Below are 56,516 nucleotides of genomic sequence, written 5' to 3'. Positions count from 1 at the left end.
ACGGTGAAGAGATGACGAGCATCGGTGGTGCGGAGATGGTCGACTGGAATCTCGCGGTTGCGACCGCGACCCGGCTCGTACGGCCGGGCCCCGAGGTGAGCCGGGACGAGGCGCGCGCCATCGTCGGCGAGCTGCGGGCGCACGCCCGGTCGGCCGAGGAGCACGTACGCGAGTTCTCCCGGATGTATCCCGAGGGCGCCGACCCGCGGCACGACACCCCGATCCTCGTGGTCGACCGCCCCGGCTGGATCAAGGCGAACGTCGCGGGCTTCCGCGCCGTCCTCGCGCCGCTGCTGGAGAAGATGGACAAGCGCCGCTCCGGCCTGCCCGGCGGGGCCGTCCTGGGCGCGGTGGGCGGCAAGATCACCGGCGTCGAGCTGGGGATGCTGCTGTCGTTCCTGTCCTCCCGCGTCCTCGGCCAGTACGAGACCTTCGCCCCCGCCACCCGCGACCTGCCCGGCGGCCCCGCCGCCCACGCCGGCTCCGGCAGCGGCGGCGCGGGACAGGGCAGGCTGCTGCTCATCGCGCCGAACATCGTCCACGTCGAGCGTGAGCTGGAGGTCGCCCCGCACGACTTCCGGCTGTGGGTCTGCATCCACGAGGAGACCCACCGCACGCAGTTCACCGCCGTGCCGTGGCTGCGCGACCACCTCCAGGGCGAGATCCAGTCCTTCCTGGGCGAGACGGAGATCGACCCGGCCACCCTCCTGGACCGCGTACGGGAGGCGCTGCAGAGCCTCAGCGGCAGCCGGGAGGAGGGCGGCGAGGAGCGCAGCATCGTCGAGGTCGTCCAGACCCCGGCGCAGCGGGAGATCCTGGGCCGGCTCACCGCGGTGATGTCCCTGCTGGAGGGGCACGCGGACTACGTGATGGACGGCGTCGGACCGCAGGTCGTGCCGTCGGTCTCGGAGATCCGGGAGAAGTTCACCAAGCGCCGCCAGGCCGGCGCGGGCCGGCTGGACCAGGCGCTGCGCAAGCTGCTGGGCCTGGACGCCAAGCTCCGCCAGTACCGCGACGGCGAGCGCTTCGTGCGGCACGTCGTCGACCAGGTCGGCATGGACGGCTTCAACCGGGTGTGGACCTCGCCGAACACGCTGCCCACCAAGGCGGAGATCGCCAAACCGGCGGACTGGATCGCGCGGGTGCACAGCCGCGCCGAGAGCTGACGACTGCTCCCGGCGGTTCCCATGGCGGCGATATTCGCGCGACTTTCACCCGTCCGAGGGAGCGAACCCGGCGTTGCCCGCGTGCAATGCTCAGTTGGCCGCTCTCCTCTGTCACCATCGACACACTTACAGTGACGGTCGCGGAGGTGAGCCCGAGCGAGCTCTTCCGCCGCCAGCGAAAGTGAAGTGAAAGCCATGGGTCCCCATCCAGCGGTCGCCGCGATACGTCTGGCCGTACGCCACGTTCTGCACGACGTGCTTACCGAGCACGCGACGGCGCACGTACCCCCCACCCCCGCGGCCTTCCCGGCCGCTCCCCAGGCATCCCCCGCCGCCTCCACGGTCTCCACGGCCGCGGGCCCCCCACCGGCCGCGCGCGCCCGCTTCGCGGGCACCTCCCGCCCGGCGGCCCCCACTGCCCCCGCAGCCGCCCCGCTGATCCTCGTCGCCTGCTCGGGCGGCGCCGACTCCATGGCGCTGGCCTCCGCGCTCTCCTTCGAAGCCCCCCGCCAGGGCGCCCGCGCCGGCGGCATCACCATCGACCACGGCCTCCAGGCCGGCTCCGACCTGCGCGCGCAGGAGGTCGTCGGCCGCATGCGCGCTCTCGGCCTGGACCCCGTCGAATCCGTGCGCGTCGACGTCGGCCGCGGCGGCGGCCCCGAGGCCGCCGCCCGCGAGGCCCGCTACGCGGCGCTGGACGAGGCCGCGCAGCGCCTCGGCGCCGCCGCCGTACTCCTCGGCCACACCCGCGACGACCAGGCCGAGACCGTGCTGCTGGCGCTCGCCCGCGGCTCCGGCGTGCGCTCCCTGTCCGGCATGGCCGCGACCTCGGGGCCCGGCGGCCGCTACCGCCGCCCGTTCCTGCAGATCGACCGCCAGGTCGCCCGCAAGGCGTGCATGGTCCAGTCGCTGCCCGTCTGGGACGACCCGCACAACGTCGATCCCGCCTACACCCGCTCCCGCGTCCGCCACGAGGCGCTGCCCGTGCTGGAGAAGGCGCTGGGCCGCGGCGTCGTCGCCTCCTTGGCCCGTACCGCCCGGCTCTCCCGGGACGACGCCGACGCCCTCGACGCCTGGGCCGCCGACGCCGAGCGCGGCGTACGGGACGCGGACGGCGGCCTCGACGTCCCCGGGCTGTACGCGCTGCCGCCCGCCGTGCGGCGCCGCGTCCTGCGCCGCGCGGCCCTGGCGGCCGGCTCCCCGGCCGGGTCCCTCTTCAGCCGGCACATCGAGGAGATGGACAAGCTCATCACCGGCTGGCGCGGGCAGAGCGCCCTCAACCTCCCCGGGCGGGTGTCCGCCCGCCGCGAACAGGGCCGGCTCGTCGTCCGGCGGGAGTACCGCCGGGAGGACGACGGGGAGGACTGAGGGCCCGTACGCCGCGGATCCCGCCGGAGCGCAGGCCGGCCGGCGGGACCGTACAGGCCATGGCCTGGGGTCGGGACGTGCGGAAAACGTGTCCTACGCGCTCCTGACCGCCCGGAGAACGGATGGCAGACTGTTCGTTCGGCAGTGGTCGTCGAACGAACGAGAGTGACCCCGGGTGGATGTGAAGGACATGGGCGCGGACCTTGAGAAAGTGCTCATCACCAAGGAAGAGATCGACGCCAAGCTCGCCGAGATGGCCGCGAAGATCGACGCGGAGTACGCCGGCAAGGATCTCCTGATCGTCGGGGTGCTCAAGGGCGCCGTGATGGTCATGGCGGACCTCGCCCGCACGCTCTCCACGCCGGTCACGATGGACTGGATGGCCGTGTCCTCGTACGGTGCGGGCACCCAGTCCTCCGGTGTCGTGCGGATCCTCAAGGATCTGGACACCGATATCCAGGACCGGCACGTGATGATCGTCGAGGACATCATCGACTCCGGCCTCACGCTCTCCTGGCTGCTCTCCAACCTCGGTTCCCGGCAGCCGGCCTCGCTGCGGGTCTTCACCCTGCTGCGCAAGCCGGAGGCGGCGAAAGTGCCCATCGACGTGGACTGGGTCGGCTTCGACATTCCCAACGAGTTCGTCGTCGGCTACGGCCTCGACTACGCGGAGAAGTACCGGAACCTGCCCTTCGTCGGCACCCTCGCACCGCACGTGTACGGTGGCTGACGCAGTCCGCGGCTCCGCGTGCGCGGGCTGAAGGGGACTGGGGGGACATCGCGCCGCCGCCCCCCGGGTGGCCGGACGCGGGCCGGCGGGTCCCTGCCCGGGGAACACCGGGGGGTTTCCCGCCGTTGGAGCATGGGAAAGCCGGTTTGTTAGCCGTCCCCGGCGGGGACGGGTGACAATTCTGGGGTACCGTCCGAACGACAGTCGTTTCAGTTTGGACCCATAACAGGCATACGCACGGCCACGGGCTCGGTCAGGAGCCAGCCGTGCCTCACTGGGCAGGAGGGACGGGGCGTACGCCGCCCCGTGTGGATGGACGTGAAGCGCTACTTCCGTGGGCCGGTCATGTGGATCGTGCTGGCCGTCCTCGCCGTGGTCCTGTTGATGCAACTGGTCGGCTCCTCCGAGGGCTACAAGTCCGTTGACACCGCCAAGGTCGTCGCCGCGATCAACGACAAGAAGGTCAGCTCCGCGGAGCTGACCACCGGTAACAGCGAGACCATCAAGGTCAAGCTCAAGGGCGACAACAAGATCGACGGCAGCGACAAGGTCCAGGCGAACTACATCGACAACCAGGGCGCCGACCTTGCCGACAAGCTGCAGAACAGGTTCGACAAGGGCGAGATCCCCGACGGCTACTCGGTCAAGCCGACGAAGGACAACCCGTTCGTCAGCATCCTGCTCTCGCTGCTGCCGTTCGTCCTGATCGTGCTCGTCTTCCTCTTCCTGATGAACCAGATGCAGGGCGGCGGCTCCCGGGTCATGAACTTCGGGAAGTCCAAGGCCAAGCTCATCACGAAGGACACCCCGAAGACGACCTTCTCCGACGTGGCCGGGGCCGACGAGGCCGTTGAGGAGCTCCACGAGATCAAGGAGTTCCTCCAGGAGCCCGCGAAGTTCCAGGCCGTCGGCGCCAAGATCCCCAAGGGCGTGCTGCTCTACGGCCCGCCCGGCACCGGCAAGACCCTGCTGGCCCGCGCCGTCGCCGGCGAGGCGGGCGTGCCGTTCTACTCCATCTCCGGCTCCGACTTCGTCGAGATGTTCGTCGGCGTCGGCGCCTCCCGCGTCCGCGACCTCTTCGAGCAGGCCAAGGCGAACGCACCCGCGATCGTCTTCGTCGACGAGATCGACGCGGTCGGCCGCCACCGCGGCGCCGGCATGGGCGGCGGCCACGACGAGCGCGAGCAGACGCTGAACCAGCTCCTGGTCGAGATGGACGGCTTCGACGTCAAGGGCGGCGTCATCCTCATCGCGGCCACCAACCGGCCCGACATCCTCGACCCCGCCCTGCTGCGCCCCGGCCGGTTCGACCGGCAGATCGGCGTGGAGAGCCCCGACATGCAGGGCCGGCTGGAGATCCTCAGGGTCCACCAGAAGGGCAAGCCCGTCGCCCCGGACGTGGACCTGTCCGCCGTCGCCCGGCGCACCCCCGGCTTCACCGGCGCCGACCTCAGCAACGTGCTGAACGAGGCCGCGCTGCTCACCGCGCGCAGCAACCGGAAGCTGATCGACAACGAGATGCTGGACGAGGCCATCGACCGCGTGGTCGCCGGCCCGCAGAAGCGCTCCCGCATCATGTCGGAGAAGGAGAAGAAGATCACCGCGTACCACGAGGGCGGGCACGCCCTGGTCGCGGCGGCCTCTCCCAGCGGCGACCCGGTGCACAAGGTGACGATCCTCTCCCGCGGCCGCGCCCTCGGCTACACGATGGTGCTGCCCGACGAGGACAAGTACTCCACCACGCGCAACGAGATGCTGGACCAGCTCGCGTACATGATGGGCGGCCGCGCGGCCGAGGAGCTGGTCTTCCACGACCCGACGACCGGCGCCGCCAACGACATCGAGAAGGCCACCGGGCTCGCCCGCAAGATGGTCACGCAGTACGGCATGACCGAGCGGCTGGGCGCGATCAAGTTCGGCTCCGACCAGTCCGAGCCCTTCCTGGGCCGGGAGCTCTCGCACCAGCGCGACTACTCCGAGGAGGTCGCCGCGCTGGTCGACGAGGAGGTCAAGAAGCTGATCGAGACCGCGCACAACGAGGCGTGGGAGATGCTCGTCGAGAACCGCGACGTGCTCGACAACCTGGTGCTGGAGCTGCTGGAGAAGGAGACCCTGGGCAAGGAGGAGATCGCCGAGATCTTCCGCCCCCTGGTCAAGCGCCCGCTGCGGCCGGCGTGGACCGGCTCCTCGCGGCGTACGCCCTCCACCCGGCCGCCGGTGACCTCCCCGCGGGAGACCAACGGCTCGGGCCCGCGGATGCTCGACAAGGCCGAGACGCCGCCCGCCGGCGGCGGCCTGCCGGGCGGCCTCCAGGGGGGCACGCTGCCGGGCGAGGGCCCGCAGCACCAGCCGTCGCCGAGCGAAGGCGGTCAGCCCTAGCGGATACCGCTGGAATGTGTGCAGCGCCCCCGAGGTTCTAGCCTTGGGGGCGCGGCCATTGGCGCAGGTACGAGAGGCACCACGATGACGGATGCGGCTGTCAGGACGGGACACGGCCCGGAGCACGACGACGGGGCGTACGGCGACTTCGACGAGAAGCGCGCCGAGGACGCCGTGCGTGAACTGCTCATCGCCGTCGGCGAGGACCCCGACCGCGAAGGTCTGCTGGACACACCGGCGCGGGTGGCGCGCGCGTACAAGGAGATCTTCGCCGGCCTGCGGCAGCGCCCGGAGGACGTGCTGACGACGACGTTCGACCTGGGCCACGACGAGATGGTGCTGGTCAAGGACATCGAGGTGCTGAGCACGTGCGAGCACCACCTGGTGCCGTTCGTGGGCTCCGCGCACGTGGGGTACATCCCGTCGCACGACGGGAAGATCACGGGGCTGTCGAAGCTGGCGCGGCTGGTGGACGTGTATGCGCGCAGGCCGCAGGTGCAGGAACGGTTGACCACGCAGATCGCGGACTCGCTGATGGAGATACTCGAGCCGCGGGGCGTGATCGTCGTCATCGAGTGCGAGCACTTGTGCATGACGATGCGGGGTGTGCGGAAGCCGGGGGCGAAGACGCTGACGTCGGCGGTGCGCGGACAGCTCCGGCACCCGGCGACGCGGGCCGAGGCGATGAGCTTGATCAGGTCGCGCTGATGGGGGGCGGGGGTGTGGAACCGGGAGCGTGCTGCGCGCCGGGACGCGGTGCGGAGGGCGCGGCGGTACCGGAGGGCGGCGGGGTAGTCGCCGGGCCCGGGAAGGCCGTGGCCGCCTCGGGACCGGCCGCGTACGAACCGCGCGGAGGGTGGCGGAAGCTGCCCGGCGGGGCATTCCTGATGGGCTACGACGACGGCCCGTACCCGGCCGACGGGGAGGGCCCGGCGCGCGAGGTGACGGTCGACGGCTTCGCGGTCGCGGCGACGGCGGTGACGAACGAGGGGTTCGCGGCCTTCACCGACGCGACGTCGTACGTCACGGACGCCGAGCGCTTCGGCTGGTCCTTCGTCTTCGCGGGCTTTTTGCCCAAGAACTTCCCGCCCACCGCCTCGCCGCCGCAGACGCCGTGGTGGCGGCAGGTCCACCAGGCGGACTGGCGGCACCCTGAGGGCCCCGGCTCGGGCCTGCGCGGCCGCTGGGACCACCCGGTGGTGCACGTGTCGCACACGGACGCCCTGGCCTTTTGCGACTGGGCGGGCGCACGGCTGCCGACGGAGGCGGAGTGGGAGTACGCGGCACGCGGCGGGCTGGAGGGGGAGCCGTACCCGTGGGGGGCGGAGCGGGATCCGGAGGGCGCGTACCGGATGAACATCTGGCGTGGCAGCTTCCCCGACCGCAACACGGCGGCGGACGGCTACCGGGGGACGTGCCCGGTGGACGCCTTCGAGCCGAACGACTACGGGCTGTACAACGCGACGGGGAACGTGTGGGAGTGGTGCGCGGACTGGTTCCACGCCCGGCACCACCGGAAGGCCCCGCGCGACAACCCGCGGGGGCCGCGGCTGGGGCAGTCGCGGGTGCTGAAGGGGGGGTCGCATCTGTGCCATGAGTCGTACTGCTTGCGGTACCGGACGTCGGCGAGGATGGGGAACACCCCGGACAGCTCGAGCGGCAACACGGGCTTCAGGGCGATCCGGAGCCTGTGAGGCGCCCCGGGACCGGCGGCCCGCGGAAGGCGGGGGGGCCACCAGCCCGGGCACCTCGAACCCGGGGACGCGCCAACCCGGGTATCCGTCAGCCTGGGCACCCGCCGACCCGTGGACCCGCCGGTCCGGGAACCCGCCGATCTCTGGACCCGCCGGTCCGGGAACCCGCCGATCCGGGCCCTCTACCCGTCGACCTGGGGATCCGCCGACCCGGGATCCTCGGACCCCGTGCCCCCGGGCCGGCGCCTCCGTGCCCCGGACACCGACCCCCCGCACCACACGTCCCACGTCCCCCGCACTCCCGCCCAAGGGTAGGCGCGCTCTCTGACATCGCCCCGTCGCTCGCGCCGCCGCAGTCCGCTCTACGCGCCCCATCCCCGCCGCTCGGGCGGCGCCCCGTCCTCCTCGCCGCAAGCTCTCCGGCGCCCTGCCGGGACCGGGCGGGCCGATGGCGCATACGCTGGAGCTATGACGGATGCGCGCAGGGGGCAGGTGGCGGGGCTGCCGGACTTCGGCCGCTGCGCCGTGATGGGCGTCGTCAACGTCACCCCCGACTCCTTCTCCGACGGCGGCCTCTGGTTCGACTCCGCGGCCGCGATCAAGCACGGCATCGATCTCGTCGCCACCGGCGCGGACATCGTCGACGTCGGCGGCGAGTCCACCCGGCCCGGCGCGCCCCGCGTGGACGAGGCCGAGGAGCTGCGTCGCGTCCTCCCCGTCGTACGGGGCCTCGCGGCCGAAGGCGTCCTCGTCTCCGTCGACACCATGCGCGCCACCGTCGCCGAACAGGCGGTCGCCGCCGGCGCCCGCCTCGTCAACGACGTCAGCGGCGGCCAGGCCGACCCCGCGATGGTCCCGGCGGTCGCCGCGACCGGGGTGCCGTTCGTCGTCATGCACTGGCGCGGGCAGTCCATCGACATGAACAACCGCGCGGTCTACGAGGACACCGTCACCGAGGTCGTCGACGAACTCCGCCGCAGCCTGGACCGGGCCGTTGCGGGCGGTATCGACGTCGAGCGGATCATCGCCGACCCGGGCCTCGGCTTCGCGAAGGCGGCGCCGCACGACCTGGTGCTGCTGAACAGCCTCGCCCGGCTCCGCGCGGAGTTGGGCCGTCCGCTGCTGGTCGCGGCGTCGCGGAAGCGGTTCCTGGGACGCATCCTGGCCGGCCCCGACGGTTCGCCGCCGCCGGCCCGCGAGCGGGACGCCGCGACGGCGGCGGTGTCGGCGATAGTGGCGCGCGAGGGCGCGTGGGCCGTACGGGTCCACGAGGTCCGGCCGACGGCGGACGCGGTGCGGGTCGCGTCGGCGCTGGAAGGGGCGTAGCGGGGCTTACGGGCCGCGTACCCGAATCCGTATGGTGAGAGCCCAACCGTGCGGCCGGCGATCTTTGTCAGAGCAGCGGCCTACCCTAGGGCGGGAGTGCGGGGGACGGGCGACGTCTCACAAGACCTGTGTCGCGTTCATAGCCCGTTCGAGTCGCCGTCACTCCCCATACCGCTGTCCCGTCGACCCTCCCCGTAGACGCGGCCACACCCCACGGCACGGCCGTGAGCAGCCCCGGTCGTCCGGCGTGTCAGCAGGCGCAGGTACATTCGATCGAGGGTCCAGGGGCAGGGCCGAGCAGCAGACCACCACCGCTTCGACCTCAGCGAGCCCACCGGCACCGCGCATCGACCGAAACGAGCAGCCGACGACACAAGCCCACAAGCAGCCGACGCAAGGCGCGGGAACAAGGCACAAGCCACAGGAACGAGGAACAAGGTTCAAGGGCATCAGCACAGAACGGCGCCAAGACGCAGAAGGCGAGGCGAGCGAGCCATGACCCAGGCCGACCGAGTCGCGCTGCGCGGCCTCAGGGCCCGCGGCCACCACGGCGTCTTCGCGCACGAGCGCGCCGAGGGCCAACCGTTCGTCGTCGACCTCGTCCTCCACCTCGACACCCGCCCCGCCGCTGCCACCGACGACCTGGCGCGGACCGTGCACTACGGCGTCGTGGCGGAGGAGACCGTGGCCATCGTCGAGGGCGAGCCGGTGGACCTGATCGAGACGCTCGCCGAGCGGATCGCCGCGCAGTGCCTGACCCACGCGCCCGTGCAGCAGGTGGAGGTGACGGTGCACAAGCCGGACGCGCCGATCACCGTTCCGTTCGACGACGTGACCATCACCATCACCCGAAGCAGAGGTTGACCATTGAATCGCAGCGACCCGACCGTGCAGCCAGTGCCGCATTCCGTGGTCGAGCAGGTCGACGCGGCCGACTCGACCCTGCAGAACCCCAAGCTCGCCGTGCTCTCCATCGGCAGCAACCTCGGCAACCGCCTGGAGACCCTCCAAGGCTCCGTCGACGCCCTGGAGGACACCCCCGGTCTCCGCGTCAAAGCCGTCTCGCCGGTCTACGAGACCGACCCCTGGGGCGTCGAGCCGGGCAGCCAGCCGACGTTCTTCAACGCCGTCCTGATCGTACGGACCTCCCTCCCGCCCGCGTCGCTGATGGAGCGGGCGCACGCCGTGGAGGAGGCGTTCGCGCGCGTACGGGACGAGCAGTGGGGTCCGCGCACGCTGGACGTCGACATCGTGGCGTACCAGGGCGTCGTCTCCGACGACCCCGCCCTCACCCTCCCGCACCCCCGCGCGCACGAGCGCGCCTTCGTCCTCGTCCCGTGGCACGACGTGGACCCCGCGGCCGAGCTGCCGGGGCGCGGGCCGGTGGCCGAGCTGCTGGCGCAGATCGGCCCGCAGGGCGTGCGTCCGCGTACGGACCTCGAACTGCGGCTCCCGGACTGAGCGCATCGTGCCGGCCCTGCGGGGCTACGATTTCCGGGGGTTTTGGGAGGAGCGCGTTCGGTGAGGCAACTGCACGTCGGGATGTTGGCCGGCATCTTCGTGGTGGCGGGGGTGCTGTCCTGGGCGGGGTCCCGGCTGTGGAACTCGGTGGGGACGCTGCCGAGCGTCCCGGTCGCCGCCCCGGTCGTCCTCGCCCTCATCGCCACCATCCTGACGGCGACCGCGCTGTCCATCCGCTCCCGCCTCGCCGCCCAGCGCGGGCGCGTACCGCACGCGAAGGGCGTCGACCCGCTGATGGCCGCGCGCGCGGTGGTGCTGGGCCAGGCGAGCGCGCTGGTCTCGGCGCTGGTGGCGGGGGCGTACGGAGGGCTGGGGCTGTTCCTGATCCTGGACGGGCTGGACTACGGTACGCGCCGCTCCCAGGTGGTGTACGCGGCACTGTCGGTGGTCACGGCGGCGCTCGTGGTCGGGGCGGCGTTCTTCCTGGAGCGGGTCCTGAAGCTGCCGGACGACGAGGACGAGGACGACCGCACCCCACCGCGCCGCTAGCGCCCGTTCCGTACGACCACGCGTCCACGACCACGCCCACGACCGCCCTGCCGCGGCCCTAGGGGCCGCTCCGTACGGCCGCTAGGCTCGGTGGCATGACTGCCGCGCCCACCGGAGACGCCGCGCCCGCCGCACGCACCGCCCCGCTGACGGTCGGCGTCGGGGGCGCGGCCGAGCAGACCGACATGGTGCTCAACATCGGCCCGCAGCACCCCTCGACGCACGGCGTGCTGCGGCTGCGCATGGTCCTGGACGGCGAGCGCATCGTCTCGGCGGAGCCGGTCATCGGCTACATGCACCGCGGCGCGGAGAAACTCTTCGAAGCCCGCGACTACCGCCAGATCATCGTGCTCGCCAACCGCCACGACTGGCTGTCGGCCTTCTCCAACGAACTGGGCGTCGTCCTGGCCGTCGAGCGCATGCTCGGCATGGAGGTGCCGGAGCGGGCGGTGTGGCTGCGTACTCTCCTCGCCGAGATGAACCGCGTGCTCAACCATCTGATGTTCCTCGGCTCGTACCCCCTCGAACTCGGCGGCATCACCCCGATCTTCTACGCGTTCCGCGAACGCGAGGATCTGCAGGCCGTCATGGAGGAGGTCTCCGGCGGGCGCATGCACTACATGTTCAACCGCGTCGGCGGCCTCAAGGAGGAACTACCCGCCGGCTGGACGGACCGGGCGCGCGCGGCCCTGCGCGCGACGCGCGCGCGGATGGACGTCTTCGACGGCCTCGTCCTCGGCAACGAGATCTTCCGCGGCCGCACGCGCGGCGTCGGCGTGCTGCCGCAGGGGATGGTGCACGCGTACGGCGTGAGCGGTCCCATAGGGCGCGGCTCGGGGGTTGACTTCGACCTGCGGCGCGACGAGCCGTATCTGGCGTACGGGGAGCTGGGCGGCACGCTGCGCGTCGTGACCCGTGAGGAGGGCGACTGCCTGGCCCGCTTCGAGGTGCTGCTGGCGCAGACGCACAACTCCCTCGACCTGGCCGACGCCTGCCTGGACCGGCTGGCGGAACTGCCGCCCGGGCCGGTGAACCAGCGGCTGCCGAAGGTGCTGAAGGCGCCGGAGGGGGAGACGTACGCCTGGACGGAGAACCCGCTGGGGCTCAACGGCTACTACCTGGTGTCGAAGGGCGAGAAAACGCCGTACCGGCTGAAGCTGCGCTCCGCGTCGTACAACAACATCCAGGTGCTCACCGAGCTGCTGCCGGGGACGCTGGTGGCGGACATGGTGGCGATCCTGGGGTCGATGTTCTTCGTGGTCGGGGACATCGACAAGTGAGGAGGAACGGGGGCGAATCCCCGTTCAGCTCGCCTGCTCCAGGTCGATGACGCGCCCGACGGGCCCGTGGGGGTCGTCGTCGGGGTCGTCGGCCTCGGAGGGCGCCGGAACGGCGTCGGAGCCGGCTTCCGCCCCCTTGTCGGCCTCGGCCTCCGCCTCGGCTTGGGCTTCGGCGAGGACTTCAGGACCGACGACATCGGCGAGGTCGGTGCCGGCGTCCCCGGGCTCGTCGGGCCCGGAGCGGTGGCCGCCGCCGGCCCGGCGGCCGGACGCCGGGGGAGGGGTCTCCCGGGACTGCGCCCGCTGCGGCCGGGAGAAGTAGCTGAAGCCCGCGGCGTCGCCGGAGGGCGCCTGCTCGTGGGTCTGCCCGTGGCCCTGCCGGGCGGCGTTGCCGGCGAGGTTGTCGAGGGCGTGGGAGGCGCGCAGGTACTGGCTGAGGGAGGGCGGCCCGATCTGCGGCCGCGACCCGGCAGGCGGCAACTGCTTGACGGGCGTCGCCGCCTCGATGGCCAACTGCCGCCGCCCTTCGAGCGCGGCGGCGCGCTCGGACTCGGCGTTGGCGTACCGCGCGAGCAGCGCGGCGTGGTCCGTACGCAACCGGGCGAGGTCGCCGTGCCGCGACCCGAGCCGCTTCTCCAACTCCCCGCGTACGCGCCGCGCCTCCTCAAGGTCGCGCTTCAACTCGGCGAGCTTCTCCTCATGCTCCCGCTCGGCCCGCGCCCGCGCCCCGGTGGCCTCGGTCACCTGGAGGGCGGCCATCCGGTCCCGCAACCGCATGAGCGCCGAGGCCCCCACCGCGGCCCCGGCCGCCCCCGCGGCCAGCCACCGCACGGCGGCCCCGTCCCCGGAAACCAACCAGGCCCCGGCCGCGCAACCCAGCGCGACCGCGGCGAACGACACGGGCGGCAGGAGCCCGCGCATCGGCGAGGAGAAGCGGTGGCGTCCACGTGGCATAGTCCGCAACTTACCGCGGAGATGTCCCAAATGGAGCAGCCCCCAACCAATCGTTTCCCCCCGGTTACGTCCCAGCCACCCCACCACCCCCCGGCCGCTGGCGGGAGCGTCGGCGCCCTGGCGATCACGGGCACCACGATCGGGCGAGAGCGCCAATGGAATTCCACCCGTTCCCCAAATCTGGTGAATGCCCCTGAGGGACGAATCCGACGGAGAGAATGGGACCGTCGGGGCGGACTCATCCGAGACCGACCGCATGCTCGACTCACCGAGTGACGGGGGCCGGCCAGGCAGGGGGCGTTGGCTTGCTTGGAGCGAGCAGCTATTGAAATTCCATTCATTGCCGGAAGAGGCAATGCCTGACGGAAAGTCGACGGTGGTGTGACTGAATCAACCTCCGGTAGCGTCGCTCCCACAGAGATCCCGATCCCCCCGGAGCCGACGTGAAGCGCCGCCACCTCCCCACCGCCGCAGCAGCCGTTGCCGTGCTGAGCCTGCTCCTGACCGCCTGCGGCGGCAGCGACGACGATTCGAACGCGGACGACAAGATCAAGGGCGCCGATTCGGCCACCCCGACCTCGTCGCCGAGCGGCCCGGCCGCGGGGAGACCGGAGATCAAGCTGCCGGACGGCGCGAAGAACGTCTTTGAGGACTGGGAGACCGGCGACCCGGAGAAGGATGCGGTTCTGGCGGACAGTGCGGCTTCGGTCGACTCTGTAGATGAAGCGATCCTGCGCGGATCGACGGATACCGAGGCGTTGGACTTCTACAACTCCGGGAACGCCCTCATGTCTTCTATGGAATACATCAAGGGCTATCTGGACAAGGGGCATGCGTGGGCGGGCACCACACGTTACTTTGATCAGCACGTGAGTTTCCGCGATGACGGAGCTGCGGTCGTCATCTATTGCTCCGACGAGAGTGATTCCTATATTACAAATGCAGACACCGGCAAACCGATCGAGGATTCCTCAGGGGGGGCAAGTGCGTATGTCCTGTACAACACACGCCTGGAGAAGGATACCGAGAGCGTCTGGCGGACGGTGAATGTGGTCTCGACGCGGGGGGCGAAGCAGTGCGAGGAGTGAAATTTGCCCTGCCGGCTGTAGTGTTAGCGGTATTCGCTTGCGCATTGACTGTTACTGAAAGTCATGCACAGAGGGATGGGCGAGCGGCTGGTGGCAGCCGTGGAGGAAACACGGTCGCGAAGGGTGACACCGGGGACGGAGCTGTTTCCGCAACCGCCGGAGCCGAGATCGAGATCGAGATTAAGCACAGTCAGAGCAGCGGAGAAGGGGAAACCGGCTCTCTCAGCCCCATTGGAGACTGGACTCCTCCTGCATGCTGGTACGCGCCAAAATGGACGGCTGAGGAGGCAGCGCAAACGAGGTTCGACGGAGGAATCGACATGAGCCCGCAGCATGATGCGGGTAACGCGGAGGCGATGAGGGACAAGTACGTGAACGGAGAACACGGGCCGTTCAATGTAGAGAAGAATGGTGAGGGTTTCTGGTGGGGTGTCTACACGGACCCGGATCAGGCCGACACTCCCGCAGCCTCCGAGTGTGTCGGGACACCCTTCTGGGTGGACACCGGGGATGACCCGCCCGCTGAGATTGAGAACACCATCAACCCCGAGATCCTCGCTCAGCTCGCCTACGAGCAGATCCGCATCCCTGAAGCCACGCCGACTCTTCAACCCGGCCATGACAGGCAGGTGGTGAACCTCCCTACCTGGGTGTCCTTGGACGACGCTTCCTTCCAGCCGGTGTCCGTCACCGCGTCAGTCAACGTGCTCGGTATCTCGGCCACCACCACCGCCACGCCCGGCAGTCTGCACGTGGACCCCGGCACCGAAGATGCCCTCACCTTCCCTGAGTCCGGCGAATGCCCCCTCAACGATGACGGCAGCGTCGGCCAGAGAAGGCCGGCCGGAGCCGAGGGGTCACCGCCCTGCGGCGTGCAGTATCTCCGGTCTTCCGAGGCCACAGGGCCGTACGCGTTCCAAGGCACCGTCACGTGGGACGTGAGCTGGACCGGAACCCACAACCCCGAGCCCACGGATCTGCCCTCCGGCACCTTCGGCAGTACTCAAGACGTGACCGTCAAGGAGATCCAGTCAGTCGTCCGCTGACCGGCTGACCGCGTGCAGTCGGCGCGAATTCCTGAGGCCGAGCCGACGTGGTTCAGCCGCAGCGCAACACGCAGCGATTCCGCTGTCACGGGAGACGCGAGCATAGCGGCCAGAATCTCGCCTGGCCTGACGTCGGTCTTGCCATGAAATTCCATCGTTGCCTCAGTAGGCAATACCTGACGGAGGTTTGGGGTGGTGCGACGACTTCGCCGTTCGCTAGCGTCGCACCGGACGGACCACTTCCGCGGCCGGGTACGCCGTCGACCCATCGGAAGGACCCTGATGGCAGACTTAAAGATCAAGGGTGACGTTCTTGAAGACCTTTTTCACACGTTCACGACCATGGCCAAACGCCTGGACTACGCCGCCCGGTCGATGAAGGGCACCGACACCGACGTCGTCGGTGCCTGGATGCTCATCCGTGAGCTGCGGGACTTCGCCGAATCGTGGGAGTACGGCATCGGGCAGCTCGGGGAGCACGCCGACGGGGCCGCCAAGATGCTGACGAAGATCGCCAGAGACTTCGACGGGCTGGAAAAGGAACTGGAAGCTGCTCTCCAGCCCAAGGGGCGCTGACGTGGCCGACAAGGACTACCCCGCCCTCGGCTTCGACCCGGCGCCCGGTGACGCGCACAGCACCAAATACCTGGCCCGCTCCATCGGCCGGCTCGCCGGAGAGCTGGGCACCACCGCCAAGGAGCTGGAACGCCTCGACCAGGGAGTGTGGAAGGGCAAGGCCGCGAACGCCTTCTCCGACCACGTAGCCGACAAGGTCACCCCCGACATCAAGCGGGCGCACACCTCCTTCGAGAAGGCGGCGACGGCGCTGCGGCGCTGGTCCGAGAAGATGGACCGGTTCCAGGACGAGGCACGCGCGCTGGAGCGCGAAGCGCGCCGGAAGCAGGAGGCACTGGGCGACGCGCAGCGGCTCCTGGACGCTGGGAAGGCGGCGCCGTTCCCGGGTGCGTCGGATGACGAGAAGGCGTCCGACGCGCAGAAGAAGCAGCAGGACAAGCGGGAGAAGGCCGCCGAGGAGGCCGGTGACGCGCTGGACGAGGTACGCCGCCGGGCCGAGGAGCTGAAGGACCGCTACTTCACCGAGGCGTGGTCGATCTCCCGGGAGCTGGACAGCGCCGGGGACATAGCCCCCGACGAGCCGGGGCTGTTCGACCGGATAGCCAGTGGTGTATCGGACGTGCTGGGCGACACCCTCGACTGGGTCCAGGACCACGCGGACCTGATCAAGGCGATCGGCGACGTCCTCAGCTACGTCACCGCCGCACTCGCGGTGCTCGCCATCGTCACCGCCCCCTTCGGAATCGGCGCGGCCTTCGCGACGGCCGCGCTGATCACGGGAGGGCTCACGCTGGCCACGCACGGAATCGCCAAGGCGGCGGGCGCCGATGTGAGCTGGACGACCATCGGCCTGGACGTCTTGGGTGTGCTGCCCGGTATCGGGGCGTTCTCGAAGGGCGCGAAGGTGGCCGACGCCACGGCGGCGCAAACACGCGCTGCGCAACTCGGAGCGAACTACGCCGGGGATGCGGTAAAAGTCCGCAACTTCGTCTCCTTCGGTGATGAGGCCGGCAGAGTCATAGGCGGTGTGCAGAGGAGTCCGTTCGGCAAAAACGTGGCGCTGTGGGGGCGTAAGGAAGTGGGGATCGTGACGTCCAGGGCAGGTGGTCTGCAGAACCGCATGCTTGGCATTGCGGAGGCGGCGACCTGGAAAGGCCAGTGGTTGGGCACCAGAACCCTCAGTTACGGACCTGACAGGCTGGCCGTCGATCCGCTCTCCGTGGGCGGCCGGATGCTCGACTCCGGGCTGAAGATGTCGCCGAAGTTGGTGACCATTCCGCAACACCTGGGCGTTGACGTAAACATCGGTGATCGCTTTGAGGCTGCTTTCGGCGGTTGAGGAGAGGGTGAATCATGGCAGTGTGGGAGCCCCGGCGGGGTGAGACCTTACTCAGCCGCGGGCCGGTGGAGTTCGCTACGGGCATGGCGGCGCCGGTCTCCGGTATGCGGTGGTTCCGCGACACCGAGCGCCGCGACATTCAGCATGAGTTGCCCGGTTGGCCTGAGGGACCGACGTACACCGTCCGCAGCCGGGCGGACCGGAACGTCCGGAGTACGGCCAGGAAGGCGGGCGTCTTCGGCCACACTCTGGTCGTCCTGGCCGCCAGCGCCCTCGGGGCCCTGGGGTCCCCGTTCGGTGAACCCAGGATTCGCGGCAAGAGCGAGGACCCGGAGAACGAGGTCGACGACTTCCCCGTCATCTGGGCGCAACAGGGTGGGATTGCCAGGACCCTTCCCTGGCAACTCGACCCCGCGCGCCGCCCGGCGAAGTACCGGACCCACTTGATCATCACCGATGTGCGCCTCGTAGTGGTGGGCTTTCCCGACGACGACCCCTCCCGCGATGAATCCCTGTGTGAGATGGACCGGCCGTTCATCGCCCGGGCGGAGCGCAAGAAGTTCAGTCAGGGCCATCGGAATTTTACGATCACGTTCACGGACGACTCGTGGTGCCGCCTCCACTCGTACAGCGAGAACGCCTTGGGCCGCATCCTTCGGCACCTCTCCTCCACCCTCGTTCCGCTCGATCAGCTCACTTCACCTCAGCGGAACGCCATCCACGCCTACCTGGCGGCTCGTGCTGAGTCTGACCGCAAATCCGGTGGATCAGGCCGCCTGAACCCCTACGGCATTGTCACCCGGCGACCGAGCGGCAACCTCCTGTTCGAGACCTGGTCCGAACCCGCAGAACCAGTCAACGGTATTGCGGGATACGGCATCCACTTGATGAGCCCGGAAGGTGGACATCCCACATTGCAGCCCGGTGACCTCGACTGAATCGGTGCTATATGCCTACGACTCCCCCCGCCTCCGACGGCATTCCTCCCGTCTGGTTCACCGTCCCGGACGGCTTCCACCCCCTGCCCATCGCCGCTACCGCCGAAGAACGCGCCGACCTCGCAGGTGAGTTTGTCCGGGAACTCCTCCCCAACGGTGACGACACCCTCTGGGCCTCCACCGCGCCGTACTACGCCGGGATGGGGGAGCTGATGGGGAGTTGCGGGCTGGCGTATTCGGCTCTGGGGTTGTTCGCGCGTGACGAGGGTGGAATCGCGCACTGTGCGTTCCACGTGGGTGCGTGGGAGAGTGGGCATCCTTCCGTCGAGGCCGCAGCCAACGGCGTACGGGAAGTCCTCGTCCGGGATCCGGCCAACGACGTGCGGTGGGTGGATCTACCGTGCGGCCCGGCGGTGTCCTGCATGACCTTGCGGGAGTTCACCCTGCCCGCGGAGCTGGCGGCCGACTCGCAGGAGAGCAAGCTCCGTGCCGGACAGATCCAGGTTCATGTCCCCTTTCCCACCGGGCCGTACATCAGCGTCTTCACGGTCGACACGGTGGCAATGGACTACTGGGGCGAGTTCTGTGACATGACCGCCGCCGTTCTGCAGACCGTCAGCTTCTCCCCGCCCCAGGAGTAGGCGCTGCCGTCAGCAGGTGTTCTGGCGGGAGTTGACCAACTGGACGTTGCGCACGGTCAGGTTGTCGGCGCACGGGCTCTCGTTGATGGCGGAGTTCGTCACCGTCAGGTTCTGCAGCGTGATGTCCCGGGAGTTCGCGAACTCCGAGCGGGCCGCGATACGGATGTCCCCGGGGCCGGCTACGGAACCGCTCTGGCCGGCGATGGTGACGTTGTAGCAGTTCTCCAGCAGGATCGCGTTGTTGCCGGTGTCCGCGATGTCGACGCGGTCGATGACCGCGCCGCCGCTCTCGGAGACGCAGAAGACGCCGCGGCCACCGCCGCGGGCGATGACCTGGCCGACGCGGATGTTGGTGCCGTAGCTGTCGCCGATGCGGCCGTTGCGGTTGGCCATGCGGAAGGCGGCGTAACCGGTGCCCGTGCCCGCGTCGACGGCGTCGACTGTGCCGATGGTTGCGTTGGTGGTGTCGTTGAGTAACAGGCCGGACCCGCCGACATCGCGGGCGGTGACCGTGCCGACAGTGAGGTCGTCGACGCCGTATGTCTCGACGGCGTGGGTGCTCGTGCCGGAGACGTAGACGTCGCCGATGTCGATGTTGCGGGCGGGAACGCTGGTGTCGCCGTGGTTGTCGATGCGGATGCCGAGGCCCGCGGACAGGCGCATGTCGATCTGGCCGAGGGTGACGTCCGTGACGTTGCGCATGAAGATGCCGTAGAGCGGGGCGCCCGTGACGTTGAGGTGCTGGACCTCGACGTCCGTGACGCCGCGGGCGTAGACGGGCGCGCGGTCGCCGGAGCCGGAGCCCGTGACGTCGATGGTGCCGCAGACGTCGAGGGCGGTGTGGCTGGGGAGGGAGAGGCGGGCGTTGGCGCTCATCGTGCCGGAGCCGCGGACGACGACCCGCTCCTTGGACGTACGACCCGGGGTGAGGCTGCCGACGGCGGCGCTCATGGCCGACAGCATGTCGTCGCCGGTGTAGACGACGGAACCGCCGCGGCGGGCGGTCCACGTGCTGCCGCTCTTCACCGCTTCCGCGTGGTACGAACCGTCCCCGCAGGCCAGCGGTGCGGGCGCGGGCTCCTCGCCATGCGCGCTGCTCTGGACCGTCAGTGTGGCGGCCATCGCGCCGAGTGCCGTCAGGCAGGCGGCGGTGAGCGTGGCCCTGCGCCTGCGGCGGGCGTGCGAGGGACCGTGGATGCTGCGGGGCTTGCCTGGCGCCATGGTCGACCAACTCCCGGGTGGTGGGCAGTGCGTGCTGCGCGCGTGAGTTGGTTGCCGCCCGGGCCGGATCGGTTGCCCGTTCCGCGGACATATCCGTGGGTCCCGCCGGGCCGGTCTGCCCCGGCCCGGCGGGAGGGCTCGCCTTGCGAGCCGTCTACGCGTTGCCTTACGAGCCTTACGAGCCGATGAGGTTCTTGGCCTCCAGGTACTCCTGCGCCGCGTCGGCCGGCTTCATCCGCTCCGCGTCCACCTTGCGGTTCAGCTCGATCAGGTCCTCCGTCGTGAGCACCTGCGTGAGCTTGTCCAGCGTGGCGGCGATCTCCTTCGTGCCCGCCTCCTTGGCGTTGACGACCGGGAGGATGTTGTCCGCGTTCTGCAGGCCCTTGTCGTCCTCCAGGAGCACCAGGTCGAAGTCGTCCAGCGTGGCGTCCGTGGTGGTCGTCAGGACGAGCTGGTTCGTGCCGTCCTGGACCGACTGCTTGGCCGCCGGGGTGCCGACGCCCAGGGGGTCGATCTTGGTGATGTCGATGTCGTACGTGTTCTCCAGGCCCGGCTCGCAGAACGGGCGCTCCGGGCACTCGTCGCCAGCCGCGAGGCGGATGCCGTCGCCGGTCTTGCCGAGGTCGCTGAGGGTCTTGAGGTCGTTCTCCGCGGCGAAGTCCTTGGAGACGGCGAAGGCGTTCTGGTCGAGGGCGTCGCCGGCTTCGAGTACCTTGAGGCCGCGGGGCTCGGCGAGTTCGCGCAGGGCGGTCACCGTTTCGTCGGCGTCGTTCGACGCGACGGGGTTCTTCTCCGGAGCCTCTACGCCGTTCTCCTTCGCGTTCAGGAACTCGGCGAGGGTCGCGGCGTACTCCGGGAAGACGTCGATGCTGCCCTTCTCCAGCTCCGGCTCGTAGAGCTCGCGGTTCTCCAGCTTCTTTATCGTGACGTCGTAACCGGCGTCCTTCAGCATCGCCGCGTAGAGCTCGGCGGTCACCGTCGAGACCGTGAACCCGGCCTGGCCCACCACCAGGGATGACTTGTCGTCGTCCGGGGAGTCCGTGCCGCCCTTTTCCTCCAGGCTGTCGCCGCCGCAGGCCGCGAGCCCCGCGGTGAGGGCGGCGGCGGCCAGCACCGAGGCGGCGGCGCGGGCGCGAACGCGATTGGTGATCAAGGGATTCTCCATCCGTTGGGAGTTGACATTCGTGGCATCGCTCTGCCCGAGGGGTGTGGGACTACGTGTGATTCGGTTGGTTCTTTCCGGAGGAGAATGCCGGCGTTATCCGCACGCCGGCGTCACGGGACACGGCGCGGCGCTGCGCACGACATGACGCCGAACCCTACAGCGACGCCGGCGCGGGCTTCTGTTCCCCCGGCGGTACGTCCGCCCCTTCCGTCCCCGGCGCTGCCAGGTCGTCCCCCGGCGTCCGCCGTCCGCGGCCGCGGCGGCCGTCGTGGCGGCCGCGCATCGGATCGAGGAGCCGCCCGGCGACGGCGAGCACGACCTCCAGGACCAGGGCCAGCACCGCCACCAGGAAGGCCCCGGCGACCACCATCGGGGTGTTGTACGTCCGGAAGCCCGCGGTGATGATCCGGCCGAGGCCGCCGCCGCCCGCGATGGCCGCCAGCGTGGCGGTCGCGACGACCTGCACCGTCGCCGACCGCAGGCCGGTCATCACCAGCGGATAGCCCAGCGGCAGCTCGACCCGGCCCAGCAACTGCGGCGCGGACATGCCCATGCCCCGCGCCGCCTCCACCACGTCCCGGTCGGCCTCGCGGATGCCCACGTACGCGTTCGTCAGCAACGGCGGCACCGCGAAGAGCACCAGGGCGATGACCGTCGGCCAGTCGCCGTGCATCCGCAGCGGGGTGAGCATGAGCAGGCCGAGCACCGCCAGCGTGGGCACGGCACGGCCGACGTTCGAGATGTTGATCGCGAGGGTGCCGCCCTTGCCGACGTGGCCCAGCCAGAACGCGATCGGCAGCGCGATGGCGCAGGCGATCGCCAGCGACATGCCCGTCAGGTACAGATGCTCGCCCAGCCGCACGCCGATGCCGGTCGGGCCCGACCAGTTCGACCCCGTGGTCAGCCACGTCCACGCGTCCGCAATGGTGCCCATCAGGCCGTCTCCTTCTGCCGCCCTGCGGTCCTCGCGCGGAATCTGCCGCCGCCCCCGCCGCGCCGCTGCGCCCGCGTCCACGGCGTCAGCAGCCGCTGCAAGCCCAGGATCAGCAGGTCCGCCAGCACGGCGAGCAGCACGCACAGCACCGACGCCGTCAGCACCTGTGCCTTGAAGAGGGTGCGCATGCCGTCGACGATCAGGTTGCCCAGGCCGCCGTAGCCGATGATGCCGCCGACCGTCGTCATCGCGATCGTCGACACCGTCGCCATCCGCAGCCCGGCCATGACGGCGGGCAGCGCGAGCGGCAGCTCGACGGCGAAGAGCAGGCGCGTCTGCCCGTACCCCATCCCGCGGGCCGCCTCCCGCGTCTCCGCCGGCACGGAATCGAGGCCGGCCAGGAGATTGCGGATGAGGATCGTCAGCGAATAGAGCACGAGGCCGGTGACGACCACGGACGCCGAGATGCCCATGATCGGGACCAGCAGGGAGAACATCGCGAGCGACGGAATCGTGTACAGCACCGTCGTCAGGCCGAGCACGGGGCCCGTGAGCACTCGCCAGCGGCGGGCGATCAGGGCCAGCGGGAAGGAAACCAGCAGGCCGATCCCGACCGACGCCAGCGTGATCCAGACGTGCTGGACCGTGGCGTCGACGAGCTCGTCGCTGCGGCTGCGGACGTATTCACCGCAGATCCACTCGTTCGCTGCCAGGCAGCCGGAGGCTTTCACGCCACCGCTCCTTCCCGTAGGCAGCTCTATTAGACCCCCCGCCACTGACACCGGAAGCGGGAGGGCGGGGCAGAATGAGGAAACATGATCCGATTCGAGCACGTGACCAAGCGGTACCCCGATGGGATTACCGCGGTGGACGACTTGTCGTTCGACGTCGCCGAGGGCGAGCTGGTGACGCTTGTCGGCCCGTCCGGCTGCGGCAAAACCACCACCCTGAAGATGGTCAACCGGCTCATCGAGCCCACCAGCGGCCGTATCGAGGTCGACGGGCAGGACGTCATGGCCGCCGACCCGGTCGAGCTGCGCCGCCACATCGGCTACTGCATCCAGAACGTCGGCCTTTTTCCGCACAAGAACGTCCTCGACAACACGGCCACCGTGCCCCATTTGCTGGGCACGCCGCGCGACAAACGGCTGAAGCGGGCGGCCGAGCTGCTGGAGCTGGTCGGCCTCGACCCGCACGAGCACGGCCGGCGCTATCCCGACCAGCTCTCCGGTGGCCAGCGCCAGCGCGTCGGCGTGGCGCGGGCGCTGGCGGCGGACCCGCCGGTACTGCTGATGGACGAGCCGTTCGGGGCGGTGGACCCGGTGGTGCGCGAGCACCTGCAGAACGAGTTCCTCAAGCTGCAGGCGCGCATGCGGAAGACCGTGCTTTTCGTCACACACGACATCGAGGAGGCGGTACGCCTCGGCGACCGCATCGCGGTCTTCGGGAACGGGAAGATCGAGCAGCTCGACTCGCCGGCGGCCGTCCTGGGCGCACCCGCGACCCCGTACGTGGCCGACTTCGTCGGGGCCGACCGGGGCCTGAAACGGCTGTCGGTCACCGAGATAGAGCTCGGAGACCTGGAGCAGCCGCCGGTGGTCCGGCTCGACGACGACGCGCGCGGTGCCGCGGCGGCGCTACGGGACGGTGGCGCGCGGTGGGCGGTCGTGCTGGACGGCGAGGGCGAGCTGCACGGGTGGGTCGCGGCCGACGAGATCGCCAAGGGCGGCGCGGTGTCCGACTACGCGCGGCGGATGGACGCCTGGCTGCCGCTGGGGGCGAGCCTGAAGAAGGCGTTCGCGACGATGCTGCAGTACGACGCCGGGTGGATCGCTGTGGTGGACGACGAGCAGACGGGCCGCTTCGCGGGCGTCCTGACGCCGGCGAGCCTGCACGAGGCGCTGCGGCGGTCGATCGACGCGGACGCGCGCGCGGTCGCGCGGGCGGAGGTGGAACTGGACTCGCTGCCGCAGCTCTGAGGCGCGCCGGCGGGGGTGGGGGGAGCGGCAGCACGGGTGCGGGCGCTGCGGGTCCCGTACCGGCCGCGCGACGCCGCTGCGCGGCCCGTACGGGGCCCGCGGTGTCAGGGGAGGACCGGGGCGATGCCCACGTGGTGGGCCAGCCACGTGAAGCCCCCGAGCCCGGCGGGGTCGAGGAGCTCGGCCGCCTGACCCGCGGTGGCGAGCCGCCGCAGGTAGCCGGCCGGGTCGGTCCTCGCGAGCGCCAGCGGCGGCCGGCTCCCGTCGAGCCCGAGCCCCCGCAGCGCCTCCCGCTGTGACATGAGCAACGCCGGTCCGCCCCGCTCCGGCGCCGCGGCGGCCACCGCGTCCAGGGCCACGTGCGCCGTCACGTCGCAGCTTCCGTCCGGGACCGGCCTCACCTCCTGGCCGTCGCGGAACGCCGTCAGCGTGCCGTACGGAGGGCGGGCGGCCCGGGTGTGGGCGTAGTCCGCGGTCAGCGCCAGGCCGGCGGTGAGCGTCGTGAGCGCCGCCGACCACGCCGCGTCGCGCGGGGCGCCGATCTCCGCGCGGCTGCCCGGCGGCGCACCCGCCAGCGGCCACCAGCGGCGCAGCCACTCCGCATCCGCGCCGCGGACCTCCGCGCCCAGCCGCTCCGTGCCGTCCGCCGCGACCTCCACGTACCGCGGCACACCCTGCCCGTCCGTCTCCGCGACCTCCACCGGCACGTTGTCCAGCCACTCGTTGGCGAACAGCAGCCCCCGCACCCCCTCCGGCGGCCGTGCCAGCCACGTGATCCGCCCGTCCGGCTCCTCCGGCGGCGGGCCGACCTCCACCGCGTACGCCCGCAGCCGCCCGGGTCCCTCGTACGCCGCCAGCACCCCCGTCAGCAGCTCTCCCCGCCCCGCACCGACGTCCACCACGTCCAGCTCCGCCGGCCGCCCCAGTGCGACCGCCGTCCGCCGCACCAGCTCCGCCACCGCCGCCGCGAACAGCGGCGAGGCGTGCACCGAGGTACGGAAGTGCGCCGCGGCCCCGGTGCCGGGCCCGCCCCGGCGGTAGAAGCCCTCCGGCCCGTACAGCGCCCGCAGCATGGCCTCCCGCCAGCGCAGCCGGCCACCCACGCCCGAGCCCCCACCGGATGCCGTCTCCGGGCCAGGCTCCGGACCCGCCTGTGAGCCCGCCCCAGGCCCAGCCCCCGCCTCCGCGCCCGCGCCCCGTCCGCCCGTCCCACCGTTCTCCACAGGCGCATCCTCCACCCTGCGGAGTAGATGCATGAGCCAGGGATCGCCCCGCGGACTGACTCCCGCTTACGCGCGCGTGCCTACGCTGGGTGACGTGCAACGTGTCTACGATTTCCTCCGCCGTCATCCGACGCTGGTCGACAGCTTCTGGGCTGTCTGCCTCGTCCTGATGACCGGTGCCTGGCTGATCGCCGTGGACACGGCACCCGAGGACAACGAGCACGCCCCTCTCACCGACGTCGCGAAGACGATCGCGCTGGTCATCGGCATCGGCTACGCCGTCGTCGTCGCCCTGCGCCGCCGCTGTCCCGAGCGCATGCTGCTCGTCGCCGGCGGGCTCGGCGTCGTGCAGGTCGTGGTGGATTCGAGTCCCGGCCCGGCGAACTTCGCCATGCTCGTCGTCATCTTCACCGTCGCCGCGGGCGACGTGCCGTGGGCGTCGCGGCTGGCGCTCATCGGCGCCGCCGTCGCGCCCGTGGTCAACCAACTGCGGTGGCCGGCCGCCAGCGAGAACTTCGTCCAGCAGACCGTCGGCCTCGCCTTTCTGACGGTCCCGTTCCTGCTCGCCTGGGTGCTCGGCGACTCGCTGCGCACCCGCCGCGCCTACTACGCGCAGCTTGAGGAACGGGCCGCCCGCCTGGAGCGGGAGCGGGAGACGCAGTCGCGGATCGCGGTCGCGGCCGAGCGGGCGCGGATAGCCCGCGAGCTGCACGACGTGGTGGCGCACAACGTCTCCGTCATGGTCGTGCAGGCCGACGGCGCCGCGTACGTGCTGGACAGCGCGCCGCAGCAGGCCAAGGAGGCGCTCACGACGATCTCCGGCACCGGCCGGCAGGCGCTGGCGGAGATGCGCCGGCTGCTCGGCGTGCTGCGCACCGGCGACCCGGGCGCGGGCAGCGAGTACGTGCCGCAGCCCGGCGTGGAGCAACTGGCGGAGCTGGTCGAGCAGGTACGCGGCGCGGGGCTCACGGTCTCGTTCGAAGTAGCCGGCTCGCCGCGGGAGCTGCCGAGCAGCATCGAGCTTGCGGCATACCGCATCGTGCAGGAGGCGCTGACCAACACCCGCAAGCACGGCGGCCCCGAGGCGGGCGCCGCGGTGCGGCTGACGTACGCGGAGGGCGAACTGCAGGTGCTGGTCGAGGACGACGGCCGCGGCTCGCTGCCCGAGCTGTACGAGGAGGGCGGCGCCGACGGCCAGGGCCACGGGCTCATCGGCATGCGCGAGCGCGTGGGGATGACCGGCGGCGAGCTGGACGCGGGGCCGCGGCCCGGCGGCGGCTTCCGGGTACGTGCGGTGCTGCCGCTGAAGACGGCCGCCTGACCGGCCGCGGGAACCCGGGGCGGCCCACGCCGCCCCGAGGAGAGAGAAGGGACTCACGTGACGATCCGGGTCATGCTCGTGGACGACCAGGCGCTGCTGCGCACCGGCTTCCGGATGGTGCTGGCCGCCCAGCCCGACATGGACGTCGTCGCGGAGGCAGGGGACGGCGACGAGGCGGTGCAGCTCCTCGCCGTGACGAAGGTGGACGTCGTGCTCATGGACGTACGCATGCCGCGCCTCGACGGCGTCGAGGCGACGCGGCGCATCTGCGCGGACAAGCCGGCGGAGGCGCCGCCGAAGGTGCTGATCCTGACCACCTTCGACCTGGACGAGTACGCCTTCTCCGCGTTGCAGGCCGGGGCGTCGGGCTTCATGCTCAAGGACGTGCCGCCCGGCGACCTGCTGAGCGCGATCCGGGCCGTGCACAGCGGCGACGCGGTCGTCGCGCCGAGCACGACGCGGCGGCTCATCGACCGGTTCACCGCCGTGATGCCCGCCCCGGCGGGGGAGCGGGCGCACCCGGAGCTGAAGCGGCTGACGGGCCGGGAGCGCGAGGTGCTGCTGTTGATCGCGCAGGGGTTGTCGAACGGGGAGATCGCGGCGCAACTGGTGCTGTCGGAGGCGACGGTGAAGAACATGTGGGGCGGATCCTCACGAAGCTGGAGCTGCGGGACAGGGTGCAGGCGGTGGTCCTGGCCTACGAGACGGGTCTGGTACGGGCCGGAGGCTGACGGCGTACGGAGGCCCGCCGCGGGCGTACGGGCACGCCGCAGGCACCGCCGGCCCGCCGGTACGGGCGGCCTCGAGCCGTCCGGCGTGCGGAAGGCCGTGCGCGACGCGGCGCCGCCCCGTCTCAGCGCAGCAGGCCCTCCAGCAGCGACCCGCCCAGGCGGGCGACCGCGGGCAGCGACAGTTCGTACTGCACGTACCGCCCGCGGCGCCGCGTGACGACCAGCCCGGCCCTCTTCAGCACCGCCAGGTGCCGGGAGACCTCCGGAGCCGTCAACTGATGCACGGCGGCCAGCTCGCCCGTCGTCGTCGGCGTCCGCGAGATCGTGCGGCAGAGCCGGAGCCGCACCGGGTGCGCGAGCGCTTCGAGCCGCAGTTGCAGCGTCTCCAGCGTCGGCGCCCGGGGCAGGTCCGGCGACGGTATCGGGTACTGGATCACCGGCTGCCAGCCCGGCGCGTACACCACGAGCACGTGCGGCCAGCCGAACGCCGTCGGCAGGAAGGTCACGCTCTCGCTCGCGACCGCGCCGCCGTTGCTCAGCTTGTCCGCGACGATCCGGACGGAGCCGTCCTCGCCCTCGTCGAGCCGGAGCGCGCTCGACACGTCCGCCAGCGTCGCCGCCAGGCCCTTGCGCCGCAGCAGGTCCGTCTTGTGCCGGGCGTCCGCGGCCAGCGAGTGGCGCACCTGCTCCCACGTCTCGTCGAAGAACGCCTCCGCGCAGTCCTCGAAGAGCCGCCGCAGCCACACCCGCAGCCCGTCGGGGTCGGCGAGCATCCGCTCCACGAACGCCGCCTGCCGCGGGCCGCGGGCGGCCGCGCGCTCGATGGCGATCCGGCGGACGACCGGGTCGGTGTGCGGCGAAGGGCTGCCGTACTGGTACGCCGGGTTGCAGACGATCTCGAACGCGGCGGTCACGAACATGTCGTCCGGTATCCGGTCGAGCGCGTCCAGCTCCTCGGCGAGGGTGGCTTCCGGCGCGGCGGGCAGCAGGATGTCGGCCCGCCCGGCGCTCCACAGGAACTCCCCCTCGCTCAGCCGGTCCGCGAGCCCGGGGTCGAGCGCCGCGGCGGTCGCGGTCGTCCACTCGGCCGCCCCCGGGTGGTGCCCGGGCGCGGCGAGCGCGTGCAGAGCGGCGCCCAGCTCGGCGAGCGGGGAGGGAGTGAAGCCGATGCGCTCGACGGCCAGGCCGGTGATGTCGAGGGTGACGCTCATGAATCCATGGTCGGGTACGGGACTGACAGCGCCGGGGGCCGCGGGCCCCGCACCCGCTCCACCAGCGCCCCCGCCTCCCGTGCCACGTCCTCCGCCGACCACGCCAGCCCCGGCTCCGTCACCGTGACTTCCGTCACGGACAACCCCGGCGGGTCCCCCGGCTCCGTCCACACCCGGAACAGGCACGTCCCGGTCTCCGCCGCCAGCGCCGTCCCCGCGTCCATCAGAGCCTCCGCCCCGTACGGCAGCCAGACCTGGAACTGGTGCGTGTGCGGCACCGCGGGATGCACGCGGAAGAACGGCACCCCAGCCCTGGCGAACCCCTCCCGCAGCGCCTCCGCGACGACGCGCGCGTGCGCCACGTACGACGGCAGCCGCGGCAGCTCCCGCTGCAGCCCCTCCAGCGCGGCCAGCGCCGCCGGCCACTGCTGGAACACCTGGCCGCCGTACCGGTGCCGCCACGCCCGCGCCTCCTCCACGAACCCCGCCGGGCCCGCCAGCGCCGCGCCTGACAGCCCGCCCAGCGACTTGTAGTACGAGACGTACACGCTGTCCGCGAGCCCCGCGATCTCCGCCAGCCCGCGCCCGAGGTGCGTCGTGCACTCCCACAGCCGGGCGCCGTCGAAGTGGACGACCGCCTCCCGCTCCCGCGCCGCCGCGACGACCTCCTCCAGCTCCTCCCACTCCGGGAGCACGAATCCCGGCTCGCGCATCGGCAGCTCCAGCATGAGCGTGCCGAAGGGCTCGCCCAGCGCCCGTACCTCCGCCGCCGTCGCGGCCCGCGGCGCGCGCGTGGGGTGCACGGCGCGCAGCCCGGTGACCACCGCGTACGCCGACCGCTCGTGCACCTCCAGGTGGGCCAGCGGGTGCGAGGCGACGACGCGGCTGCCGGTGCGCTCCGCCCAGCAGCGCAGCGCGACCTGCTGCGCCATGGTGCCGGTGGGGAAGAACGCCGCGTCCTCGCAGCCGAGCAGCTCCGCCGTGCGCTCCTCCAGCTCGCCGACGATCCCGCCGGCGTAGACGTCGACCTGCTGGCCGAGGTCGACGCCGCCGGGCCTGGCGGTGGCGAGGCGGGCCAGGCGTGCGGCGATGGTGGGGAGGGAGGCCGAGAGGGTGTGCTCGGCCGCCGCCCACGTCGCGCGCCTGCGGGTCATGAGGTCGTCCGCGTCCGTCATGGGCCCAGATCATGCCCGCCGCCGTGCCCCCGCCACACCGGGTTTACGCATTGGCCGCCCCTCCGCGCGGGGCGGCACGCGCGCGGAGGGACACGGGCCGCCCCGCCTGCGCGCGTACGCGTGCAGGACGCACTCGTGCCCGTACAGCGTGCTCAGACACACACCGGCAGCCGCCCCGGCCGCAAGTACCATGAACCCGTACGTCCGGTACCCGAAGCGGACTGGAACGGAAGGCGACGTGAACCCCAGCCCCACCCCCGAGCCGCAGGAGAAGCCCGCCCGGCTCGCCGTCGGCGTGGTCGGCGCCGGCCGGGTCGGCCCGCCGCTCGCCGCCGCGCTCGCGCTGGCGGGCCACCGCCCCGTCGCCGTGCACGCCGTCTCCGACGGCGCCCGCAGGCGGGTCGAGGAACTGCTGCCCGACGTGCCCGTCACCGAGCCCGCCGAGGTGCTGGCCCGCGCCGACCTCGTGCTGCTCACGGTGCCCGACGACGTGCTGCCCGGCCTCGTCGAGGGCCTGGCGGGCACCGGCGCCGTACGGCCCGGGCAACTGCTCGTGCACACCTCCGGACGGTACGGTGCCGCGGTGCTGGAGCCCGCCACCCGCGCGGGCGGGCTGCCGCTCGCGCTGCACCCCGCGATGACGTTCACCGGCACCGCCGTCGACGTCCAGCGCCTCGCCGGCTGCTCCTTCGGCGTCACCGCGCCGGGCGAGCTGCGTATGGCGGCAGAGGCTCTGGTCGTGGAGATGGGCGGGGAGCCGGAGTGGGTGGAGGAGGCGGCCAGGCCGCTGTACCACGCGGCGCTCGCCATCGGCGCCAACCATCTCGTCACGCTGGTCGCGCAGTCGATGGAGCTGCTGGCCAGGGCCGGCGTCGGGGCCCCCGACCGGATGCTGGGCCCGCTGCTCGGCGCCGCCCTCGACAACGCGCTGCGCAGCGGCGACGCCGCGCTCACCGGGCCGGTCGCGCGCGGCGACGCGGGCACCGTGGCGGCGCACATCGCGGAGTTGCGCGTGCACGCCCCGCAGGCCGTGCCGGCGTACGTCGCGATGGCCCGGGCGACGGCGGACCGCGCGCTGGCGGGCGGGCTGCTCAAGCCGGAGCTGGCCGAGGACCTGCTCGGGGTCCTCTCCGACGGAGGACGCTGAGGGACGGCGACGATGACCGCTCTGCTCGTACACCAGGCCGCGGAACTGCCGGAGCCGCCGGGGGCGCATGAGCCGCCGGAAGCGCCCGGTGCCGCACCCGAACGCCCGGCGCGCGCCGTGGTGATGACCATGGGCGCGCTTCATGAGGGTCACGCGGCCCTCGTCCGCGCCGCCCGCGCGGAAGTCGGCCCGCACGGGCAGGTCGTGGTCACCGTCTTCGTCAACCCGCTGCAGTTCGGCCCCGGCGAGGACCTGGACCGCTACCCCCGCACCCTCGACGCCGACGTCCTGCTCGCGGGCAAGGAGGGCGCGGACGTCGTCTACGCACCGTCCGCCGACGAGGTCTATCCGGGCGGCGAGCCGCACGTGCGCGTCAGCGCCGGGCCGATGGGGGAGCGGCTGGAGGGCGCGTTCCGCCCGGGGCACTTCGACGGCATGCTGACCGTCGTCGCCAAACTGCTCCATCTCACCCGGCCGGACGTGGCGCTGTACGGGCAGAAGGACGCCCAGCAACTCGCCCTGATCACGCGGATGGTGCGCGACCTGAACTTCCCGGTACGGATCCTCGGCGTGCCGACCGTACGCGAGCCGGACGGGCTCGCCCTGTCCAGCCGCAACGTGTACCTCTCCGCGCCGGAGCGCCGCACCGCGCTCGCGCTGTCCCGCGCGCTGTTCGCGGCGCGCGAAACGGCGGGCGCGGCGGGCACCCCGCGGGAAGCGCTGGCCGCGGCGGAGTCCGTGCTGCACGACGCGGGCGCGCTGACGCCCCCGCTGGAGCTGGACTACGCCGCGCTGGTGGACCCCGCGGACTTCACCCCGGTCACGGACGCCGGGCCACGGACGCCGCAGGACCCGGACGGCACGCCACGAAAGGACGGCCCCGCCCGCGAGGCCGTCCTCGCCGTCGCCGCCAAGGTCGGCACCACCCGCCTCATCGACAACATCCGCCTCACCTTCGGGGGTGCCAGATGACCGCGATACGGCTCGGCGCCCCCGCCCCCGGCTGGGTGCTGGACACCGACGTCGTCGTGGTCGGCTCCGGCGTCGCCGGCCTCACCGCCGCGCTGCGCTGCGCCGAGGCGGGCCTGCGGGTCGCCGTCGTCACCAAGGCCAACTTCGACGACGGCTCCACCCGCTGGGCCCAGGGCGGCATCGCCGCCGCCCTCGGCGACGGCGACAGCCCCGAGCAGCACCTCGCCGACACCCTCGTCGCGGGCGCCGGGCTGTGCGACGAGGACGCCGTACGCACCCTCGTCACCGAGGGCCCCGCCGCCGTGCGCCGCCTCATCGCCACCGGCGCCGCCTTCGACACCGACCCCGCCACCGGCGCGATCGAGCTGACCCGCGAGGGCGGCCACCACCGCCGCCGCATCGCCCACGCGGGCGGCGACGCGACCGGCGCGGAGGTCTCCCGCGCGCTGGTGCAGGCGGTGCGCGAGGCGGGCATCGAGACCGTCGAGCACGCGCTCGTACTCGATCTGATCAAGGACGCGGAAGGGCGCGCCGCCGGCGTCACGTTGCACGTCATGGGCGAGGGCGCGCGCGACGGCGTGGGCGCCGTGCACGCCCCCGCGGTGGTGCTCGCCACCGGCGGCATGGGCCAGGTCTTCTCCGCGACCACCAACCCTGCGGTCTCCACCGGCGACGGCGTCGCGCTCGCGCTGCGCGCCGGCGCGGAGGTGTCGGACCTGGAGTTCGTGCAGTTCCACCCGACGGTGATGTTCCTGGGCCCGGACGCCGAGGGCCAGCAGCCCCTGGTCTCCGAGGCGGTACGGGGCGAGGGCGCCCACCTCGTCGACGCCGGCGGCGTGCGGTTCATGGTGGGGCAGCACGAGCTGGCGGAGCTGGCGCCGCGCGACATCGTGGCGAAGGGCATCACGCGGCGCATGCGCGAGCAGGGCGCCGACCACATGTACCTCGACGGGCGGCACTTCGGCGCGGAGATGTGGAAGCAGCGCTTCCCGACGATCTTCGCCGCCTGCCGCGCCCACGGCTTCGACCCGGTCCACGACCTCGTCCCGGTCGCCCCCGCGGCCCACTACGCCTCCGGCGGCGTCGTCACAGACCTGCGCGGCCGCACGAGCGTCCCGGGCCTGTACGCCTGCGGTGAGGTGGCCTGCACGGGCGTGCACGGCGCGAACAGGCTGGCGTCCAACTCCCTCCTGGAGGGCCTGGTCTTCGCCGAGCGCATCGCGGCGGACGTCGCGGCCGCGCCCGTACGGGCGGAACCGGCCGCGCCGGAAGAGAAGCGTCCGCCCCTGGAGATCCCCCTCCTGCCGCAGGACGCGCGCGCGGACATCCAGCGCGTCATGACCGCGGGCGCCGGCGTCCTGCGCTCCGCCGCCAGCCTGGACGGGGCCGCGTCCGCACTGGGCGCGATACGCGACACCGCGCGCCCCGCGCCCGCGGCGCCGTGCGTGGAGACCTGGGAGGCGACCAACCTGCTGCTCGTCGCGCAGGTCCTCGTCGAGTGCGCGAGGCGCCGCGCCGAGACCCGCGGCTCGCACTGGCGCGAGGATCACGCCGACCGCGACGACGCCCGCTGGGCCCGCCACTTCCTCGTCACCCTCACCTCCGATCCCGTACGCCCCGAGAGCCCCGAGAGCCCCGAGAGCCCCGAGAGCCCCGAGAGCCCCGAAGACCCCGCACACCCCGCACACCCCGCACTCGCCGTCCGGACCACGGCCGGCACCGCCTTCCACCGGGAGACCCCGTGAGCAGCACCCCAGAGCCCCACCGACCCCAGCCCGTGGAGCTGACGCTCCTGCCCCTCGGCGGCCCGGACACCGGCGCGGGGGGCTGCGGCGACGCCTGCGGCTGCGGGGCAGGCGACGGTGCTGCCGACGGGGCGTACGGCCACGACCCCCTGGAGTGCGGCCTCGACCCCGGTCTGGCCCAGCTCCTCGTCGACGCGGGCCTCGACCCCGTCTACGTCGAGGACGTCGCCCACCTCGCCGTCGAGGAGGACCTCGACCACGGCGTGGACGTGACGACCGTCGCCACCGTCCCCGAAGACGCCGTGGCCACCGGCGACTTCACCGCCCGCGAGGCCGGCGTGGTCGCCGGCCTGCGCGTCACCGAGGCGGTCCTCTCCGTCGTCTGCACCGACGACATGGAGGTCGAACGGCACGCGGAGGACGGCGACCTGGTCGCGCCCGGACAGCGGCTGCTGACGGTCCGTACCCGCACCCGCGACCTCCTCACCGCCGAACGCAGCGCACTCAACCTCCTTTGCCGCATGTCCGGAATCGCCACCTCCACCCGCACCTGGGCCGACGCGCTCAAGGGCACCGCCGCGAAGGTCCGCGACACCCGCAAGACGACGCCGGGACTGCGCGCGCTGGAGAAGTACGCGGTGCGCTGCGGCGGCGGCGTCAACCACCGCATGTCGCTGTCGGACGCGGCGCTGGTCAAGGACAACCACGTGGTCGCGGCGGGCGGCCTGGCCGAGGCGTTCCGGCTCGTACGGGCCGAGTTCCCCGACCTGGACGTGGAGGTGGAGGCGGACACCCTGCACCAGGTGCGCGAGGCCGTCGACGCGGGCGCCGACCTCATCCTGCTGGACAACTTCACGCCCGTGGAGACCGAGGAGGCCGTCGCGCTGGTCGCCGGCCGCGCCCGGCTGGAGTCCTCCGGGCGGCTGACGCTCGACAACGCGCGCGCGTACGCGGAGACGGGCGTCGACTACCTGGCCGTCGGGGCGCTCACCCACTCCACCCCCATCCTCGACATCGGCCTCGACCTGCGCGAGGGGGGCGACGGCTAGATGCTCCTCACCATCGACGTCGGGAACACCCACACCGTCCTCGGCCTCTTCGACGGCGAGGAGATCGTCGAGCACTGGCGCATCTCCACCGACGCCCGCCGCACCGCCGACGAACTCGCGGTGCTGCTCCAGGGCCTGATGGGGATGCACCCGCTGCTCGGCGAGGAGCTGGGCGACGGCATCCACGGGATCGCCATCTGCTCGACCGTCCCCTCGGTGCTGCACGAACTGCGCGAGGTCACCCGCCGCTACTACGGCGACGTCCCCTCCGTGCTCGTCGAGCCGGGCGTGAAGACCGGCGTCCCCGTCCTCATGGACAACCCCAAGGAAGTCGGCGCCGACCGCATCATCAACGCCCTGGCGGCGGCCGAGCTGTACGGCGGCCCGGCCATCGTCGTCGACTTCGGTACGGCGACGACGTTCGACGCGGTCAGCGAGCGCGGCGAGTACGTCGGCGGGGTCATCGCGCCGGGCATCGAGATCTCGACGGAGGCACTGGGCGTACGCGGCGCGCAGTTGCGCAAGATCGAACTGGCCCGGCCGCGGTCGGTGATCGGCAAGAATACGGTCGAGGCGATGCAGTCCGGCATCCTCTACGGGTTCGCGGGACAGGTCGACGGCGTGGTCAACCGCATGGCGGCGGAGCTGGCCGACGACCCGGACGAGGTGACCGTCATCGCGACCGGCGGGCTGGCGCCGATGATGCTCGCCGACTCCTCGGTGATCGACGAGCACGAGCCGTGGCTGACGCTGATCGGCCTCCGCCTGGTCTACGCGCGGAACGTCTCGACCGCCTGACCGGTACACGGCAGCGGCCGGCGCCGCGGCGATAGCCCCTTCCGCGCGCCTTCGCGGCATGAGCCCTATTCAGGGCCTAAAGTCGGATTATGCCTACGCCATACGGTTCCCGAGGCGGTGTGGCGCTCAGCGCCGACGAGCTCCGCGTCGTGCGTGACGCGCTGGCCATCGCCATCGAGTCGAGTTGGGGCCTGCCCAGGCCCGCAAGGGGTGACGGAACGGAGCCTGCCGCCGCACCGGCGGTCCCGCGCGGCGCCGTCGTACGGGACTGCACGGAGCTGGCCGCGGCGTTGGACGAGGCGGCGGCCGAGGCGGACCGGATGCGCCTGTTCCGTAACGCCGACCTCGCCCGCTACCGCGCCGCGCTCCCCGGCAGCGCCTCCGGCTACGCGGAGCTGCTGCACGACGCGCTGGCCACCGGCTACGCACCCGGGCAGGCGGACATCGCCGCGCTGCGCGTCCTGTGCGACGAGCCGGCGGACTCGGGCGTGGCGGAGCGCCGGCGGCGGCTGCTGCGGCGCTGCGAGGCGCTGACGGCCGCCCAGGTGCCGCCCCGCCGCCGTCCGGAGGAGCCGGCTCCCCAGGTGCCGGCGGCTGCGGTCACGACGGCTCCGGCGGCCACCTCGGCGCCGCAATCGCCGCCCGTGCCGTCCCCGGGCCTTCCGCGCCCCGCGCTGCGCGCCCTGCCCGGCGGCAGGGCCCGCCGGGCGGCGCGGGGCTCGGAGGAATCGGAGCCCGCCCCGGACCGGCGGCCGGGGAAGCCCGGCGAGCAGCCGCAGCGCCCGCCCCGCGAGAACCCCCCGGACCGGCAGCCCGCGTCCCCGCACCGCCCGGTGCCCACCCCCGCGGAGGTCTTCCCGCCCCGCCGCCGCCCGGCCCGCCCCCCGGAGCACCTGCTACGCCCCCACGCGGCCCGTACGGCCTGACCTCCACCCGTACGGCCCGGTCCCCCGTACGCCCCGGCCCCCGGCGCACCTCCACCCCTCCCGCGAGCCCGCCCACTCCGCCGGGCTACGCTGGAGGCCGCGGCACCTCCGCGGCGCCCGCGCCAGTAGCCCGCAACGATGGATGGCTCTCATGGATTACCTCTCCGCGCTGCTTCCGTCGACCGTCATGGCCATCGCCTTCACCGTGATGATCGTGACGATCGTCAAGAACCAGGGCGGCCCCAACAAGGCCAAGGAAGACGCCGCCGTCGACGCCGCATTCGCGCAGGCGGAAGCGGTGAAGCAGAAGTCCGCCGAGTAACGCGGAGCAAGGCCCTCTCACCCCGGCGGCGGGCGCGCCTCCGCCGCCCGAATCGCCACGCCCGCCGCTCCCTTCCCCGTCCCAATCGCCCCATTGTTCACACTCCTGCGAGTATTGTGCTGGCGTGGTCCGGCCATTGGGAGAGCTCGAAGACGCGGTCATGACCCGGGTGTGGGAGTGGAACCGCCCGGTCACGGTGAGGGAAGTGCTGGAAGACCTCCGGCAGGAACGCTCTCTCGCGTACACCACCGTCATGACCGTAATGGACAACCTCCACCAGAAGGGCTGGCTGCGGCGCGCCCCCGAAGGCCGCGCCTATCGATATGAAGCGGTCTCCACCCGGGCCGCCTACTCCGCCGCACTCATGAACGAGGCGTGGGCCGCCAGCGACAATCCGGCGGCCGCCCTTGTGGCGTTCTTCGGCATGATGTCGCCGGGCCAGGTCGAGGCCCTGCGCGATGCGCTACGCGTCGTGTCGCTGGACTCACCCGGTGACACCGAAGCCGGTGGCGGCGAAGGAAGCGCGTGACGATAGCGTCATGCCATGCCCAGCGATTCTTACGGGGTCACGATCCGCCGTGCCCGCACCTCGGATGTCCGGGCCATCCGGCGGCTGCTCGACCCCTACGTGCACCGCGACATCCTTCTCGACAAAGCCACCGTGACGCTTTACGAGGACATCCAGGAGTTCTGGGTCGCCGAGCGCGACACGGACGCCGCCGTGGTCGGCTGCGGGGCGCTGCACGTGATGTGGGAGGACCTCGCCGAGGTGCGTACGCTGGCCGTGGATCCGGCCCGCAAGGGCACGGGCATCGGGCACCAACTCCTTGACAAGTTGCTGCACACCGCCCGCTGGCTCGGTGTCAGCCGCATTTTCTGCCTCACGTTCGAAGTCGACTTCTTCGCCAAGCACGGCTTCGTCGAGATCGGCGAGACTCCGGTGGACCAGGACGTCTACAGTGAGCTACTGCGCTCGTATGACGAGGGCGTTGCCGAGTTCCTGGACCTGGAGCGGGTGAAGCCCAACACCCTCGGCAACAGCAGGATGCTGCTGCATCTGTGACGGCGCTATGTCCGAATCGCGCAGATATTGTTGAGCGAGTTCTCCGGCAGGGTTTGAGTTTTTCGCTGAAAAGCGGTTTGCTTTCGCCAGCACACATTGTTCCGATGAAAGGGAAGCCCGGTGGCTCAGAAGGTACAGGTCCTTCTCGTCGATGATCTCGATGGCGGTGAGGCCGACGAGACCGTGACGTTCGCTCTTGATGGCAAGTCCTACGAGATCGACCTCACGACTGCCAACGCGGAAAAGCTGCGATCCGCTCTGGAGCAGTACGTGAAGAGCGGCCGCAGGACCGGTGGCCGCGCCACGAAGCGTTCTCGCGGCGGGGCGTCCGGCAGCCAGGACACGGCGAAGATCCGCGCGTGGGCGAAGGAGCAGGGTTACGAGGTCAGCGAGCGTGGCCGTGTTCCGGCGAACATCCGCGAGGCATACGAAAAGGCGAACGGCTGACGTTCAGGGCGAGGCGGTGGCAGGCCGTCGCCGCCGCGCTCACCAGCCGTACCAGATCCGGCCGGTCCGCAACCCGGTTCCGCGCCGGCACGGCACCGCCGTCCGCGTCACCCCTGTCCCCATCCATTTCGACAGCATCGCGGCCGGCGTCTCCGACGCCGTCGGCGTCCTCTCCCACGCCCTCCCCATCCACGACTCCGCCCCCGCGGCCGGCGCCCGTGCCCACGGGCAGCCGCACCGCGGGGAGCCGCGCCAGCGCCGCCCGGCCGGGCGGGCGCAGCCAGAGCGTCGGCGGCCAGCTCCGTACCGCCGCCGGCGCCGCGCTCAGATCCAGTGGGATACCGCCCCACTCCAGCCAGTCCAGCAGGCCCGGCAGCTCCGCGGCGCCGCCCTCGGCGATCAGGAAGCGCATCCGGCCGCCGGCCAGCCCCACCGGCCCCGTGGCCGGCCGCCGGCGCAGTACCGCCCAGCCGGCCTCCGAGGGCATCTCCAGCACGTCGCAGCGGAGCGCCCCGGCCGGCAGCACGCCGGCTGAGGGAGCCCGCCCGGCCGTCTCTCCGGCCGCCTCGCCGCCCCCGTCCGCACCCGGTCCTTTCCGGCCGCGCGCGCCGCTTCCGCCCGCCGGGGCGGGCCTGCCCTGCGGGCCGGTCTGGCGCGGGATCACGGGGCCGGTCACACCGTGAGCAACGGGGTCGCACCCGCGTTGGTTACGACATGTGTCATCCCGGTCGCATAGCGCGCTACTCCTTCCCCGCACCAGCGTTCACAGACGTTCCACCGTGTTCGCCGTCAGCGCAGTGAAGAGGCCGGAAAATCTGATGGCAGGGCCCATGGCGCGGGTAAGACTTGGCTAGTGGTGCTGGTGAGAGCGGTGGCTCCGGCAGGGTCCTGCGGCGGCGTTCGCCATGGGCGTAGAGGCATTGAGAGTATTCGCCTGGCCTGCGGGAACATCGTCTCGCACCATCGGGTTGGAGCAGTAGTCGGGTGCCCGGTGCAGGAGACTGAGGGAGTCAGCGTCCGGGTGTCGGCAGTTGGAATGAGCGGTCCCCGCTTGCGGGACTAAGCTGCGGAAGGACAGGGAGGGGAACGTCCCCGATCTGCCTGACCGCTCTGAGGAGCGATTAACGATGTTCGAGAGGTTCACCGACCGCGCGCGGCGGGTTGTCGTCCTGGCTCAGGAAGAAGCCCGGATGCTCAACCACAACTACATCGGCACCGAGCACATCCTCCTGGGCCTGATCCACGAGGGTGAGGGTGTCGCCGCAAAGGCACTGGAGAGCCTCGGGATCTCGCTCGAGGCGGTCCGCCAGCAGGTGGAGGAGATCATCGGCCAGGGCCAGCAGGCCCCGTCCGGCCACATCCCCTTCACGCCCCGGGCGAAGAAGGTCCTGGAGCTGTCGCTCCGCGAGGCCCTCCAGCTCGGCCACAACTACATCGGCACGGAGCACATCCTGCTCGGCCTGATCCGCGAGGGCGAGGGCGTCGCCGCCCAGGTCCTCGTGAAGCTGGGCGCCGACCTGAACCGGGTGCGGCAGCAGGTCATCCAGCTGCTCTCCGGCTACCAGGGCGGCAAGGAGACCGCCACGGCCGGCGGCCCCGCCGAGGGCACGCCGTCGACGTCCCTGGTGCTCGACCAGTTCGGCCGGAACCTCACGCAGGCCGCCCGCGAGTCCAAGCTCGACCCGGTCATCGGGCGCGAGAAGGAGATCGAGCGGGTCATGCAGGTGCTGTCCCGCCGGACGAAGAACAACCCCGTCCTCATCGGCGAGCCCGGCGTCGGCAAGACCGCCGTCGTCGAGGGCCTGGCGCAGGCCATCGTCAAGGGCGAGGTGCCCGAGACGCTGAAGGACAAGCACCTCTACACCCTGGACCTCGGCGCCCTGGTCGCGGGCTCCCGCTACCGCGGTGACTTCGAGGAGCGCCTGAAGAAGGTGCTCAAGGAGATCCGCACCCGCGGCGACATCATCCTGTTCATCGACGAGCTGCACACCCTGGTGGGCGCGGGGGCCGCCGAGGGCGCGATCGACGCGGCGAGCATCCTCAAGCCGATGCTGGCCCGCGGCGAGCTGCAGACCATCGGCGCCACCACGCTCGACGAGTACCGCAAGCACCTGGAGAAGGACGCGGCCCTGGAGCGCCGCTTCCAGCCGATCCAGGTCGCGGAGCCGTCGCTGCAGCACACCATCGAGATCCTCAAGGGTCTGCGCGACCGGTACGAGGCGCACCACCGGGTGTCCATCACGGACGCCGCGCTGGTCGCCGCGGCCCAGCTCGCCGACCGGTACATCTCCGACCGCTTCCTGCCGGACAAGGCGATCGACCTGATCGACGAGGCGGGCTCGCGGATGCGTATCCGCCGGATGACCGCACCGCCGGACCTGCGGGAGTTCGACGAGAAGATCGCCGACGTGCGGCGCGAGAAGGAGTCCGCGATCGACTCGCAGGACTTCGAGCTGGCCGCAGGGCTGCGCGACAAGGAGAAGCAGCTCCTGGCGCAGAAGGCGCAGCGGGAGAAGGAGTGGAAGGCCGGCGACATGGACGTCGTCGCCGAGGTGGACGAGGAGCTCATCGCCGAGGTCCTGGCCACCGCCACCGGCATCCCGGTCTTCAAGCTGACCGAGGAGGAGTCCTCGCGGCTGCTGCGCATGGAGGACGAGCTGCACAAGCGCGTCATCGGGCAGGAGGACGCCATCAAGGCGCTCTCCCAGGCCATCCGGCGTACGCGGGCGGGCCTGAAGGACCCGAAGCGCCCCGGCGGTTCGTTCATCTTCGCCGGCCCGTCCGGCGTCGGTAAGACGGAGCTGTCGAAGACGCTGGCGGAGTTCCTCTTCGGTGACGAGGACGCGCTCATCCAGCTCGACATGTCGGAGTTCAGCGAGAAGCACACCGTCTCGCGGCTGTTCGGCTCCCCGCCCGGCTACGTCGGGTACGAGGAGGGCGGTCAGCTCACCGAGAAGGTGCGCCGGAAGCCGTTCTCCGTGGTCCTCTTCGACGAGGTCGAGAAGGCCCACCCGGACATCTTCAACTCGCTGCTGCAGATCCTGGAGGACGGTCGCCTGACCGACTCCCAGGGCCGGGTCGTGGACTTCAAGAACACGATCATCATCATGACGACCAACCTCGGCACCAAGGACATCTCCAAGGGCTTCGGCCTGGGGTTCGCCGCCGGGGGCGACGTCAAGAGCGGCTACGAGCGGATGAAGTCCAAGGTCAGCGAGGAGCTCAAGCAGCACTTCCGGCCCGAGTTCCTCAACCGTGTGGACGACATCGTGGTCTTCCACCAGCTCACCAGGGACGACATCATCGAGATCGTCGACCTGCGGCTGGCCGAGCTGGACAACCGGCTCAAGGACCGCGACATGGCCATCGAGCTCTCCACCGAGGCGAAGGACCTGCTCTCCAAGCGGGGCTTCGACCCGGTGCTGGGCGCCCGGCCGCTGCGCCGCGCGATCCAGCGGGAGATCGAGGACGTGCTCTCGGAGAAGATCCTCTTCGGCGAGCTGCGCCCGGGCCACATCGTGGTGGTCGACACCGAGGGCGAGGGTGACGACGCGACGTTCACCTTCCGCGGCGAGGAGAAGTCGGCACTGCCCGACGCCCCGCCGGTCGACGCCGCCGCGGGCGGCGCGGGCCCGAACCTGAGCAAGGAGGCGTGAGCCCGTAGCGGCTCGGCTTCCGGCGCACGACGCAGAGCCGCCCCGGACCACGCGGTCCGGGGCGGCTCTGCGTGTACGTGCGGGATGCGCCCTCGGGTCTGAGAAGCACCAGGCGTGATGAGGCGCAGGAGAGGCGGCACACGAGGTGACTTCGGCTTCGCTGCCTTCCAGGGTGAGGTTCCAGCGCGTGCACCGAAAGGCGAGCTGGTTCGTGCCGGCAGCCGATCTCAGGAACTCTGACGCACGGGTTCCGCAGGTTGACGGCGATTCTTGGGAGTGGGTCCGACCGCGTATCCGTGAAGCTATGGCCGATCACCGTCGGCTGGAGCCGGCGGCGCTGTGCGGCGCGGTTCGAGGAGCCGGGCGAGCCAGTCCGTGCGGGTTCGGCGGGCTGTGATCGAGATGTGTGCCTGCGGGTACAGGGCGTCGAAGCCGTGGAAGCCGCCCGCCCAGACGTGGAGTTCGACCTGGCCGCCGACCGCCCAGATGCGAGTGGCGTAGTCGGTGTCCTCGTCACGGAAGACCTCTGCGGAGCCTGTGTCGATGTACGTGGTCGGCAGTCCCGACAGATTCTCGGCCAACGCCGGGGAGATGTACTCGGACACCTCGGCGTCGGTGAGGTCGCCGAGGACCGAGTTCCATCCGAATGCGTTCATCTCACCGGTCCAGACGCCGGGCACGCCGGAGTACTGGCGGCTGGAAGTGCTGGTGTTGCGGTGGTCGAGCATGGGGCAGATCAGCATCTGCGCGGCGATCGCGGGGCTGCCGAGGTCGCGGGCCAGCAGGGTGACGCCGGCGGCGAGGCCGCCGCCCGCGCTGGCGCCCGCGACGACGATCCGGGCGGGGTCGATGCCCAGTTCGGCGCCGTGATCAGCGACCCAGAGCAGTCCCTGGTAGCAGTCTTCGACCAGGGTGGCACCGGCAGCCTCGGGGGCGAGCCGGTAGTCCACGGAGACCACGACCGCGCCGAACTCGTCGAGCCACTCCAACGGTATGTCGATCTGCGAGAAGCGATCGCCCATGACCATCCCGCCGCCGTGCACCCAGTAGACGCAGGGTGCGGTGGTGGTGCGGTCGGTGTTCGCGGGGCTGAAGACCGAAAGGGGTATCGGGGCACCGTCCCTGGCGGGCACGGTGACTTCGCGCCGGTCGACGTGCCGGTGGGCGAGGAGGGACTCGATGGGCGTCGACGGGAGTCGGCGCAGTTGCGCGAGTGCTTCTGGACTGAGCTGGGACATGAGGGGCATGCCGGCGAGCAGCTCACGCAGTTCGGGGTCAAGGGAAGGTCGTGCCGTGGTCATGGTGCTGCCTTTCGTGGGGTGGTGGCGGACGGTCGGGCGAGGAGAGGGCCGTTCGGCAGGGACCGAGGCGGCAGGAAGGACCGGGGGATCGGCCGGCGGGTCAGAAAGTGGCCTTCCCGCGGACCGGCACGTAGTCGGTGTACGCGGACTCCTTGGCCAGCAGTCCGTCGATCTGCGCCACGATGGCCTGGGCGGCCTCGCCGGCGAAGATCCGGTGGTGGTCCTCCTCGCTGGTCCAGCCCTCGGTGACGTGGACGACGTCGGGGTCGGACGCGGAACGGGAGACGAGGTAGACGACGCAGTGTTCGCTCGCGCCGGGGCTGCCCTCGTGCAGACCGGTCAGCAGCAGGTCGACCAGCCGGTCGCCCATCTGGGGCTTGGCGGTCAGGGTGGCGTGGAAGCCGTAGTTGGCGATCACGGATGCCTTCTTCCGTGGTGATGGAGTGAGGTGATCCCATTCAACCCATGTGACCTGCGAAAACGTTAGAACGATGCTCGCCCTCACTTGCACGATCCTCTCGGTCACGGGAGTCTCGGTGTCGAATGGTGCTGCAATGGAGGCATGTGCCTCGAAGAGCTCCGCACCCTGCTGGCCCGGCATGCCCGGCCCGACTGGACCACCGCCATCGACGGCGTCCTCATCTCGAAGGTCGACCGGTCAGATCCGCCGTCGCCCTCGATGTCGGGCACGGTGCTGGCGGTCATCGCGCAGGGCGCCAAACGACTCGCCCTGGGCGACCGGGTGTACGAGTACGGCCCCGGGCAGTACCTGGTCGCATCCGTCGACCTGCCCGTCACCGGACAGTTCACCCGGGCCGACCCCGAGCTGCCGGCGCTGGGGTTCGGTTTCGTGCTGGAACCGTCCGCCGTCGCCGAGTTGCTGCTGCAGGCCGGGCCCGGCGGAACTCCTCGCTCCGGCGGAGGCACACCATCGGGGATCGCCGTCAGCGATGCCTCGGCCCCGTTGCTCGACGCGGTGGTCCGGCTGCTGCGCCTGCTGGACGAGCCCCGCGACCGGGCTGTATTGGCCCCGCTGGTCAAGCGCGAGATCCTGTGGCGCCTGATCACCGGCGAGCAGCGTGCGACGGTTCGCCAGCTCGGCCTGGCCGACAGCAGCCTCAGCCACGTCTCCCGAGCCGTGCGCTGGATCCGGGAGCACTACGCCCAGCCCTTCCGGGTCGAGGACGTGGCGCGGCTGTCCGGCATGAGCGTCTCCGCCTTCTACCGCAACTTCCAGGCGGTGACCGCGATGAGCCCCATCCAGTTCCAGAAGCAGATCCGGCTACAGGAGGCCCGGCTGCTGATCGCCACCCACCCGGGCGACGTCACCGGAGTCGCTCACCGCGTCGGCTATGACAACCCGTCACAGTTCAGCAGGGAATACCGCCGCCAGTTCGGCGCGCCGCCCAGCCGGGACGCCGCCCGCCTGCGCGATGCCGTGCGTGCCCCCGCCACTGTCCTGCCCTGAACGGGGATGCGATCGCGGAGGAGGATTATGCAAGGGCGAGCGAGGATAGTTCTACTATTTCCGCAGGTCAGGGCGATTCAATGGAATTATCAGTTCCTCTGCGGAGCAGGAAAGTGACTGCGCTCCGCGGGTCCCATCACATCGCCGAGGGGCACAGCATGAAGACAGTTCTGATCACGGGTACGTCGTCCGGATACGGCCGGGCGACCGCCCTCCACTTCCACGCGCAGGGGTGGAACGTCATCGCCACGATGCGCACTCCCCGTGCGGGCGTCCTGCCCGAGTCGGACCGGCTCCGTGTCGTCGAACTCGACGTGACCAAGTCCGCGAGCATCACGGCCGCGCTTGAGGCGGCGGGACCCATCGACGTCCTGGTCAACAACGCGGGCGTTCCCTCGATCAGCGTGTTCGAGGGCACCCCTATGACCGAGGTACGGGAGGTGTTCGAGACCAACACCTTCGGTGTGATGGCGACCTCGCAGGCGGTGCTGCCCCAGTTCCGTGAGCGCGGCTCCGGCGTGGTGGTCAACGTGACCTCCAGCGTGGTGATGGGCCACATGCCGCTCTCAGCCGTCTACAAGGCGAGCAAGATGGCAATCGAGGGGTTCACCTCATCCCTCGCGCTCGAACTCGCGCCTTTCGGTGTGCAGGCGAAGACGGTCGAGCCAGGCGCCTGCCTCACGACGAACTTCGCCACCAGGGCGACGAAGGGCGCCTCACTGGACGAGCTGGTCCCGGCGCCCTATGCGGCGTGGGCGAAAAAGGCCATGGACTCCTTCACAGGCCAGGACCTGTTCACCAAGGAGACCGATGTCGCCGAGGCGGTGTGGCGAGCCGTACATGACACGACCGGCCAGCTGCGATTCCCGGCCGGCCCCGACGCGGTCTGGCTCGCCCAGGCGAAGTGACCGACCAGCAGGCAAGGTGAGGTGTACTGACGCCAGAAACCGGCCCGCGCACACACGCGCGGGGCCGGGCCGTGATGTCGGTCGTCACCGGATTTTCGGGGGCCGGCAGCGTCCCGCGGGTACGGGCACCGAGCCGACGCCCGCGCGGATCCGGTCGGCAAGGTCGTCGTCGGGGTGCGGGCGCGGACCCGGCCGCCGGTGAGGTCGAACTGGTGCCCGGCGGCGATGGCGCGCACCGCTTCCACGGGCGGTCTTCGTCGTGCGCAGGAGCTTTCTTGTGGCCGGCCGTCTGTGCCTGGCCGGAACCGTGGCCCGGCTGCGGATCGGCGCGGATGCGTGGCTCCAGGACGAGATTTCCTGAATCAGTCGTTGCCCGGGCGCGGTGCACGGAAAGGCGGGTACGAGACGTCCCTGCGGCGCGCGGCGGGGTCCTGCGGGGTGCCTGCGGTCAGCCCTTGTACGCGGACGTCACCAGCTCCTGCGCGACCTCCAGGCAGGCGAGGCGCTTCTCCTCCGGGTCGCCCTTGGCGTCGTCCAGGGCGAACATCCCGGCGTGCATCGTGAAGATCGCGGCGATACTGCGGGCCTGGTCCCTCAGGTCGGCGTCCTTGTCGCGCAGCATCCCGATGATGTCGGCCATCCGGGCCTTGAAGGTCTCGCCGAGGCTCAGCTCGCGGATGCTCGCCTGGTTCTCCTGCATGAACCGGAAGAGCGTGTCGCCGCCGGCGAGCAGCGCGCTGTAGCGCGCCAGCAGCTCCAGCCGGGTCTCCAGCGTGGCCGGCTGTGACCGCCCCCAGGCGATCAGCTCGTCGACCCGCCCGAAGTGGTCCTCGACCAGGCTGACGAGGATGTCTTCCTTGGTCTTGAAGTGGTAGTACAGCGCGGCCTTGGTGACGTCGAGCCGTTCGGCGATCTCGCGCAGGGAAGTCTTGTCATAGCCCTTGTCGGCGAAGAGCTCCAGCGCCACGTCCTGAATGCGCTGGCGGGTGTCGCTCCTGGTCGTGCCCATGATCCCTGCTTCCGTCAGATACTTACTTGACGCCCGGCAAGTAGCGGCGTACGTTCACATAGTACCCACTAGCCGGGCGGCAAGTAAGTAGGGAGAGGGGTCATGGCGGACAAGGACCAGGAGGCGGTCCCAGCACCGCCGCGGAACGTCAGGGTGATCATGCTCGGCCTGATGATCACCATGATGCTCGCGATGCTCGACAACCTGATCGTCGGCACCGCGATGCCCACGATCGTCGGCGAACTCGGCGGCCTGAACCACCTCGCCTGGGTGGTCACCGCTTACACCCTGGCCATCGCCGTCTCCACACCGCTGTGGGGCAAGTTCGGCGACCTCTATGGCCGCAAGGGCATCTTCATGTCCTCGATAGTCCTCTTCCTGATCGGCTCCGCCCTCTCCGGCATGGCCCAGGACATGGGCCAGCTCATCGCCTTCCGCGCGGTCCAGGGCCTGGGCGGTGGCGGTCTCATCGTGGGCGTGATGGCGATCATCGGCGACCTCGTACCGCCCCGCGAACGCGGCCGGTACCAGGGCATGATGGCCGCCGTCATGGGCATCGCCACCATCGGCGGCCCGCTGGTCGGCGGGACGATCACCGACCACCTCGGCTGGCGCTGGGCGTTCTACATCAACCTGCCGCTCGGCGCCGTCTCCCTCTTCGTCATCTCCGCCGTGCTGCACCTGCCGAAGAAGCGCATCAAGGCGCGCGTGGACTACACGGGCGCCGCCCTGCTCTCGGTCGGGCTGACGGCCCTGGTGCTGGTGACCTCCTGGGGCGGTACGGAGTACGACTGGGGCTCCGCGCAGATCATCGGCCTGGCCGTACTCGGCGCCGCCGCGCTGGCCGCCTTCGGCTGGGCCGAGACCCGCGCCGTCGAGCCGATCATCCCGCTGCGCATCTTCCGCAACGCCAACTTCACGCTGATGAACGTGATCGGCTTCATCGTCGGCTTCGTGATGTTCGGCGGCGTGACCTTCCTGCCGCTGTTCCAGCAGAGCGTCCAGGGCGCCTCGGCCACCAACTCCGGACTGCTGCTGCTGCCGATGATGCTGCCCGTCATGGTCGTCTCGCTCTTCGTCGGCCGGGCCACGACCAGGACCGGGCGTTACAAGATCTACCCGATCATCGGCGGCGCCGCCCTGATCGCCGGGATGTACCTGCTGTCCACGATGGACACCGGCACCTCCCGGCTGACCTCCGGGATCTACATGGCCGTGATGGGCGCCGGCCTGGGCTTCATGATCCAGATGTCGATGCTCGTCGGGCAGAACAGCCTGGAGATGCGCGACATGGGCGCGGGCAGCTCCACCATCACCCTCACCCGCACCATCGGCGGCTCCTTCGGCGTCGCGCTGATGGGCGCGATCTTCAGCAGCCGGGTCGCCGACACGATGGCCGAGGAGGCAGGTCCCGCGGGCGAGAAGGCGGCGGGCAGCGGCGGGCAGTTGACCCCGGAGCGGATCGAGCAACTGCCGGCGCAGATCAAGGAGGCGTACCTGAACGCCGTCTCCCACGGCACCCACCAGGTCTTCCTCTGGGGAGCGGCGATCGCGGCACTCGCCTTCCTCGCCTCGTGGTTCGTCAAGGAGGTCCCGCTGCGCGGGGCGGGCCCGGCGAATGATGACGCCGGATCGGCCGGGGACGCCGGTCCGGGCTCCGCGCAAGCGGAGGCGGAGGCTCCGGCGAAGGTCTGAGCGGACCGGGGCCCCGACGACGGGCCGCGCGCCTCCCGCAGTAGCGGGCCGGGGGCGCGCGGCCCTTCTGTGCGCGTACGGGCCCGGAGGCCGGCGTCGTACGGGAACGGGGCGGCGGCTCGCGCGGCGGGCCGGTTGTCAGTGGGGCGTGCCATGCTCGAAGAGTGCTCCGCCCCGATCTGCGCGCTCTTCGCAGCGCCAAGGACGCCATGGACCGCGACTGGGCCGACCCGGTCCTCGACCTGGACGCGGTGGCGAGGCACGCCGGTTACTCCCGGTTCCACTTCATCCGCGCCTTCAAGGCCGCCTACGGCGAGACCCCCGGGCAGTATCTGACCCGCCGCCGCCTGGAGCGTGCCGAGCACCTGCTGCGGACGTGCAACCTCTCCGTCACCGAGGTCTGCCACATGGTCGGCTTCTCCGCCCTCGGCACGTTCTCCGCCAGTTTCAAGCGGCGTACGGGGCTCTCCCCGACCGCGTACCGCGACGCCCACGTGGGCCGCGGGACCGCGCTCATACCCGGCTGCTTCGCGCTGCTCTGGGCCGGCGGGTTCGACCCGCGGATCCGGGAGCGCAACTCTGAGGAAGCGGGCTGAGGCCGCCCCTGCCTACGGTGGCCGCAGTACGGAAGCACCACGCCACCAGGGAGAACGCCATGATCACGAACCTGGCCATCACCACCGTCTGGACCACCGACCAGGAGCGCAGCCGCGACTTCTTCGCCGACAAGCTCGGCTTCGAGATTCGCGATGACATCGAGATGGGCGAGGGCATGCGCTGGATCACCGTCGGTGTCCCCGGCCAGCCGGACGTCATGCTGGCCCTCATGCGGACCACGGGACCCGGCCTCGACCCGGAGTCGGCGGAGGCGCTGACGACCCTCGTCAGCAAGGGCGTGCTGGGCGCGGGCGCGTTCCACACGGACGACTGCCGGGCGACGTACGAGAAGCTGCGCGCCCGGGGCGTGGACTTCGTCCAGGAGCCGCAGGAGCGGCCGTACGGGATCGAGGCGATTTTCCGTGACGACAGCGGCAACTGGTACTCGCTGACGCAGCGTCGGGAGGGCGGGCTCGACCACAGCAAGCCCTGGGCCTGACGCCGCGGGCCGCCCCCGGCGCGGGCGTGCGGCGGCGGGGCGCCCGCGCCGGCCGGACGGTCGGCGCCCCGGGGGACGCGGCTGCCCGGACGCGTGTGGTGCCGCGGCGGCGGGGCCCGCCGGGGCATACCGGCTGGCCGGGCAGCCGGGGCGGGCCCGCTGCCCGGGTGGGCGGCGGGCGCCCGGGCAGCGGGCCCGCCCCGGGCGTCAGCCCTGCGGCAGCCGGTAGAGCCCGTCCGCCAGCGGCTCCACCAGCCCGTCCGACACCAGGCTGTCCAGCGCCCGCGCCCGCTGCACCGGCTCGTGCCACACGGCGTCCAGCCGTTGCTGCGGCACCGGTCCGTCCGCGTCCCGCAGCACGGCCAGCAGCCGGCCGCGCACCTGCCGGTCCGTGCCGGCGTACGTCTGCGTGCGGCGCGGCGGGCCCGCGTGGGCCGGGTGGCCGGCGAGCCGCCAGGCGCAGAGCGTCGCCACCGGGCACTTCCCGCACTCGGGCTTGCGGGCCGTACAGACGAGCGCGCCCAGCTCCATCGTCGCGGCGCCCCAGCGGGCCGCCTCGGCGTCCTTCTCCGGCAGCAGCTCGCGCGCGACGCGGCGCTCCACGGCGGTCGTCGCGCCGGGCGGGAACTCGGTGCCGCCGACCAGCCGGGCGTAGACCCGGCGGACGTTGGTGTCGAGCACGGCGTGCCGCTGCCCGTACGCGAAGGAGGCGACGGCGGCGGCCGTGTACTCGCCGATGCCGGGCAGCGCGAGGAGCTGCGCGTGCCGCTTGGGCACGTCGCCGTTGTGCCGCTCCTTTATCGCGGTGGCGGCGGCGTGCAGCCGCAGCGCGCGGCGCGGGTAGCCGAGCCGGCCCCAGGCGCGGACGGCCTCGCCGGGCGCCTCGGCGGCCAGGTCGGCGGGGCGGGGCCAGCGCTTCAGCCACTGCGTGTAGACGGGGAGCACGCGGCTCACCGGCGTCTGCTGCAGCATGAACTCGCTGACCATGACGCCCCAGGGGCCGGCTTCCGGCCGGCGCCACGGCAGGTCGCGGGCGTGCTCGTGGAACCACTGGAGGACTGGCCCGTGCAGCGCCGCGGGCTCGGGCGCAGACGCGGGCGCGGCGCCGGCGGAGGCGGGCGCGGATGCGGTACTTGCTGTGGTCGCAGTCATGGCACCCCTGATCCTGGCACAGAAAGGGGCGGTGCCCCCGGCAGCGCCGGGGTCTTGCGTGTTGTGCCGCGGGAAGGCGCGGAGCGGCCGGTGCGCGATGTGCGTGGAGCGGACGACGAGACTCGAACTCGCGACCCCCACCTTGGCAAGGTGGTGCTCTACCAACTGAGCTACGTCCGCGCGCCTATGGGCCGGCGGCCCACTATACCCGCGCACGCACGTCGCGGACCGGTCGGATCCGGCCCTCCGGCCCCTCACAGCCAGCCGCGCTCCCTCGCCATCCGGACCGCCGCGTGGCGGTTCTCCGCGTCGAGTTTCGTCATCGCCGACGACAGGTAGTTCCGTACCGTCCCCGGAGTCAGCGACGCGCGGCGGGCGATGTCCGAGACCGGGGCGCCGTCCGCCGCCAGCTCCAGGACCTCCGCCTCCCGCGGCGTCAGCGGGGAGTCGCCCGCCGCGATGGCGTCCGCCGCCAGCTCCGGGTCGACGTACCGGCCGCCCGCGTGCACCGTGCGGATCACCTCCGCCAGCCGCTGCGCCGAGACCGTCTTGGGCACGAAGCCCCGCACCCCCGCGGAGAGCGCCTGCTTCAGCGCGCCCGGGCGGCCGTGGCTGGTGACGATCATCGCCGAACAGCCGGGTGCCGCCGTACGCAGCGAGGCCGCCACGGCGACGCCGTCGAGTCCCGGCATCTGCAGGTCCAGTACGGCGACGTCCGGCCGGTGGGCGCGGGCCATGGCCAGCGCCTCGTCGCCGCCCGCCGCCTCGGCGACGACGGTCAGGTCGTCCTCCAGCGCCAGCAGCGCGGCCAGCGCGCCGCGGATCAGGTGCTCGTCGTCGGCGAGCAGGACTCGGATCACGACGCCTCCAGGTCGATACGCGCGGCCAGCCGGAACCGCCCGCCGGTCCTGCGCTGTGCGCTCAGCGTGCCGCCGACGGCCGCCAGCCGCTCGCGCAGCCCGGTGAGCCCGGCGCCGTCAGCGGGGGTGCCGGGCTCGGCGTCGGGGGCGCCGTCGTTGTCCATGACGAGTTCCGCGCCGCCGCCCGCGACCCGCAGCGACACTGTGCACATGCGGGCGTCCGCGTGCCGCAGCACGTTCGTCGTCCCCTCGCGGACCACCCACGCCAGCGCCGACTGCACCCGCTCCGGCACCTCCCCGCGGCGGCCCGGAGCCGTCAGGTCCGCGTCGTCCACCTCGCAGTCGACCCCGGCCGCGCGGAGCACCGCGCGGGCGCCGGCCAGCTCGGCGTGCAGGTCGGCGGCGCGGTAGCCCCGTACGACCGCGCGGATCTCGCGCTGTGACTCCTGCGCGACGCGCTGCACCTCCGCCATCTGGTCCGCGGCCTCGGGCCGGCCGCGCTGCGCCAGTTGGACGGCCAGCTCGCTCTTGAGCGCCATGACGGCGAGGTTGCGCCCCAGCACGTCGTGCAGGTCGCGGCCGAAGCGCAGCCGCTCCTCGGCGACGGCCAGCCGGGCCTGCACGGCGCGGGCGGCGACCAGTTCGTCGACGAGCTGCACGCCCCACGCGGAGACGCGGAAGGTGAACCCCATGAAGGGCGCGCACACCGCCGTGGTGGCCGCGGTGATCGCCAGTGGTGCCCCGCGCGGCCCGATCGCCAGCGCGGCCAGCAGCGTGGCGGCGCACAGCGCGGTGACGACCAGCCCGCCGCGACGCAGGGGCAGCGCCAGCACCAGGGGCCCGGCCGCGAACATCAGCACCCATACCAGGAAAGGACCCAGCTCTGGCGGGTCCAGCCGGTCAGCCGCGCGCAGCGCGAGGGCCGCGGCCAGCAGCACCGAGACGGCGACGAGGTGCACCACCACCAGCCGGCGGGTAGGTCCCGCGGCGCCGAGGAACGGGGCGCTGAGCGAGAGCTTGACCTGCATCGTGAGGTGCGCGAGCAGCAGCACGACGACGACGGCGAACGGCACCGCACCCATGTCGTCGCGGGTGGTGTTCAGCCACACGCCGAGCAGCGCGGCCTCGACGAGGGCGAGGAAGTAGATCGTGGAGAGGGTGTAGCTCCGCCAGCGTTCGGGCCCGCTCATGCGGCGGGCACGCCGGAACCAGCGGAGCGCGCCCCCACCTCGTCCCCGTCCCGTGACCGGTCCCGTGATCTGATCCGGGACCGAATCCGGGCCGGGGCCCGCGCCCGCGTCCGGCTCGGTCATCTCGTACGTCCCCTCCGCTCTGCCTGCTCCGGCTGCCCCGGCGTTCCCGCTCGGCGTGATCGCCGCGTACGGCCGTACCGTACGCCCGCCGCTCCCCGGTGGCCGCACGGCCGCCCGCACCCTCCTCACCCGCGCGGCTCCCACCGGAACCACCGCCGCACGGCCCACGCCCCCGCGGCGATCCACGCCGCCGCCACCGCGAGCGCCTGGACGACCGCGCCGCCGCCCAGCTCCCCGGTCCAGCCGCCCCGCACCAGCTCCACCACCGGTGACAGCGGCAGCCGCTGCGCCACCTCCGCGACCGAGTCCGGCAGCACCTCGAACGGTACGAACAGCCCCGAGCCGAACATCGACACCAGCAGCAGCGGCATGCTCGTCAACTGCGCGCTCTCCGCCGACTTCGTCACCGCCGCGGTCGCCGCGGCCAGCACCGTCAGCATCGCCATCCCCAGGAGCACCCCCAGCACCGCCAGATGCGGCGCCTCGGGGGCAGGCGAGTCCATCGCCAGGCTCACGGCGACGGCCAGCACCAGGCACTGCCCCAGCGCGACGCACAGGGCGGGCAGCGCGGCACCGGCGAGCAGTTCGCGGTCGGTGAGCAGGCCGGTGCGCAGCCGCTTGAGCACGAGTTCCTCGCGGCGGGCGACGTAGACGATGACGAGGTTCGCGTAGACGACGAAGATCAGCGCGAAGACGACGGCGCTCGGCAGCACGACGGTGGCCGCGGTGAGGCCGGTGTCGGAGAGGTCCATCTCCTCGACGGCGGACCGGGTCGCGAACGCGAAGCCCGCCGGGGTGACCAGGGCGCCGAAGAGGATGAGCTTGCTGCGCCACATCAGCGTCAGCTCGGCGCGGCCGATCGCCGCCAGCCGGGCGAGCGGCCCCGGGACGTCGGCGGCGCGGTCGTCGAGGTGGGCCGGCGGGGTGGCGGCGGTGGTGGCGGTCATCGGGCGTTCCTCTCGTCGGTACGGACTGCGCCGGCGGTGCGCTTCGCGGACGGGGCGCTCCGGCCGCGCCCCCGGTCGTCCACGGCGGCGTCCGCGATCTTCAGGAACGCCTCCTCCAGCGACGCCGACCTGGCATCGAGGCCGGCCAGCTCCACGCCGTTGTCCTGGGCCCACAGCAGCAGCCCCGTCAGCGTCCGCTGCAGCGCGCTCGTACGCAGCCGTACGCTCGTCCCCGCCAGCTCGTGCCCGGTCACGCCCAGCGCCGGCAGCGGCGGCAGGTCGCCCGGCAGCCAGCCGGTGGGCAGCCGGAACGACACGGTCGCCGGGTGCGCGCCCACGATCTCCTCCACGGTTCCGGCCGCGGCGATCCGCCCGCCCGCCATGATCGCCAGCCGGTCCGCCAGCTCCTCGGCCTCTTCCAGGTAGTGCGTGGTGAGCAGCACCGTCGTCCCGCCGGCGCGCAGTTCGCGTACCAGCTCCCACGTCGCGTGCCGCCCCTCGGCGTCGAGCCCGGTGGTCGGTTCGTCGAGGAACAGCACCTCGGGCCGGCCGAGGAGCGCGAGCGCCAGGTCGAGGCGGCGCTTCTCGCCGCCGGAGAGCTGCGCCACCCGGACGTCCCGGCGGCCGGCGAGCCCGACAAGTTCCAGCGCCTCCGCGGTGGGCCGCGGCCGCGCCGTGCAGCCGGCCCACATCCGTACCGTCTCGGCGACCGTGAGCTGCGAGGGCATCCCGCCTTCCTGGAGCATCACGCCGGTGTACGGGCGCACCCGCCCGCGCTCGCGGTACGGGTCACGCCCCAGCACCCGCACCCTGCCCCCGCTGGGCTCCGCCAGCCCCTCCAGCAGCTCGACGGTGGAGGTCTTGCCGGCGCCGTTGGTACCCAGCAGGGCGAACAACTCGCCCCGCCGGACGGCGAAGTCGACGCCGCGCACCGCCTCGAAGTCTCCGTACGTGCGCCGCAGCCCCGCGGCGCTGATCACGTCTTCCTCTGCACTGACCATGTCTTCAGGCTTCCGCCGCCGCGGGCGCCGGTGCAGTGCACGCTGTCATCGGATGCGATGACAGATGTCATGGGGGCGCCTTCGGGGAACACGAAAAGAGCCCCGGCCGAAGCCGGGGCTCTCACTGAGCGGACGACGAGATTCGAACTCGCGACCCTCACCTTGGCAAGGTGATGCTCTACCAACTGAGCCACGTCCGCGTGCATCCGAACGGCTCTCACCGTCCGGCGCGTGCTCCACTCTACCCCACGAACTCACAGGGCTTCTGTGGCGGAGCGGGTGACAGGAATCGCACACTGCGCCTCCCTCTTGGAAAGAGGGCGCTCTACTACTGAGCTACACCCGCGTGGCCTCGGGGGGTCTCCCCTTGGCGCGTGTCCAGACTCTATCCGATCCCGGGGGGCAGATGGCAAGCCGGGCCGGTGAACGGGCGTCAACACCGCCCGGCGGACGGCCGGATGAGGGATCCGCCGGACGGCGGACGCGGGAGCTGCCGGGTGGACCGGAAGAGAGCCGGAAGGGACGTCCGGGAGGGCCGCGGCGTCAGTGCGCGGCTTCGAACGCCTCGTAGACCTTCTTCGGGATACGGCCTCTGGCCGGCACCTCCATGCCCTGCGACCCGGCCCAGGCGCGCACGGTGGCGGGGTTGGGCGCGATGTCGGTGCGGGTGAACGCCCGCCCGGACGCGGCCTGCTTCCGCCCGGCCCGCAGGAAGGGGGCCAGCGTGCTGCGCAGTTTCTTGGCGTTCGAGGCATTGAGATCGATCTCGTACGACTTCCCGTCGAGTCCGAAGTTGACCGTCTCGGTCGCTTCTCCGCCGTCGATGTCGTCGAAGAGGCTGACCACTACGCGCTGCGCCACGAAACCGGTCCTTCCGTCGGTCGCGCCTGCCGCTTTCCTCGCCCGCCGCGCGACCTGCGCGGAAGACCGGGGCTGCGGGAGCGCCGGCTCATTTGATCAGTGCTTTCCCTTTGTATCGCGACGGATTCTGTTGCGGAAGTCGAGCAAATGGGCCCGCGTGTCACGTCGCAATGCGGACCCTACTTTTATTGGGCCCTTTACCCAAGTGGATATCACGGGCGATGCGGAACCGTAACCGGCCCGACCCATATCTACCCGGGTAGATTTGTCCGCAAGGTACGCTGTCGTCACCGCTTCTTCAAGACCCTTACCGGGAGTAGCCAGTGGCCCGCGTCGTAGTCGACGTCATGCTCAAGCCGGAGATCCTCGACCCTCAGGGGCAGGCGGTGCAGCGCGCGCTGCCGCGCCTCGGCTTCGCCGGGATCGCCGATGTCCGCCAGGGCAAGCGCTTCGAGCTCGAAGTGGAGGGGCCGGTCGACGACGCCGCCCTCGCGCAGATCAACACGATGGCCGAGACGTTCCTTGCGAACACCGTGATCGAGGACTTCACCGTACGTGTCGAGGAAGTCGCGCACGGGGGAGAGGCGAAGTGACCGCTCGTATCGGCGTCGTCACCTTTCCGGGATCTCTCGACGACCGCGACGCGCTGCGGGCGGTTCGGCTGGCGGGCGCCGAGCCGGTCTCGCTCTGGCACCGGGACAGGGATCTGCGGCAGGTCGACGCGGTCGTGCTCCCCGGCGGTTTCAGTTACGGCGACTATCTGCGCGCGGGTGCCATTTCGCGCTTTGCGCCCGTGATGGATACGGTCGTCGCGCAGGCCAGGTCCGGGATGCCGGTCCTCGGCATCTGCAACGGCTTCCAGGTGCTGACGGAAACTCATCTTCTGCCCGGCGCGATGTTGCGCAACAACCACCTGCACTTCATCTGCAGGGACCAGAAGCTGCGGGTGGAGAACGCCGGCACCGCCTGGACCGCCGACTACGCCGCGGGCCAGGACATCCACATTCCGTTGAAGAACATCGACGGCCGTTACACCGCGGACGAACGCACGCTCGACGAGCTGGAGGCCACCGGCCGCGTCGTCTTCCGCTACCTCGACGGCAACCCCAACGGCTCGCTGCGTGACATCGCCGGCATCGCCAACGAGGCGGGCAACGTCGTCGGCCTCATGCCCCACCCCGAGCACGCCGTCGAACCCCTCGTCGGCACCGGCCGCACCGACGGCCTCGGCTTCTTCACCTCGATCCTCAAGAGGCTGGTCCACGCATGACGCGCACCCCCCTGG

General features: G+C 71.6%; 55 protein-coding genes, 3 tRNA genes and 1 pseudogene. 38 read left to right on the top strand and 21 right to left on the bottom strand.

Features of this window, described 5'->3' with window-relative positions:
* Nucleotides 1-11 precede the first annotated feature (11 nt).
* The 11 genes from FB457_RS20115 to FB457_RS20065 all read left to right on the top strand — a co-directional run bounded on the left by FB457_RS20115 (nt 12) and on the right by FB457_RS20065 (nt 11,953).
* Complete coding sequence (locus FB457_RS20115; protein WP_047017098.1) at nt 12-1,166, top strand: zinc-dependent metalloprotease; 1,155 nt, start codon at nt 12-14, stop codon at nt 1,164-1,166.
* A gap of 195 nt (nt 1,167-1,361) precedes the next feature.
* A complete protein-coding gene (gene tilS / locus FB457_RS20110) occupies nt 1,362-2,534 on the top strand; it encodes a tRNA lysidine(34) synthetase TilS (protein WP_047017099.1) in 1,173 nt (390 codons plus the stop codon).
* A 190-nt stretch (nt 2,535-2,724) separates the two neighbouring features.
* Nucleotides 2,725-3,264, top strand: coding sequence for a hypoxanthine phosphoribosyltransferase (hpt, locus tag FB457_RS20105; RefSeq protein ID WP_047017100.1), 540 nt, complete (start codon nt 2,725-2,727; stop codon nt 3,262-3,264).
* Between the two features lie 312 nt (nt 3,265-3,576).
* Entirely contained in the window at nt 3,577-5,643 is a 2,067-nt protein-coding gene (gene ftsH, locus FB457_RS20100) for an ATP-dependent zinc metalloprotease FtsH (protein WP_047020185.1), read from the top strand.
* Between the two features lie 84 nt (nt 5,644-5,727).
* Nucleotides 5,728-6,351 carry a GTP cyclohydrolase I FolE gene (gene folE / locus FB457_RS20095; RefSeq protein ID WP_047017101.1) on the top strand — a complete coding sequence of 208 codons (624 nt, stop codon included), beginning with the start codon at nt 5,728-5,730 and terminating at the stop codon, nt 6,349-6,351.
* The gene (locus FB457_RS20090) at nt 6,351-7,337 is read left to right on the top strand and encodes a formylglycine-generating enzyme family protein (RefSeq protein WP_047017102.1); all 987 of its coding nucleotides are present in this window, start codon (nt 6,351-6,353) and stop codon (nt 7,335-7,337) included. The genes folE and FB457_RS20090 overlap by 1 nt, the downstream gene beginning before the upstream one ends.
* A gap of 468 nt (nt 7,338-7,805) precedes the next feature.
* A complete protein-coding gene (folP, locus tag FB457_RS20085) occupies nt 7,806-8,663 on the top strand; it encodes a dihydropteroate synthase (RefSeq protein ID WP_047017103.1) in 858 nt (285 codons plus the stop codon).
* A 495-nt stretch (nt 8,664-9,158) separates the two neighbouring features.
* Nucleotides 9,159-9,527 (top strand): dihydroneopterin aldolase, encoded by a 369-nt coding sequence (folB, locus tag FB457_RS20080; protein WP_047017104.1) that lies wholly within the window; start codon nt 9,159-9,161, stop codon nt 9,525-9,527.
* 3 nt (nt 9,528-9,530) lie between these two features.
* A complete protein-coding gene (gene folK, locus FB457_RS20075; protein WP_047017105.1) occupies nt 9,531-10,124 on the top strand; it encodes a 2-amino-4-hydroxy-6-hydroxymethyldihydropteridine diphosphokinase in 594 nt (197 codons plus the stop codon).
* Nucleotides 10,125-10,205: 81 nt separating this feature from the next.
* A complete protein-coding gene (locus FB457_RS20070; protein ID WP_078898362.1) occupies nt 10,206-10,673 on the top strand; it encodes a DUF3180 domain-containing protein in 468 nt (155 codons plus the stop codon).
* A gap of 95 nt (nt 10,674-10,768) precedes the next feature.
* Nucleotides 10,769-11,953: an NADH-quinone oxidoreductase subunit D gene (locus FB457_RS20065; RefSeq protein ID WP_047017107.1), complete on the top strand. Its 1,185-nt coding sequence runs from the start codon at nt 10,769-10,771 to the stop codon at nt 11,951-11,953.
* A gap of 24 nt (nt 11,954-11,977) precedes the next feature.
* On the opposite strand, the gene FB457_RS20060 is transcribed toward FB457_RS20065, so the two are convergent.
* Nucleotides 11,978-12,907, bottom strand: coding sequence for a coiled-coil domain-containing protein (locus FB457_RS20060; RefSeq protein ID WP_253911336.1), 930 nt, complete (start codon nt 12,905-12,907; stop codon nt 11,978-11,980).
* 443 nt (nt 12,908-13,350) lie between these two features.
* Here FB457_RS20060 and FB457_RS20055 point away from each other — a divergent pair, with 443 nt between their 5' ends.
* The 6 genes from FB457_RS20055 (at nt 13,351) to FB457_RS20030 (ending at nt 18,535) form a co-directional block, all read left to right on the top strand.
* Nucleotides 13,351-13,995, top strand: a complete 645-nt coding sequence (locus FB457_RS20055) for a hypothetical protein (protein WP_145782640.1) — start codon at nt 13,351-13,353, stop codon at nt 13,993-13,995.
* Between the two features lie 320 nt (nt 13,996-14,315).
* Complete coding sequence (locus tag FB457_RS20050) at nt 14,316-15,041, top strand: hypothetical protein (RefSeq protein ID WP_486589081.1); 726 nt, start codon at nt 14,316-14,318, stop codon at nt 15,039-15,041.
* A gap of 342 nt (nt 15,042-15,383) precedes the next feature.
* The gene (locus FB457_RS20045; protein WP_052770627.1) at nt 15,384-15,617 is read left to right on the top strand and encodes a hypothetical protein; all 234 of its coding nucleotides are present in this window, start codon (nt 15,384-15,386) and stop codon (nt 15,615-15,617) included.
* A 1-nt stretch (nt 15,618) separates the two neighbouring features.
* Nucleotides 15,619-16,956: a putative T7SS-secreted protein gene (locus FB457_RS20040; protein ID WP_047017112.1), complete on the top strand. Its 1,338-nt coding sequence runs from the start codon at nt 15,619-15,621 to the stop codon at nt 16,954-16,956.
* 14 nt (nt 16,957-16,970) lie between these two features.
* Nucleotides 16,971-17,894: a hypothetical protein gene (locus FB457_RS20035; RefSeq protein WP_145782635.1), complete on the top strand. Its 924-nt coding sequence runs from the start codon at nt 16,971-16,973 to the stop codon at nt 17,892-17,894.
* 11 nt (nt 17,895-17,905) lie between these two features.
* Nucleotides 17,906-18,535 carry a hypothetical protein gene (locus FB457_RS20030; protein WP_047017113.1) on the top strand — a complete coding sequence of 210 codons (630 nt, stop codon included), beginning with the start codon at nt 17,906-17,908 and terminating at the stop codon, nt 18,533-18,535.
* 9 nt (nt 18,536-18,544) lie between these two features.
* On the opposite strand, the gene FB457_RS20025 is transcribed toward FB457_RS20030, so the two are convergent.
* The 4 genes from FB457_RS20025 to FB457_RS20010 all read right to left on the bottom strand — a co-directional run bounded on the left by FB457_RS20025 (nt 18,545) and on the right by FB457_RS20010 (nt 22,586).
* Nucleotides 18,545-19,756 carry a hypothetical protein gene (locus FB457_RS20025; RefSeq protein WP_078898363.1) on the bottom strand — a complete coding sequence of 404 codons (1,212 nt, stop codon included), beginning with the start codon at nt 19,754-19,756 and terminating at the stop codon, nt 18,545-18,547.
* 175 nt (nt 19,757-19,931) lie between these two features.
* Entirely contained in the window at nt 19,932-20,870 is a 939-nt protein-coding gene (locus tag FB457_RS20020) for an ABC transporter substrate-binding protein (RefSeq protein ID WP_047020187.1), read from the bottom strand.
* Nucleotides 20,871-21,075: 205 nt separating this feature from the next.
* Nucleotides 21,076-21,855 carry an ABC transporter permease gene (locus tag FB457_RS20015; protein ID WP_047017115.1) on the bottom strand — a complete coding sequence of 260 codons (780 nt, stop codon included), beginning with the start codon at nt 21,853-21,855 and terminating at the stop codon, nt 21,076-21,078.
* Nucleotides 21,855-22,586, bottom strand: a complete 732-nt coding sequence (locus tag FB457_RS20010) for an ABC transporter permease (protein ID WP_047017116.1) — start codon at nt 22,584-22,586, stop codon at nt 21,855-21,857. Before FB457_RS20010 ends, FB457_RS20015 begins: the two co-directional genes overlap by 1 nt.
* Before the next feature lie 84 nt (nt 22,587-22,670).
* Here FB457_RS20010 and FB457_RS20005 point away from each other — a divergent pair, with 84 nt between their 5' ends.
* Nucleotides 22,671-23,834 (top strand): ABC transporter ATP-binding protein, encoded by a 1,164-nt coding sequence (locus FB457_RS20005; RefSeq protein ID WP_047017117.1) that lies wholly within the window; start codon nt 22,671-22,673, stop codon nt 23,832-23,834.
* Between the two features lie 104 nt (nt 23,835-23,938).
* Here FB457_RS20005 and FB457_RS20000 read toward each other — a convergent pair whose 3' ends face one another.
* On the bottom strand, nt 23,939-25,057 hold the full coding sequence (locus FB457_RS20000) for an SAM-dependent methyltransferase (RefSeq protein ID WP_145782632.1): 1,119 nt from the start codon (nt 25,055-25,057) through the stop codon (nt 23,939-23,941).
* Between the two features lie 94 nt (nt 25,058-25,151).
* On the opposite strand from FB457_RS20000, the gene FB457_RS19995 reads away from it, so the two are divergent.
* Nucleotides 25,152-26,378 carry a sensor histidine kinase gene (locus FB457_RS19995; protein WP_107086229.1) on the top strand — a complete coding sequence of 409 codons (1,227 nt, stop codon included), beginning with the start codon at nt 25,152-25,154 and terminating at the stop codon, nt 26,376-26,378.
* 57 nt (nt 26,379-26,435) lie between these two features.
* Nucleotides 26,436-27,109 (top strand): annotated as a pseudogene (locus FB457_RS19990) (response regulator).
* A gap of 122 nt (nt 27,110-27,231) precedes the next feature.
* On the opposite strand, the gene FB457_RS19985 reads toward FB457_RS19990, so the two are convergent.
* Nucleotides 27,232-28,320, bottom strand: coding sequence for a DUF5937 family protein (locus FB457_RS19985; RefSeq protein WP_047017120.1), 1,089 nt, complete (start codon nt 28,318-28,320; stop codon nt 27,232-27,234).
* Complete coding sequence (locus tag FB457_RS19980) at nt 28,317-29,495, bottom strand: threonine aldolase family protein (RefSeq protein WP_047017121.1); 1,179 nt, start codon at nt 29,493-29,495, stop codon at nt 28,317-28,319. Before FB457_RS19980 ends, FB457_RS19985 begins: the two co-directional genes overlap by 4 nt.
* Nucleotides 29,496-29,733: 238 nt before the next feature.
* Between FB457_RS19980 and FB457_RS19975 the strand changes: the two genes are divergently transcribed.
* From FB457_RS19975 to FB457_RS19935, 10 genes are all read left to right on the top strand, one after another.
* A complete protein-coding gene (locus FB457_RS19975) occupies nt 29,734-30,642 on the top strand; it encodes a Rossmann-like and DUF2520 domain-containing protein (RefSeq protein ID WP_047017122.1) in 909 nt (302 codons plus the stop codon).
* Between the two features lie 12 nt (nt 30,643-30,654).
* Entirely contained in the window at nt 30,655-31,614 is a 960-nt protein-coding gene (gene panC / locus FB457_RS19970; RefSeq protein ID WP_186462011.1) for a pantoate--beta-alanine ligase, read from the top strand.
* The gene (locus tag FB457_RS19965; protein WP_145782630.1) at nt 31,611-33,359 is read left to right on the top strand and encodes an L-aspartate oxidase; all 1,749 of its coding nucleotides are present in this window, start codon (nt 31,611-31,613) and stop codon (nt 33,357-33,359) included. Before panC ends, FB457_RS19965 begins: the two co-directional genes overlap by 4 nt.
* A gap of 32 nt (nt 33,360-33,391) precedes the next feature.
* Complete coding sequence (gene nadC / locus FB457_RS19960; protein WP_047017124.1) at nt 33,392-34,408, top strand: carboxylating nicotinate-nucleotide diphosphorylase; 1,017 nt, start codon at nt 33,392-33,394, stop codon at nt 34,406-34,408.
* Nucleotides 34,409-35,206: a type III pantothenate kinase gene (locus tag FB457_RS19955; protein WP_047017125.1), complete on the top strand. Its 798-nt coding sequence runs from the start codon at nt 34,409-34,411 to the stop codon at nt 35,204-35,206.
* An 89-nt stretch (nt 35,207-35,295) separates the two neighbouring features.
* The gene (locus FB457_RS19950; RefSeq protein WP_486589080.1) at nt 35,296-36,132 is read left to right on the top strand and encodes a hypothetical protein; all 837 of its coding nucleotides are present in this window, start codon (nt 35,296-35,298) and stop codon (nt 36,130-36,132) included.
* A gap of 151 nt (nt 36,133-36,283) precedes the next feature.
* Entirely contained in the window at nt 36,284-36,454 is a 171-nt protein-coding gene (locus FB457_RS35300) for a hypothetical protein (RefSeq protein WP_047017127.1), read from the top strand.
* 124 nt (nt 36,455-36,578) lie between these two features.
* A complete protein-coding gene (locus FB457_RS19945) occupies nt 36,579-36,983 on the top strand; it encodes a BlaI/MecI/CopY family transcriptional regulator (RefSeq protein ID WP_047017128.1) in 405 nt (134 codons plus the stop codon).
* A 15-nt stretch (nt 36,984-36,998) separates the two neighbouring features.
* On the top strand, nt 36,999-37,517 hold the full coding sequence (locus tag FB457_RS19940) for an amino-acid N-acetyltransferase (protein WP_047017129.1): 519 nt from the start codon (nt 36,999-37,001) through the stop codon (nt 37,515-37,517).
* A gap of 120 nt (nt 37,518-37,637) precedes the next feature.
* Complete coding sequence (locus FB457_RS19935; RefSeq protein ID WP_027754213.1) at nt 37,638-37,964, top strand: histone-like nucleoid-structuring protein Lsr2; 327 nt, start codon at nt 37,638-37,640, stop codon at nt 37,962-37,964.
* Here the strand turns inward: FB457_RS19935 and FB457_RS19930 are convergent.
* Nucleotides 37,903-38,640 (bottom strand): hypothetical protein, encoded by a 738-nt coding sequence (locus FB457_RS19930; protein WP_186462010.1) that lies wholly within the window; start codon nt 38,638-38,640, stop codon nt 37,903-37,905. The genes FB457_RS19935 and FB457_RS19930 overlap by 62 nt on opposite strands.
* Nucleotides 38,641-39,091: 451 nt before the next feature.
* Here FB457_RS19930 and FB457_RS19920 point away from each other — a divergent pair, with 451 nt between their 5' ends.
* Nucleotides 39,092-41,620: an ATP-dependent Clp protease ATP-binding subunit gene (locus FB457_RS19920; protein ID WP_047017130.1), complete on the top strand. Its 2,529-nt coding sequence runs from the start codon at nt 39,092-39,094 to the stop codon at nt 41,618-41,620.
* 302 nt (nt 41,621-41,922) lie between these two features.
* On the opposite strand, the gene FB457_RS19915 is transcribed toward FB457_RS19920, so the two are convergent.
* Nucleotides 41,923-42,921 carry an alpha/beta hydrolase gene (locus FB457_RS19915; RefSeq protein WP_047017131.1) on the bottom strand — a complete coding sequence of 333 codons (999 nt, stop codon included), beginning with the start codon at nt 42,919-42,921 and terminating at the stop codon, nt 41,923-41,925.
* Between the two features lie 100 nt (nt 42,922-43,021).
* The gene (locus FB457_RS19910) at nt 43,022-43,339 is read right to left on the bottom strand and encodes a putative quinol monooxygenase (protein WP_047017132.1); all 318 of its coding nucleotides are present in this window, start codon (nt 43,337-43,339) and stop codon (nt 43,022-43,024) included.
* Between the two features lie 144 nt (nt 43,340-43,483).
* Here FB457_RS19910 and FB457_RS19905 point away from each other — a divergent pair, with 144 nt between their 5' ends.
* On the top strand, nt 43,484-44,389 hold the full coding sequence (locus FB457_RS19905) for an AraC family transcriptional regulator (protein WP_145782629.1): 906 nt from the start codon (nt 43,484-43,486) through the stop codon (nt 44,387-44,389).
* 158 nt (nt 44,390-44,547) lie between these two features.
* Nucleotides 44,548-45,297 carry an SDR family NAD(P)-dependent oxidoreductase gene (locus tag FB457_RS19900; RefSeq protein WP_145782627.1) on the top strand — a complete coding sequence of 250 codons (750 nt, stop codon included), beginning with the start codon at nt 44,548-44,550 and terminating at the stop codon, nt 45,295-45,297.
* Between the two features lie 448 nt (nt 45,298-45,745).
* On the opposite strand, the gene FB457_RS19895 is transcribed toward FB457_RS19900, so the two are convergent.
* Complete coding sequence (locus FB457_RS19895; RefSeq protein WP_047017134.1) at nt 45,746-46,306, bottom strand: TetR/AcrR family transcriptional regulator; 561 nt, start codon at nt 46,304-46,306, stop codon at nt 45,746-45,748.
* Nucleotides 46,307-46,408: 102 nt separating this feature from the next.
* On the opposite strand from FB457_RS19895, the gene FB457_RS19890 reads away from it, so the two are divergent.
* The 3 genes from FB457_RS19890 to FB457_RS19880 all read left to right on the top strand — a co-directional run bounded on the left by FB457_RS19890 (nt 46,409) and on the right by FB457_RS19880 (nt 49,097).
* Complete coding sequence (locus FB457_RS19890; protein WP_047017135.1) at nt 46,409-48,001, top strand: MDR family MFS transporter; 1,593 nt, start codon at nt 46,409-46,411, stop codon at nt 47,999-48,001.
* A gap of 164 nt (nt 48,002-48,165) precedes the next feature.
* On the top strand, nt 48,166-48,597 hold the full coding sequence (locus FB457_RS19885) for a helix-turn-helix transcriptional regulator (RefSeq protein ID WP_347612578.1): 432 nt from the start codon (nt 48,166-48,168) through the stop codon (nt 48,595-48,597).
* A 59-nt stretch (nt 48,598-48,656) separates the two neighbouring features.
* Nucleotides 48,657-49,097, top strand: a complete 441-nt coding sequence (locus FB457_RS19880) for a VOC family protein (RefSeq protein ID WP_047017137.1) — start codon at nt 48,657-48,659, stop codon at nt 49,095-49,097.
* Nucleotides 49,098-49,304: 207 nt separating this feature from the next.
* On the opposite strand, the gene FB457_RS19875 is transcribed toward FB457_RS19880, so the two are convergent.
* The 9 genes from FB457_RS19875 to FB457_RS19835 form a co-directional block, all read right to left on the bottom strand.
* Nucleotides 49,305-50,249: an HhH-GPD family protein gene (locus FB457_RS19875; RefSeq protein WP_047017138.1), complete on the bottom strand. Its 945-nt coding sequence runs from the start codon at nt 50,247-50,249 to the stop codon at nt 49,305-49,307.
* Between the two features lie 104 nt (nt 50,250-50,353).
* A tRNA-Gly gene (locus FB457_RS19870) sits at nt 50,354-50,429 on the bottom strand.
* A 74-nt stretch (nt 50,430-50,503) separates the two neighbouring features.
* The gene (locus FB457_RS19865; RefSeq protein WP_047017139.1) at nt 50,504-51,109 is read right to left on the bottom strand and encodes a response regulator transcription factor; all 606 of its coding nucleotides are present in this window, start codon (nt 51,107-51,109) and stop codon (nt 50,504-50,506) included.
* Complete coding sequence (locus FB457_RS19860; protein ID WP_347612575.1) at nt 51,106-52,299, bottom strand: sensor histidine kinase; 1,194 nt, start codon at nt 52,297-52,299, stop codon at nt 51,106-51,108. Before FB457_RS19860 ends, FB457_RS19865 begins: the two co-directional genes overlap by 4 nt.
* A gap of 248 nt (nt 52,300-52,547) precedes the next feature.
* Nucleotides 52,548-53,369 carry an ABC transporter permease gene (locus FB457_RS19855; protein WP_145782623.1) on the bottom strand — a complete coding sequence of 274 codons (822 nt, stop codon included), beginning with the start codon at nt 53,367-53,369 and terminating at the stop codon, nt 52,548-52,550.
* Nucleotides 53,366-54,370, bottom strand: coding sequence for an ATP-binding cassette domain-containing protein (locus tag FB457_RS19850; protein ID WP_145782621.1), 1,005 nt, complete (start codon nt 54,368-54,370; stop codon nt 53,366-53,368). Before FB457_RS19850 ends, FB457_RS19855 begins: the two co-directional genes overlap by 4 nt.
* A gap of 127 nt (nt 54,371-54,497) precedes the next feature.
* Nucleotides 54,498-54,570 (bottom strand) — tRNA-Gly (locus FB457_RS19845).
* 74 nt (nt 54,571-54,644) lie between these two features.
* Nucleotides 54,645-54,716 (bottom strand) — tRNA-Gly (locus FB457_RS19840).
* 197 nt (nt 54,717-54,913) lie between these two features.
* On the bottom strand, nt 54,914-55,231 hold the full coding sequence (locus FB457_RS19835) for a histone-like nucleoid-structuring protein Lsr2 (protein WP_027745315.1): 318 nt from the start codon (nt 55,229-55,231) through the stop codon (nt 54,914-54,916).
* 323 nt (nt 55,232-55,554) lie between these two features.
* Here FB457_RS19835 and purS point away from each other — a divergent pair, with 323 nt between their 5' ends.
* Both purS and purQ read left to right on the top strand, forming a co-directional pair.
* On the top strand, nt 55,555-55,824 hold the full coding sequence (purS, locus tag FB457_RS19830) for a phosphoribosylformylglycinamidine synthase subunit PurS (RefSeq protein WP_047017143.1): 270 nt from the start codon (nt 55,555-55,557) through the stop codon (nt 55,822-55,824).
* A complete protein-coding gene (gene purQ / locus FB457_RS19825) occupies nt 55,821-56,501 on the top strand; it encodes a phosphoribosylformylglycinamidine synthase subunit PurQ (RefSeq protein WP_047017144.1) in 681 nt (226 codons plus the stop codon). Before purS ends, purQ begins: the two co-directional genes overlap by 4 nt.
* Nucleotides 56,502-56,516: the final 15 nt, after the last annotated feature.

This window comes from Streptomyces sp. CNZ287, assembly GCF_007827615.1.
Note: the sequence above shows the minus strand (reverse complement) of the source record. Positions and strands in the feature narration are given on the sequence as shown.

Coding starts and splice junctions, on each gene's coding strand:
- FB457_RS19875 (WP_047017138.1), bottom strand. CDS start 50,249: ATGACTGCGACCACAGCAAGTACCGCATCCGCGCCCGCCTCCGCCGGC.
- FB457_RS20070 (WP_078898362.1), top strand. CDS start 10,206: ATGTTGGCCGGCATCTTCGTGGTGGCGGGGGTGCTGTCCTGGGCGGGG.
- FB457_RS19915 (WP_047017131.1), bottom strand. CDS start 42,921: ATGACCACGGCACGACCTTCCCTTGACCCCGAACTGCGTGAGCTGCTC.
- panC (WP_186462011.1), top strand. CDS start 30,655: ATGACCGCTCTGCTCGTACACCAGGCCGCGGAACTGCCGGAGCCGCCG.
- folE (WP_047017101.1), top strand. CDS start 5,728: ATGACGGATGCGGCTGTCAGGACGGGACACGGCCCGGAGCACGACGAC.
- FB457_RS20025 (WP_078898363.1), bottom strand. CDS start 19,756: ATGGCGCCAGGCAAGCCCCGCAGCATCCACGGTCCCTCGCACGCCCGC.
- FB457_RS19940 (WP_047017129.1), top strand. CDS start 36,999: ATGCCCAGCGATTCTTACGGGGTCACGATCCGCCGTGCCCGCACCTCG.
- FB457_RS19895 (WP_047017134.1), bottom strand. CDS start 46,306: ATGGGCACGACCAGGAGCGACACCCGCCAGCGCATTCAGGACGTGGCG.
- FB457_RS20065 (WP_047017107.1), top strand. CDS start 10,769: ATGACTGCCGCGCCCACCGGAGACGCCGCGCCCGCCGCACGCACCGCC.
- FB457_RS20005 (WP_047017117.1), top strand. CDS start 22,671: ATGATCCGATTCGAGCACGTGACCAAGCGGTACCCCGATGGGATTACC.
- FB457_RS19905 (WP_145782629.1), top strand. CDS start 43,484: ATGTGCCTCGAAGAGCTCCGCACCCTGCTGGCCCGGCATGCCCGGCCC.
- hpt (WP_047017100.1), top strand. CDS start 2,725: ATGGGCGCGGACCTTGAGAAAGTGCTCATCACCAAGGAAGAGATCGAC.
- FB457_RS20060 (WP_253911336.1), bottom strand. CDS start 12,907: ATGCCACGTGGACGCCACCGCTTCTCCTCGCCGATGCGCGGGCTCCTG.
- FB457_RS19985 (WP_047017120.1), bottom strand. CDS start 28,320: ATGAGCGTCACCCTCGACATCACCGGCCTGGCCGTCGAGCGCATCGGC.
- FB457_RS19955 (WP_047017125.1), top strand. CDS start 34,409: ATGCTCCTCACCATCGACGTCGGGAACACCCACACCGTCCTCGGCCTC.
- FB457_RS20030 (WP_047017113.1), top strand. CDS start 17,906: ATGCCTACGACTCCCCCCGCCTCCGACGGCATTCCTCCCGTCTGGTTC.
- FB457_RS19980 (WP_047017121.1), bottom strand. CDS start 29,495: ATGACGGACGCGGACGACCTCATGACCCGCAGGCGCGCGACGTGGGCG.
- ftsH (WP_047020185.1), top strand. CDS start 3,577: ATGGACGTGAAGCGCTACTTCCGTGGGCCGGTCATGTGGATCGTGCTG.
- FB457_RS20035 (WP_145782635.1), top strand. CDS start 16,971: ATGGCAGTGTGGGAGCCCCGGCGGGGTGAGACCTTACTCAGCCGCGGG.
- tilS (WP_047017099.1), top strand. CDS start 1,362: ATGGGTCCCCATCCAGCGGTCGCCGCGATACGTCTGGCCGTACGCCAC.
- FB457_RS20045 (WP_052770627.1), top strand. CDS start 15,384: ATGGCCAAACGCCTGGACTACGCCGCCCGGTCGATGAAGGGCACCGAC.
- FB457_RS19855 (WP_145782623.1), bottom strand. CDS start 53,369: ATGACCGCCACCACCGCCGCCACCCCGCCGGCCCACCTCGACGACCGC.
- FB457_RS19950 (WP_486589080.1), top strand. CDS start 35,296: ATGCCTACGCCATACGGTTCCCGAGGCGGTGTGGCGCTCAGCGCCGAC.
- FB457_RS19890 (WP_047017135.1), top strand. CDS start 46,409: ATGGCGGACAAGGACCAGGAGGCGGTCCCAGCACCGCCGCGGAACGTC.
- FB457_RS19965 (WP_145782630.1), top strand. CDS start 31,611: ATGACCGCGATACGGCTCGGCGCCCCCGCCCCCGGCTGGGTGCTGGAC.
- folB (WP_047017104.1), top strand. CDS start 9,159: ATGACCCAGGCCGACCGAGTCGCGCTGCGCGGCCTCAGGGCCCGCGGC.
- FB457_RS19860 (WP_347612575.1), bottom strand. CDS start 52,299: ATGAGCGGGCCCGAACGCTGGCGGAGCTACACCCTCTCCACGATCTAC.
- FB457_RS19900 (WP_145782627.1), top strand. CDS start 44,548: ATGAAGACAGTTCTGATCACGGGTACGTCGTCCGGATACGGCCGGGCG.
- FB457_RS35300 (WP_047017127.1), top strand. CDS start 36,284: ATGGATTACCTCTCCGCGCTGCTTCCGTCGACCGTCATGGCCATCGCC.
- FB457_RS19920 (WP_047017130.1), top strand. CDS start 39,092: ATGTTCGAGAGGTTCACCGACCGCGCGCGGCGGGTTGTCGTCCTGGCT.
- FB457_RS20115 (WP_047017098.1), top strand. CDS start 12: ATGACGAGCATCGGTGGTGCGGAGATGGTCGACTGGAATCTCGCGGTT.
- FB457_RS19880 (WP_047017137.1), top strand. CDS start 48,657: ATGATCACGAACCTGGCCATCACCACCGTCTGGACCACCGACCAGGAG.
- FB457_RS20090 (WP_047017102.1), top strand. CDS start 6,351: ATGGGGGGCGGGGGTGTGGAACCGGGAGCGTGCTGCGCGCCGGGACGC.
- FB457_RS19850 (WP_145782621.1), bottom strand. CDS start 54,370: ATGGTCAGTGCAGAGGAAGACGTGATCAGCGCCGCGGGGCTGCGGCGC.
- FB457_RS20050 (WP_486589081.1), top strand. CDS start 14,316: ATGAGCCCGCAGCATGATGCGGGTAACGCGGAGGCGATGAGGGACAAG.
- folP (WP_047017103.1), top strand. CDS start 7,806: ATGACGGATGCGCGCAGGGGGCAGGTGGCGGGGCTGCCGGACTTCGGC.
- FB457_RS20015 (WP_047017115.1), bottom strand. CDS start 21,855: ATGGGCACCATTGCGGACGCGTGGACGTGGCTGACCACGGGGTCGAAC.